Source organism: Pseudomonas sp., from assembly GCF_049590575.1.
Taxonomy (GTDB): domain Bacteria; phylum Pseudomonadota; class Gammaproteobacteria; order Pseudomonadales; family Pseudomonadaceae; genus Aquipseudomonas.
The window spans coordinates 1-55,109 of the sequence record NZ_JBAWDE010000105.1 but is presented as its reverse complement, the minus strand read 5'-3'; the positions used below and the strand labels follow the sequence as shown (position 1 = coordinate 55,109).

Below are 55,109 nucleotides of genomic sequence, written 5' to 3'. Positions count from 1 at the left end.
GATGGCGTTGTTGCTTGGCCGCTCGTAGCCAGAATGTGGAAACGGGTTGAACGGAATCAGGTTGATCTTGCACGGGGTGTTCTTGAGCAGTTCGATCATCTCGACCGCGTGCTCGACCTTGTCGTTGACGTCCTTGAGCATGGTGTACTCAATCGTCAGCACGCGTTTCTCACCCAGGGTCGCCATGTAGCGCTGGCAAGATTCGAGCAGCATCTTAAGCGGATACTTCTTGTTGATCGGCACCAATTGGTTACGCAATGCGTCATTGGGTGCATGCAGCGACAACGCCAGGGAGACGTCGATGTGCTTGGCCAGCTCATCGATCATCGGCACCACGCCGGAGGTCGACAGGGTCACGCGGCGCTTGGAGATGCCGTAGCCCAGGTCGTCCATCATCAGGTGCATGGCCGCAATTACGTTGTCGAAGTTCAGCAGCGGCTCACCCATGCCCATCATCACCACGTTGGTGATGGCACGGTCGACGGTCGCCGGGACGCTGCCAAAGGATTTGTTGGCAATCCACACCTGGCCGATGACTTCGGCGGCGGTGAGGTTGCTATTGAAGCCTTGCTTGCCGGTGGAGCAGAAACTGCAGTCCAGGGCACAGCCTGCCTGGGACGAAACGCACAAGGTGCCGCGTTTGCCCTGGGGAATGTACACGGTCTCGACGCAGCTGCCGGACGCCACGCGCACCACCCATTTACGGGTGCCATCGCTGGAGATGTCCTCGCTGACCACTTCGGGGCCACGCACTTCAGCAATAGCCTTGAGCTTGTCGCGCAAGGCTTTGCTGACGTTCGTCATGGCGTCGAAATCGTCGACGCCAAAGTGGTGAATCCACTTCATTACCTGACCGGCACGGAAACGCTTCTCCCCGATTGAGTCGAAGAATTTCTCCATTTCCGGCTGAGTCAGACCCAGCAGGTTGGTTTTAACAGTCGATGTAGTCATGGATTCACCCTCACTCTTTAAGCCGATGCTTAGCGAGCGGTTACTTCAGTAGCAGCGAAAAAGTACGAGATTTCGCGAGCAGCGGCGGCTTCGGAGTCCGAACCGTGAACGGCGTTGGCGTCGATGGACTCAGCGAAGTCAGCACGGATGGTGCCGGCAGCCGCTTCTTTAGGGTTGGTAGCGCCCATCAGCTCACGGTTCAGAGCGATAGCGTTTTCGCCTTCCAGAACCTGAACAACAACAGGACCGGAGATCATGAAGGCAACCAGGTCGCCGAAGAAGCCACGAGCGCTGTGCTCAGCGTAGAAGCCTTCAGCTTCGGCTTTGGACAGTTGCTTGAGTTTCGAAGCTACAACCTTCAGGCCGGCTTTTTCGAAACGAGTGGTGATCTCGCCGATGACGTTTTTTGCAACAGCGTCAGGCTTGATGATGGAGAAAGTACGTTGAACAGCCATGGTGTAACTCCAGAAACGGTAATTTACGAAAAATTAAACCCGCGAATTATACGCGGGTTCTTAGGTATTGCCTAACTGCGTAAAAAGGCGGCTCAGTCTGCTTCTTCGATCCACAGGCCTTGAATTGCCTCCAGAACCTTTTCGCCACCCCGGTCAGGAATGTCGTCAAAGTCCGGCAGCGCCATCACCAGATTGCGCAGCTTGACGAAGTTCACGGTAAGAGGATTGACCTCAGGGTGAGCTTGCGCAAGTTGTATAGCGATTTCTTGTACATCAACCCATTTCAGGCTCATGACATTTCCTTGAATCAATGCGGCGCTTCGGCCGCATGGTTGAGCGAATATTTCGGAATTTCGACGGTAATGTCTTCAGTCCCGACCTTGGCCTGACAGCTTAGGCGAGAAGTCGCTTCCAGGCCCCAGGCGCGGTCCAGAAAGTCCTCTTCCAGCTCATCCGCTTCTTCGAGAGAATTGAAACCCTCGCGAATCACGCAGTGGCAGGTGGTGCAGGCGCAGACACCGCCGCAGGCGCTTTCGATTTCGATATGGTTGTCATGGGCAACTTCGAGGATGGACTTGCCGGTCTCAGCCTCAACAACCATACCGTCCGGGCAATGCTCGGCGTGTGGCAGAAAAATGACCTGCGGCATTAATTATTCCTCGATTTCATTCAGGTTGCGCCCGGCCAGTGCGGCTTTCACCGTCTGATCCATGCGGCGGGCGGCAAAGGCATCAGTGACTTGCGACAGGCGCTTGGTCTGTTGCTCGATGGCGTAACCATCGTTGCCTTTCATCAGTTCGGCCAGCTCCTGCATTTGCAGGTCGATAACCATGCGCTCTTCGGCGTCCAGCAGGCGTTCGCCATCAGCATCCAGGGCGCCCTGCACGGCTTCGAGCAGGCGCTGGGCGTCCACTTGCTGCTCGCGCAGCACGCGGGCGACCTTGTCGTCACCGGCGTACTGGAACGAATCCTTGAGCATCTTGGCAATTTCGCCGTCGGTCAGGCCGTAGGACGGCTTGACCTGGATGCTGGCTTCAACACCGGACGCCAATTCACGCGCGGCCACGCTGAGCAGGCCGTCGGCGTCGACCTGGTAGGTCACACGAATCTTCGCAGCACCCGCCACCATCGCCGGAATACCGCGCAATTCAAAGCGCGCCAGGGAGCGGCAGTCGCTGATCAGCTCGCGCTCGCCTTGCAGCACATGAATCATCATGGCCGTCTGGCCATCTTTGTAAGTCGTGAAGTCCTGGGCGCGGGCGACGGGGATGGTGGTGTTGCGCGGGATCACCTTCTCCATCAGGCCACCCATGGTTTCCAGCCCCAGGGACAGCGGAATCACGTCAAGCAGCAGCAGTTCGCCACCGTCGCGCTTGTTGCCGGCCAGAGTATCGGCCTGGATCGCGGCACCAATCGCCACCACTTGATCCGGGTCGATTTCAGTCAGCGGTTGACGGCCAAAGGCTTCGGCCACCGCGTTGCGCACGCGCGGCACACGGGTGGAACCACCGACCATGACCACGGCACCGACGTCCTCCAGTTCGATACCGGAGTCACGCACGGCGCGGCGGCAGGCTTTCAGGCTGCGGGCGACCATCGGTTCGATCAGCGCATCGAAGGCTTCGCGAGTCAGCTGGGCCGACCAAGTACCGTAGGAAACTTCAACAGAAGCAGCATCAGTCAGCGCTTCTTTGGCGGCACAGGCAGTTTGCAGCAAGTTACGCTGCGCGCCTGGGTCCAGGTCGGCGGACAAGCCTGCGCTGGTGATGATCCAACCTGCGATCGCGTGATCGAAGTCATCGCCGCCCAGGGCGCTGTCGCCACCGGTGGCCAGCACTTCAAACACACCGCCGGTGAGGCGCAGGATCGAAATATCAAACGTACCGCCGCCCAGGTCGTAGATAGCGACCACGCCTTCAGCGTGTTGGTCCAGGCCATAAGCCACAGCCGCTGCAGTCGGTTCGTTGAGCAGACGCAGCACGTTCAGGCCGGCAAGCTTCGCCGCGTCCTTGGTGGCTTGGCGTTGAGCGTCGTCGAAATAAGCCGGGACTGTAATGACCGCGCCGACCAGTTCGCCACCCAAGGTGATTTCTGCGCGCTGGCGCAGCACCTTGAGGATATCGGCCGACACTTCCACCGGGCTTTTCGGGCCCTGGACCGTGTCGATGAACGGCATATGCGATTCGCCGCCGACAAAGCGGTACGGCAGTTGGTCACCCAGTTGCTTGACGTCGGACAGGCCACGCCCCATCAAGCGCTTGACCGACAACACGGTATTCAGCGGATCGGCAGACGCGGCCAGCTTGGCCGACTCGCCGACTTCGGTGCGATCCGCGTGATAGCGCACGGCGGATGGCAGGATCACCTGGCCATCAGCGTCGGGCAGCGGCTCGGACAGGCCGCTGCGCAAGGCAGCAACCAGGGAATTGGTGGTGCCCAGGTCAATCCCCACCGCCAGGCGACGCTGGTGCGGTTGAGGGCTTTGGCCGGGTTCGGCGATTTGCAGTAGAGCCATGGTAATCAGGTCTTATCTGTCTATCAGGCGTGCATCACGGGCAGCACTGGGTTAATCGTCGAGGCGCTCTTCTAGCTGGCGCACTTCGTAGGTGAGCTTGTCGAGGAACTGCATGCGCCGCATCAGGCGTTCCGCCTGTTCACGTTGCGCGGCATCGTTCCAGCAGGCTGCGAAGCTTTCGTTGAGCTCTTCCTGGGCCACTTTCAGACGACGCTTGAAGACCGCGACACCCGCCACATCGGCTTCGCCCTGCAAGTCTTCGAGTTCTTCGCGCCACTGCATCTGCTGCATCAGAAAGTCCGGATCGTGCACCGTGACTTCAATCGGCAACTCGCCACCGTTCATCGCGAGCAAATAGCGCGCGCGCTTCGGGGGGCTTTTGAGCGTCTGATAGGCTTCGTTGAGGCTGGCCGATTGCTCCAGGGCCAGGCGTTGCTCACGCTCGGAAGCGTCAGCGAAGCGGTCCGGATGCACCCCACGCGCCAATTCACGGTAGCGCGTGGCAAGCTGCTCGAGGTCCAGCCGAAAGCTCGGCTGCAGCTCGAATAAAGCGAAATGACAAGGAGTACCCACAGATAGCCTCAGATGTTGAAGCTTTCGCCGCAGCCACATTCACCGCGTACGTTGGGGTTGTTGAACTTGAAGCCTTCGTTCAACCCTTCCTTGACGAAATCGAGTTCGGTGCCGTCCAGGTAGGTCAGGCTCTTAGGGTCGATGATCACTTTTTCGCCGTGACTCTCGAACACCTGGTCTTCCGCAACCACCTCGTCGACAAACTCCAGCACGTAGGCAAGGCCGGAACAGCCCGTGGTGCGAACACCCAGACGAATCCCCTCACCTTTACCGCGCCCATTCAGGGAGCGGCGAATGTGCTGCGCAGCCGCTTCTGTCATGCTGATAGCCATCGTTGACTCCTTACTCGTCGCCAAATGCTTAGATCAAGCCTTTCTTCTGCTTGTAGTCGCGAACGGCCGCCTTGATGGCGTCTTCTGCGAGTACCGAGCAGTGGATTTTCACTGGCGGCAGGGCCAGTTCTTCGGCCAGCTGGGTGTTGCTGATAGTCACAGCCTCATCCAGCGTCTTGCCTTTCATCCACTCGGTAGCGAGGGAGCTGGAGGCGATAGCCGAACCGCAGCCGTAGGTCTTGAATTTGGCGTCTTCGATAACGCCAGCGTCGTTGACCTTGATCTGCAGGCGCATCACATCGCCGCACGCCGGAGCGCCGACCATGCCGGTGCCGACATCAGGGTCTTCCGCGTTCATCTTGCCGACGTTGCGCGGGTTTTCGTAGTGGTCAATGACCTTTTCGCTGTAAGCCATGGTACTGAATCCTCACTCATCAGGGCCGCTCTGGAACCCTGTAAAAACGCCTGCGTTTTCCGCCACGTTCCTACAGAGCTTGGGTGGCGGCTTCTATAGTTAGTGTGCCGCCCACTCGATCTTGGAAATATCGACACCGTCTTTGTACATGTCCCACAGCGGCGACAGAACGCGCAGCTTGTTGACGGCTTCGCAGACTTTCTGCGCGGCGTAGTCGACTTGCTCTTCGGTGGTGAAACGGCCGAACGTAAAGCGGATCGAGCTGTGTGCCAGTTCGTCGTTGCGGCCAAGGGCGCGCAGTACATACGAAGGCTCAAGGGACGCCGAGGTGCAGGCCGAACCGGACGAAACCGCCAGGTCCTTGAGTGCCATGATCAGCGACTCGCCTTCGACGTAGTTGAAGCTCAAATTCAGGTTGTGCGGTACACGGGCGGTCATGCTGCCGTTGATGTACAGCTCTTCAAGGTTCTCGACCTGCTTGTAGAAGCGGTCGCTCAGGGCCTTGATGCGCACGTTTTCGGCAGCCATGTCTTCCTTGGCCACACGGAAAGCTTCGCCCATGCCCACGATCTGGTGGGTCGCCAGGGTGCCGGAACGCATGCCGCGCTCGTGACCGCCGCCGTGCATGGTGGCTTCGATGCGCACGCGTGGCTTGCGGCTCACGTACAGCGCGCCGATGCCTTTAGGGCCGTAGGTCTTGTGGGCAGAGAACGACATCAGGTCGACTTTCAGCTTGGACAGGTCGATGTCGACCTTGCCGGTGGACTGAGCGGCGTCGACGTGCAGCAGGATACCCTTGGAACGGGTCAGCTCGCCGATGGCCGCGATGTCGTTGATGGTGCCGATTTCGTTGTTCACGTGGATCACGGAAACCAGGATGGTGTCTTCACGCAGCGCGGCTTCGATCATGGCCGGGGTGACGATACCGTCGGTGGTCGGCTCGAGGTAGGTCACCTCGAAACCTTCACGTTCCAGTTGGCGCATGGTGTCGAGGACAGCCTTGTGCTCAATCTTGGTGGTGATCAGGTGTTTGCCTTTGGTCGCGTAGAAATGCGCCGCGCCCTTGATAGCCAGGTTGTCGGACTCGGTGGCACCGGAGGTCCAGACGATTTCACGCGGGTCTGCGCCCACCAGGTCTGCGACCTGGCGACGAGCATTCTCGACCGCTTCCTCGGCTTTCCAGCCGAATACGTGGGAACGGGAGGCCGGGTTGCCGAAGTTTCCGTCAACCAGCAGGCATTCGCTCATTTTTTGCGCGACACGCGGATCAACCGGGGTGGTCGCTGAGTAATCAAGGTAAATCGGCAATTTCATGGACATTCTCCTAAATCAGGCTGGCTGCGCCGTTAGCTCTGCGGCTGTCACTCGACGGCGGACGCTTCAATCTTGTCCAGACGCGGCGCCTTGGTGTTGCAACGGCGCTGGTCCTGACGCTGGGCTACTTCTTGCACCTCACGGCGAGTCACAAGATCAGCCAAGCTGATACCACTCAAAAACTCATGGATCTGCAGGCTCAAGTCACACCACAAGTGGTGGGTCAAGCAGGTGTCGCCGGCGTGGCAATCACCCAGGCCCTGGCATTTGGTCGCATCGACGGATTCGTTGACCGCGTCGATCACCTGGGCTACCTGGATGCCCTGCATGTCGCGGGACAGTTGATAGCCGCCACCCGGCCCACGCACGCTGGAAACCAGGTTGCTGCGGCGCAATTTGGCGAACAGCTGCTCAAGGTAGGACAGGGAAATGCCTTGGCGCTCGGAGATATCGGCCAGGGACACCGGCCCAGTTTGCGCGTGCAAAGCCAGGTCTAGCATGGCGGTTACCGCGTATCGGCCTTTTGTAGTCAGTCTCATGGACAAGTACCAAGGTGTTTCAGAATGGGGGCAAGTATGCGATTCCCGAGTATTTAAGTCAACTATAAGACCTAGCACTTTAGTCAGGATTACCCGTAAAAAGGGCGCGCGAATCATAGCAGGGCGGGGTGGGGACGAACAGCGGCAGCGGGGCGATGGCTCGACATCAAGACCAATGGAGATCAAATGTGGGAGGGGGACTTGCCCCCGATAGCGGTGGATCAGCCAATATATTCGGTGACTGACAGATGGCCATCGGGGGCAAGCCCCCTCCCGCATGGGCCTAGCAGCAAATGTGAGATCTCAACCAGCCTTGGTGGCGGTTTCGTGCTTGATCTCGGCGAAGTCTTCCTCGCGCAGCTCAGGCAGATCTTTCGCACAGTAGCTGCTGCCCAGCTCCTTCAGCGCGCCGCACATGCCGTCCAGCTTGCCGTCCACCGCCTGCAGGTGGTCAAGCAATTGGCCAATGGCGCGCGCCACTGGGTCGGGCATGTCTTCGCTGACACCGTAGGCATCGAAACCGATCTTCTCGGCCATGGCCTTGCGCTTGGCTTCTTGCTCATCGCCCACTTCCGGCTTGACGATGATGCGGCCGGGGATACCCACCACGGTGGCGCCAGGCGGCACAGCCTTGGTCACCACGGCATTCGAGCCGACTTTCGCGCCCGCCCCCACAGTGAACGGACCCAGCACCTTGGCGCCCGCCCCGACTACCACGCCGTTTTCCAGCGTCGGGTGACGCTTGCCTTTGTTCCAACTGGTGCCACCCAGGGTCACGCCCTGATAGAGGGTCACGTCATCGCCAATCTCTGCGGTTTCGCCGATCACGATGCCCATGCCATGGTCGATAAAGAAGCGGCGACCCACCTTGGCGCCTGGGTGAATCTCGATCCCGGTCAACCAGCGACCGAAGTTCGACACCAGCCGCGCCAGCCATTTCCAGCCCATGCCCCACAAGGCGCCGGAGAGGCGATGAATCCAGATCGCGTGCATGCCCGGGTAGCAGGTCAGCACTTCAAAGGCGTTGCGTGCTGCAGGGTCACGGTGGAAAACACTTTGGATATCTTCTCGCAAACGCTCGAACATTTTTAATCCTTCCGCTTAAGAAGCTCGCCACGGGCCGCTTTCTGGGTTTCCGTGAGGATGCCACGCAATATATTCATTTCCGCTCGGCTGACCGAGCTGCGCCCGTACAGGCGGCGCAGGCGTGCCATCAAGTGCCGTGGTTTTTCCGGATCGAGGAATTCGATGGCCACCAGGGTTTGCTCCAGGTGCTCATAGAACCGCTCCAGCTCGTCCATCGTGGCCAGCTCGCCACTTTTGGTCGATGCCACTTCATCCTTCTCAACCTTGCTCGGCTGGCCTTGGGCGGCCAGCCAGGCCATGCGCACTTCGTAACTCAACACCTGCACCGCTGCCCCGAGGTTCAACGAGCTGAACTCAGGGTCTGATGGAATGTGCACGTGGTAATGACATCGCTGCAGCTCGTCATTGGTCAGGCCGGAATCTTCACGACCAAACACCAAGGCGATTTCAGCGCCGCCAGCAGCCTCTTCGACCACTTTGGTGCCGCACTCGCGCGGGTCAAGCAGCGGCCAGGGAATACGTCGGTCGCGGGCGCTGGTGCCGAGCACCAGGTTGCAGCCGACCAGCGCGTCTTCCAGCGTGGCGACGACCTGGGCTTTTTCCAGGATGTCATTGGCGCCGGACGCACGGGCGTCGGCCTCGTGGTGCGGGAACACGCGCGGTTCGACCAGCACCAGGCGCGTCAGCCCCATGTTTTTCATGGCTCGCGCCACCCCGCCGATGTTGCCGGGATGACTGGTATTGACCAAGACGACACGAATGTTTTGCAGCAAGGGAGGCGCTCTCGGACACGGGAAAGGGGAGCAAATCTTACAGAACAGCCTAAGGTTATGCCATGAAAGCTAACGTCGTCCTTCACCTGAAGAAAGTTTCTGCTAGAATGCCCGGCTTTCTTTAACAACCTTAGGTGACACATCCATGCAGCCCATGCTGAATATCGCGCTGCGCGCCGCCCGCAGCGCCAGTGAATTGATCTTCCGCTCCATCGAGCGCCTGGATACCATCAAGGTCGACGAAAAAGACGCCAAGGATTATGTATCCGAGGTGGATCGCGCCGCCGAACAGAAAATCATCGACGCCCTGCGCAAGGCCTACCCTACCCACGGCATCCTTGGTGAAGAAACCGGCTTGCACAAAGGCAGCGGCGAAGGCGAAGACTACCTGTGGATCATCGACCCACTGGATGGCACCACCAACTTCCTGCGCGGCATCCCACACTTTGCAGTAAGCATCGCCTGCAAATACCGTGGCCGCCTGGAACACGCCGTCGTACTCGACCCGGTTCGCCAGGAAGAATTCACCGCCAGCCGCGGCCGTGGCGCCCAGCTGAACGGTCGTCGTCTGCGCGTCAGCGGTCGCACCAGCCTGGACGGCGCCCTGCTCGGCACTGGCTTCCCGTTCCGTGACGACCAGATGGACAACCTGGAAAACTACCTGGGCATGTTCCGCGCCTTGGTTGGCCAGACCGCCGGCATCCGTCGCGCCGGCGCTGCCAGCCTGGACCTGGCTTACGTGGCAGCCGGTCGTTTTGATGCGTTCTGGGAGTCGGGCTTGTCCGAGTGGGACATGGCTGCAGGCGCCCTGCTGATCCAGGAAGCCGGCGGCTTGGTGAGCGACTTCACCGGCGGTCACGACTTCCTTGAGAAAGGCCACGTTGTAGCCGGCAACACCAAATGCTTCAAGGCAGTACTGACGGCGATCCAGCCGCACCTGCCAGCCTCGCTCAAGCGCTAAGCGAGCGGGCACAAAAAAGCACCCCCGGGGGGTGCTTTTTTTATGCCTGAAATTTGGTGCGAACTGAAATCAAATGTGGGAGGGGGCAAGCCCTCTCCCACATTTTGAAAGATGCCAGGCTCTGGATTACTGCTGGTTCTGGCCCAGTACCAAGCGCCCTTCCTTGTCCACCGGAATCTGGCCGCCTGGGTCACGGTCCATACGCACCGAACCTTCCTTGCCATCCAGGGTGTAACGCACGTCATAGCCGACAACCTTGTCGCTGATGTCGTTGACGGTATTACAGCGAGTTTGGGTAGTGGTGTAGGTATCGCGGTTCTGCATGCCTTCCTGAACCTTGTTACCGGCATAACCGCCACCGACCGCGCCGGCTACAGTAGCCAGCTTCTTGCCATTACCGCCACCGACCTGGTTGCCCAACAGGCCACCGGCCAGCGCACCGACCACCGTACCGACGATCTGGTGTTGATCCTGCACCGGCTTCTGCCGGGTCACTGCGACGTCCTTGCAGACTTCGCGCGGGGTTTTAATCTGGGTTTTCACCGGCTGCACCGCCAGCACTTGCGCATACTCAGGGCCGCTTTTTACCAGGCTGTAGGTGGCAACAGCACCCCCGGCAGTCACACCGACAGCACCCAATACCGCACCAACCAGTAACGACTTGTTCACGTTGAACCTCCTGACCATCACAAACGGACCGAAACGTCCGCGCTATACCCAGCCTTGGAGCAAAAAAAAAGGCACGAGTTCAATCTCGTGCCTTCTTTGTAACAGCGTATCAACAAGCGCCCATCAAGGACGGTCGTCGACCTCCTTGCCGGTAGCAGCAGGAGGGATCAAGTCTTCGCTGTTGAGGTTCAGCCAGATCAGCACCACGTTGGCGATGTAGATCGACGAGTAGGTACCCGCCAGAACGCCGATGAACAGCGCCAGGGAGAAGCCCCACAGGTTGTCGCCGCCGAAGATCATCAGTGCCGCGATCGCCAGCAAGGTGGAGATCGACGTCGCCATGGTCCGCAGCAGGGTCTGGGTGGTGGAGATGTTGATGTTCTCGATCAGCGTGGCCTTGCGCAGTACGCGGAAGTTCTCACGAACCCGGTCGAATACCACGATGGTGTCGTTGAGCGAGTAACCAATGATCGCCAGTACCGCCGCCAATACCGTCAGGTCGAAGGTGATCTGGAAGTACGCCAGGATACCCACGGTCACGATCACGTCGTGGATCAGCGACACAATGGCGCCGACACCGAACTTCCACTGAAAGCGGAACGCCAGGTAGATCATGATGCCGACCAACGCCATCAGCATGCCGAGGCCGCCCTGGTCGCGCAGCTCTTCACCGACCTGCGGGCCCACGAACTCGACGCGCTTGACCGACGCCGGGTTGTCGCCGCCAACCTTCTGCAAGGCCTCGGCTACCTGATGACCCAGTTGCGGGTCTTCGCCGGGCATACGCACCAGCAGGTCGGTGGTGGCACCGAAGTTCTGCACGATGGCTTCGTGATAGCCGGCCTTGACCAGCTCGTTGCGCACCAGGGTAACGTCGGCCGGCTTCTCGTAGGTCAGCTCGATGAGCGTACCGCCGGTGAAGTCCAGACCGTAGTTCAGGCCCTTATGGAACCAGCTGAACAACGCCAGAACGGTAAGGAGCACAGTGACGCCGAACGCAATGTTGCGAACGCCCATGAAGTTGATTGTACGTAACATGGCAGCCCCTTAAATCCACAACTTCTTGAAGTCACGCCCGCCAAAGATCAGGTTGACCATTGCGCGGGTCACCATGATGGCCGTGAACATCGAGGTAAAGATACCGAGGGACATGGTTACCGCAAAACCCTTGACCGGGCCGGTGCCCATGGCAAAGAGAATCCCGCCGACCAGCAAGGTGGTCAGGTTGGAGTCGAGAATTGCAGTAAATGCCCGGCCGAAGCCTTCGTTGATTGCACGTTGCACGGTCATGCCCGCTGCGATCTCTTCACGAATCCGCGAGAAGATCAGTACGTTGGCGTCTACCGCCATACCCATGGTCAGTACGATACCGGCGATACCCGGCAGGGTCAGCGTAGCGCCCAGCAGCGACATCAGCGCCAGCAGCATCACCATGTTGCCCGCCAGGGCCACGGTGGCGATGACGCCGAAGAAGCGGTAGATAGCGATGATGAACAGCGATACGAACAGCATGCCCCACAGGGACGCATCGATACCCTTGGTGATGTTGTCGGCACCCAGGCTCGGGCCGATGGTGCGTTCTTCAGCGAAGTACATCGGCGCAGCCAGGCCACCGGCACGCAGCAACAGGGCCAGTTCCGAGGATTCGCCCTGGCCGTTCAGGCCAGTGATGCGGAACTGAGCACCCAGCGGCGACTGGATGGTCGCCAGGCTGATGATCTTCTTCTCTTCCTTGAAGGTCTGCACCGGCACGTCTTTCTCGACGCCGTTGACCATTTGCTTGGTGTAGGTGGTGATCGGTCGTTGCTCGATGAAGATCACCGCCATGCTGCGACCGACGTTGCTGCGCGTGGCGCGGCTCATCAGTTCGCCGCCATGGCCATCCAGGCGGATGTTCACTTCAGGCGTGCCGTGCTCGCCGAAACCGGCCTTGGCGTCGGTTACCTGGTCGCCGGTGATGATCAAGCCACGCTCGATCAACGCTGAAGGACGGTTACCTTCACGGAACTCGAACTCTTCGGACGTCGCGCGGGTAGCACCTGGCTCAGCCGCCAAGCGGAATTCCAGGTTGGCGGTTTTACCCAGGATACGCTTGGCTTCAGCGGTGTCCTGTACGCCCGGCAGCTCAACCACGATGCGGTTGGCACCCTGGCGCTGAACGATCGGCTCGGCCACACCCAGCTCGTTGACGCGGTTACGTACCGTGGTCAAGTTCTGCTTGATGGAGTACTCGCGGATTTCCGCGATCTTGGCCGGGCTCATCGCCAGACGCAGCACAGCCTGACCATTCAGGTCGGCCGGTACGATGTCGAAATCGTTGAAATTCTTGCGGATCAGCGCACGGGCCTGCTCGCGGGAAGCTTCGTCAGAGAAGCCCAGCTGGATGGCACCGTTGAGCTGCGGCAGGCTGCGATAACGCAACTTCTCTTTGCGCAGCAGGCTCTTCACGTCGCCTTCGTAGACTTTCAGACGGGCGTCGAGGGCCTTGTCCATGTCCACTTCCAGCAGGAAGTGCACACCACCGGACAAGTCCAGGCCCAGCTTCATCGGGTGCGCACCAATGCTGCGCAACCATTTCGGCGTGGTCTGTGCCAGGTTCAGCGCGACAACGTAGTCGTCGCCCATGGCCTTGCGCACAACGTCTTTGGCCGGCAATTGGTCTTCTTGCTTGGTCAGGCGCAACAAGCCGCCCTTCGCATCAGCCGCCAATGTTGCCGCTTTAACCTGGATGCCCGCGTCGGTCAGCGCTTTGCTGGCGCGTTCCAGGTCAGCCTGATTGACTTGCAGCGAAGTGCTGGCGCCAGTGATCTGGATCGCAGGGTCATCAGGATAAAGATTGGGAGCGGAATAAATAAAACCGATCGCCAGCACCGCCAGGATCAGTACGTATTTCCACAGAGGGTATTTGTTCAGCATCACGCCGCCCGCTTATAACGCGGGGCGCCTTGCGCGCCCCGTCGATTGGTAAAGGTTGTTACTTAGATCGCTTTCAGCGTGCCTTTAGGCAGCGTGGCGGCGATGGCGCCCTTCTGGAACTTCATTTCAACGGTGTCGGACACTTCCAGAACCACGAAAGCATCGGCAACTTTGGTGATCTTGCCGGCGATACCACCGGTAGTTACAACTTCGTCACCTTTTTGCAGGCTGCCCAGCAGGTTCTTCTGCTCTTTGGCGCGCTTGGCCTGTGGACGCCAGATCATCAGGTAGAAGATAACCAGGAAGCCGACCAGGAAAATCCACTCAAAACCACCGCCCATAGGGCCGGCAGCAGCAGGCGCAGCGGCGTCAGCCATGGCGTTAGAGATAAAAAAGCTCATTTAGCACTCCAGTTGCAAATAGTGAATCTTAGGGTCGGGAAACTCAGTCCAAGGGCGGCACAGGGAGGCCACGCTTGGCATAGAAGGCATCGACAAAGGCGGCCAATGTACCCTGTTGAATAGCCTCGCGCAAACCAGCCATCAGGACTTGGTAGTGACGCAAATTGTGGATGGTATTCAACATGCTACCCAGCATTTCCCCGCACTTGTCCAGATGGTGCAGATAAGCACGCGAGAAGTTCTGGCAGGTGTAGCAGTCACAGGTGGGATCCAGCGGCGAATCATCATGGCGATGGAACGCGTTACGGATCTTCAGCACGCCTGTATCAATGAACAGATGCCCATTGCGGGCATTACGGGTTGGCATCACGCAATCGAACATGTCCACACCGCGGCGCACACCCTCTACGAGATCTTCCGGTTTGCCAACGCCCATAAGGTAACGAGGTTTTTCAGCGGGCATCAGGCCCGGCAGGTAATCCAGCACCTTGATCATCTCGTGCTTGGGCTCACCCACCGACAAACCGCCGATGGCCAGGCCATCAAAGCCAATCTTGTCGAGGCCTTCCAGCGAGCGCTTGCGCAGGCTTTCATGCATGCCGCCCTGGACGATCCCGAACAGCGCCGCCGTGTTGTCGCCATGCGCATTCTTCGAGCGCTGGGCCCAACGCAGCGACAGCTCCATGGAAATCCGCGCCACATCTTCATCCGCCGGGTACGGCGTGCACTCGTCGAAGATCATCACGATGTCCGAGCCCAGGTCGCGCTGCACCTGCATCGACTCTTCCGGGCCCATGAACACCTTGGAACCGTCGACCGGCGAGGCGAAGGTCACGCCCTCCTCCTTGATCTTGCGCATGGCGCCCAGGCTGAACACCTGGAAACCACCGGAGTCGGTGAGGATCGGGCCTTGCCACTTCATGAAATCATGCAGGTCGCCATGCTTTTTAATCACTTCCGTGCCCGGGCGCAGCCACAGGTGGAAGGTGTTGCCGAGGATGATCTCGGCGCCGGTGGCGACGATGTCGCGCGGCAGCATGCCCTTGACGGTGCCGTAGGTGCCCACGGGCATGAACGCCGGGGTCTCGACGGTGCCGCGCGGGAAGGTCAAACGGCCGCGGCGAGCTTTACCATCCGTGGCCAGCAATTCAAACGACATACGACTCATGATTGTTCCTCTGGGCCCGCTTCTTTAGGGGCAGTCGGCGCCGGATTACGGGTGATAAACATCGCATCACCGTAGCTGAAAAAACGGTACCCATTGTCGATGGCGGCCTGGTAGGCGGCCATGGTTTCCGGATAACCGGCAAATGCCGACACCAGCATCAACAGCGTGGATTCCGGCAAATGGAAGTTGGTGACCAGGCAATCGACCACATGGAACGGCCGGCCTGGGTAAATAAAGATGTCGGTGTCGCCACTGAACGGCTTGAGCACGCCATCGCGCGCCGCGCTTTCCAGCGAGCGCACGCTGGTGGTGCCCACCGCCACCACCCGCCCGCCGCGCGCCCTGCACGCGGCCACAGCATCCACGACGTCCTGGCTGACTTCCAGCCACTCGCTGTGCATATGATGGTCTTCGATGTTATCCACACGCACCGGCTGAAACGTGCCGGCCCCCACGTGCAGGGTCACATAAGCGGTCTCGACACCCTTGGCGGCAATCGCATCCAGCAGCGGCTGGTCGAAATGCAACCCGGCAGTCGGCGCAGCCACGGCACCCAGGCGCTGGGAGTACACCGTCTGATAGCGCTCGCGGTCCGAGTCTTCGTCGGGGCGGTCTATATAAGGAGGCAACGGCATATGGCCGACACGCTCCAGCAGCGGCAACACTTCCTCGGCAAACTTGAGCTCGAACAACGCGTCATGGCGCGCCACCATCTCGGCTTCGCCACCGCCATCGATCAAGATCGAAGAGCCCGGTTTCGGCGACTTGCTGGAGCGCACATGGGCCAGCACGCGATGGCTGTCCAGCACCCGCTCCACCAGAATTTCCAGCTTGCCGCCGGAAGCTTTCTGACCAAAAAGCCGCGCCGGAATCACCCGGGTATTGTTGAACACCATCAGATCGCCTGGGCGCAAATGCTCAAGCAAATCAGTGAATTGACGGTGTGCGAGGGCACCGCTCACCCCGTCCAGGGTCAGCAGTCGACTGGCGCGACGCTCGGCCAAAGGGTGGCGAGCGATCAGCGAATCAGGAAGCTCAAAAGTAAAGTCAGCAACGCGCATGATGGGGTTCGTCTAGCAGGGCCGGGAAGTCTAGCGGAAATAGTCAAAATTGACCATGAAACGTGATTGACCAACGGTAATCTCATCTCTATACTTCGCCGCCATTGAGCCCTGATGGCGGAATTGGTAGACGCGGCGGATTCAAAATCCGTTTTCGAAAGGAGTGGGAGTTCGAGTCTCCCTCGGGGCACCATCTTAAAAAAAGACCTTGAAATTCAAGGTCTTTTTTTTCGCCTGTAGAAAAGTGGCTGGCCAGCTGATTATTGCTCACCGCCCACTTCACCCTGAAACACTGTCCACTGTGGGAGCGGGCTTGCTCGCGAAGACGCCAGCCCAACCACCCTCAAACCACCCGCCTACACACCCACCGTATCCCCCTCCTCCACCACCCCATTCGGCAACATCCCATTCGCCAAATCATCCACCACCGCCTTCGCCATCTCCCCCGAATAATGCGCCGCCCAGGCGTAGCGATCTGCGCCCTTTTTCATGGCAGCGTCCAATGCGAGCATTTTTGAACAGTGGAGAAGTTCGGAGGCGTGTTCCAGGGCATCCCGGATGGGCACGCCGGAATTGACGCGGAATAGGTGGTGGAGGTTGGGGTGCTTGCCGCAGGGGGAGAAGGTGATGACGCCGAGGGTTTTGTTGAGGGGTGGGTTGATCATTGGGCACCTCCCAGGTGGGTGGAGGTGTGGGTTGAGGAGTTGCGAGGGCACGACCTATCAGAAACGCTCATTGCTTAGCTCCTACTGTAGAGAGCTGCCACGTTCGTTTCTCATGCGAATGGGTGGCAGCTATGCGCGGGTTGAGAAACCGGGACAATAGGAACCCGGCAGACCCGAAGGCCTCCCACGCATAGCCGCCATTGCACAGACATGCGAGCACAAAAAAGCGCCAACAGTCTAATGGATGGTGGCGCCTATGCGCCTATTGTTTCTCGGATTCTCAAGTCCGGTCGCTGGGTTGGAAGCGACGGGGGGAAGGTAGCGCAGGAGTGGTTTAGGATGAAAGTTAGTATCTGTGGCGAGAGATTTCTGGTGGAAAGCCGGGAGCGTTGCGAGCGTTTGGTGGACGAAAATCGTGGTCTGACGCGATTACATAAAGGACGGAATGTGTAATGCGTTGCGTGGACCTAAGGTGCCTCGCTTTGCCCCTTCAATTCGAGACTTAGTCGTGCCGACTTGGCAGCGGTGCCCGTAACATTTCCTTGGAGGAACTGCTCTCATCCTACCCCGAATCAGCCCGCCCGCGCGGGCTGTTTACTCTACCCGGCAGCTCCCTTCACCTGGCACAAATGCAGAGCGTCGTGAGTAGCGGCTTTGCGTGGAAGTACCACACGCACCTTACTTCTCGGGCATCATTTCTCCCGGATGACCCACATCTTCGGCGGTCCAGGACGGCACGGTCACAGTAGCTAAGTCTCCTCCAGCCGTTAAATCCGCGACTAAACAATCAAGCCAAGCAGGCTCTAAGCCCAATGGGTTCGACAATGACGATGGCTGCTGATGACGGTCGTTTTGCCACGCAATGAAACGCTCACGGACGGCATAGTCGTCAGAGAAAAATTTTGTGAAATCCTGAAGCTCCTGCCTTTCTTGTCTCGAACTATCCCTCCGCCCAATAAGTTGTTTGAGGGAAGAGTAAAAATCCTTCGATTTTTTGGTCCGGTGGCTTACATACTCCATTAGCTCACCAAGTCGACCACGAAACTTTAAATCTACTTTCTCGCTCAAAAGCCGTGCTAATTCGTGGCTATTTTTTTCCGGTCAAGTATTTCAACAACGGGAAGGTAAGCCACCATCGACATTGGTTCGGCCAACAATTGTGGACGTGGTTTTCCGCTTACGACATGAATAGGGTCTAGATCCACAACAACTAATGCTTGGTCTGCCTTCGAAAGCGCGTCGGAAGCACGCCCCAAATAGATGCCTTTATGCCACCCATGATAAGGGGTCAAAGCACTTACTACCCCCGTATGCCTTGTCGCTTGCGACACAGCATCAATGCCAATGAAACAGCTCCCTCCCACAAAAGTGTAAATAAATCCGTCCCCTTTAATCCCTCTTTAATCCCTCTTCGCCAAATCCTCCCATTTCAAACAAGGATTGATACTTCATCGGCTTCTTACCTATGGCGGCCGAACGCGGACTTATGACCACTTTCGGCCGATTCTATTGAATCGTCAGTTTGCCAAAAACGCTCAAATACTGATGGGTAAACGCACCTTTTTTGCGTGCTGCTACGTGAAATCCGAGCCGTGAACTTTATGACCAAAACACAGTTTTAAACTTCAGGCGCGAACTTTTCTGCCGTGGAATTCGAAGTAGACCTTTTCAACATAATCGGCCAATAGCGGGCGTTAACAAATAACCGCTTCGGCTAGAGACCACTAATCATAACAGCCCTAAAACCTATCCCAGATATTCATGGGCTTGATCCGGACGTTCAGCGTTCATAGCAATAACTGACGACCTCATTGAAGCCCACGTTTTCGGCTATCAACCTCGCTGCCAGTTCGTTGAAATGCGCGATACTTTGTAGCTCATTTGTCCCCGATATTTCAATATTAAAATCCGCCCTATAACTTTTTCCAATTCTGGAGAACTCACGGCTGAGTTGTTTCAAAATGTCGTCTCTTAACAAAATTTGGTTCCGCCGGAACCGTATTAGTCGATGACAATCGAAGAAATCCGACCGTTTTGTAGAGTCAAACTTCCTACAATTCCAACCAGTAATTCGAGTGGCTCGATATAATGCGCGATCTTGTATATCGCTCCACACACGAAAATCGAAATGATTGATCGGGCTTGGATCCTCGTAAGTGGCTTGGCGACGGAAGTCGGCAGCCTTAAATTGAAATTTGTCAATTACTCCCAACGTTCTGTTCTGTGCAGCTAACACACGTTTCAATAATGTTGGCATGTCAAAGCGCATTACTTTGGTTTCATCTAATATGCGTAACTCTCGTGGAAACTCCTCGCTATCTCGATCCCAGTGCCTCTCACTCCGTTTGGGAACCCATTGGAAATGCTTACCAAAGAGTCGCATGATGCCGACTGAACTCAAAGAAACTATGTGAATTTCTTTCTGATCATTATCTTCGTGAAGAAAGTAATACGCTTTTCCATGCCAAATTAGGGTTTGTGCTATTTCGCTCACTAATTCGCGTACTGTTTCGTCTACCGAACGTGGAGCGTGTCTGGTATTAACGCTGCCAAGGAGCTTTTGCGCGACACTATCGTCGTTCGTCACGATCTCGAATAGCTTGACGCCTCGACGATTCTTCGAGCGAAACAACCTAGCAAAATCCTCATCAAACATTCGGCGATGAAAGCCTACATTCTGCCGTATTCGATTAAAAAAAATATTGTCTATTAATCCAAGCTGCTTATCAGGAATATATTGCCAATATGAAGGCTCAGCCTTAAAAACCCTCATGTTGCACCTCGTCATCTTCGCGCAGTTGTTGTGCTAGGGAAGTTATCCAATGGCTTACTTTGAAGTCAATTGGCTCAAGCTGGGGAAGAACGTGTTTTGCAAAAAAAAGATGAGATGCATCACAGTTTGACTGTAAGAAATCCCTCACTATTTTGTTTGGATGCGGCTTCCCTCGCGTCATACTCATCTGGTCTCCAAAACCGTCGTTTCTCGCACGATGTTCGAACGACGTTTTCCAGTTTATGCGGATTAAGTCACGCGGCGAGGCACTTGCGCTAAAGCTGAACGGGTCTGAAAGAAGCAACATTCTTTTTAGGTATTGTTGCTTGTCGGCAGCTCGAGAGATCCAAGTTTCAAATTTGGCGAGTGCGTCTTTCGATAAGCTCTCATTATTGAAATATGCATCGTAAAGGATGGCGTACCCTAATACCGAGGCCAAATCAATGATTACAGTTGAAAATAGATGAAGCCGGTACTCGTCGCTTACTTTCATTGAAGAATCTCTAAATTTCGTATCCGCCACAAGTAACGTAAGAGACATAAACATTGGGAGAACCTTTTCCAACTTACTTTCATTGTTTTGCTCAAGCGCAATTATACATGCTTCGCCCAGTTCAAAATAAATCTGCCCAAAATGATCTGGCATTTCATCGTTATCTTTTGATGTAAAAATGTTTCCGACCATAGCTTCATTGCCGAGCCAGGCAAGGGCCTCATCTCGTGAAGAGGCAAGCTGCTCTGCCATCTCGGCAGTATTTATCTCAGGCAGCTTGTATTGCTCTTCAGTATAGTGCCCATAATCATAATATAGACCCATAAGTTGTGTAAGATCGTCAAACCAACGTGGTAGTTTCGAATGACTATGCAAGCTTGCTAGAACAACCTGAGTTGCAGCCTCGAACAATTTCAACTTTGTCATCGACCCCACAAAACCTGGAATCAAATTTTGATAAAAATTGCATATAGCAGGCAGAACTTCTGCGTAATGCTTTAATAACTTTTGAATGGCCAACTGCTGGACATATTTGGGCTTAGATAGTCGATGACCTTCAATCTCACGCTCAAATTCGATGCGTTCGATGATAAAGCCAAGCTCCACTTGCATAAAAGCTGGCAGACGACGCAACGACCTCTCGCTCCATACGTCCGCCTCAAAAAACTGTTTCAACTCTTTCTCAAAGGTCACCATTCGGCGTAGTGTTTCTAAACAAAGACTGCTCCCCAACGCAGCCCACGTATCTGCTATAACAACTCTTTTTTTCACTGATTCATCATCCATTGTTACGTCCGATGAGGACAGAGTAGATTCAATGATCTCCTTAAATTTTATTATCTCCTGCATGCCTATATCGAAGTGAAAACGATGCGCATAACCCGATATACGGTTCGAAAAGCGAGCGAGAAGTTTCAAGGCGAGATCGAAGTCACCGGCCCGAAACGCGAACTCCAGGTGGCCTGCTAATCTGTCCACGATTTCGTTTTCTAGCCATTGATGATCGGTTTTTTCCTCAATTAGAACTTGTTGGTTGCTCGATCGAAGAGCCATAGACGTCGTGCTATCCCCAGCTAAAAACCATTGTTTGTGTTTTATTCGTCTCGGAAACCAGTAGCTATTTGGGTTGATTGTGTGTTTTTGCTGAAGGTAATACAGCAGTAACGCCGCATAGCATTCGCTTAGTGCGGGCAGAGTGTCTTCTAAACTCTCCTTTCCTACTTTGACACGAACATCAATATAAGAAAGTTGCTCAAGCGCCTTCTGCGCCGCCCGCGAGTGATGATTGGCTAGAGATATCGAAGTCCGAGGACTTGCTGCACCTTGAATGTGGCGAACAATGTTCGGGAGTATTTCGCTACGAGCCAAAACATTGAGATCAAAAAAATTAAATAACCTCTGACCCAAGGGAAACAGTGCCAAAGCACTGAGTAAAGTCAAGCCGGTACCTACTATATAAATGAATAGGCCAGGTTCGTATCCAAATAAAGGAAATGTGGTAGCTATCAGGCAGAAAATCGTTGACAGTACTAAAATTCGAGAATAGAGACTGCCCACTTGTTCGTTAGTGAGCATTTGTATGATGTCTCGGCGAAGCCTGGTGTAACCGGCACTCAATATGATTCCAGTTGTCGCGAAATAGATCGAGAATATTGCAGTAAGCATTTGGGCATACAGCCTAAGCTGCTCGATTATAAAAATCTTATTCTTATCACTTAACGGCGGCAGCCAAAGCTGACTATCTCTAAATTGGACCTCAACATAATTCAACAGCGCCAAAATTGAAACTACCCAAAAAAGGCTTTTGACTCCAATCCACGCAATGGAACCTGAAACTCGTGCATTTTCTATTGACCCGGTGACTGAAACATTCATCTTGTACGAGCTTCGATCAAAGAAAAAAACAATTTTTCCTAGCCATGCTCGTGCTTTCCAAAACCAAGACTTGGAACTTACCAAAACCTTAAGTCGTTCAATCACATTTTTTACTCTCTATGCCTACTGCTCATATACGGTTAGCTTCAATTAGATTTGTGAGACCTTAAGTCTACACATGTACATATTGTGCGAAAATTTAGAACATTTTGGGAATTTTCTTAAAATGCTCAAACGAAGCCACGCTACATAACTGTACGCTTAAAGCTTGCACCAATGCTATATTGCCCCTCACAGCGAACGTCCGCCTCTGGCCTTCTCTGCCAGTCGCGTTACACAGAAAACTACCCAATATAGATAGTCCGTGTCGAATGCAACAAACCGTCAGGATGAGTTACTCCCCGGATTGCAAGCGTTCAATAGCTTCGAGAAGCTGGCAGTCGAAGTGCTCGGTTTCATCTCGTCCCGGTCTTTCATGCGGCGCTCCGCCTTGATGAGCATGTATTTGGTCGCGGTGTTCTGATTCAAAAAAGTAACGTTGGTCGATTGAACAACGGCATCGATGGCGGAGCCGTTGAACGTCAGGGACCTGAACCCTGGGTCGAGAGCTTACCGCTATGATAATTAACTCTAGACCATAGCGGCATTTGTAACGGAAGCCGCTAGCGAACATTCACGCTACGCCTGCTAGCAGAATTCGCGCTATGGGCTACCCTTCGTGCCAGCATATTGGAATCACGACCTGAAACGCAGGTTGATTTCGAGCCAATAACGATGGGCTGCGGTGTTTTCAAAAGCTGATGGCACGGTACAGCAGTTGCTTAATAGTCTTTTGGGCGAGCAGCTACAAACGGAAGGGTTAAGACATGTCTAGATGTACAGCACCGGTACATGGTCATCGTTCGGCAAGCGCAAGAGCAGCATGTCCCGCATGTGGCAACGGATATAGCGGGTACGGATCGCGATCGTATTCATCCTACACACCATCCTATTCGTCCCCGCCTCATGGCGGCGGTGGTCGCAGTGGCGGCGGTTCATCCAGCAGTGTAAAGCCGCGCTGGTCCAAACCCGGATCCTCTGTGGCCTACACCACCGCCGAGGTACGAACGCTCACGCCGGTACGCGAAAACGTCGAGAGGCGTGCGACAGTACCTGATTTACGTGACGTCTTTCTTTGTCACGCATGGGACGACCGGAAAGGATCCGCGAAGGAGCTGCATGATGTACTCGAGTCGCTCGGTGTTTCCGTTTGGTTCAGCGAGAAAGATGTCCTTCTAGGCTCTTCGTTACTGCGCGAAATTGATAAGGGATTGGCTAAGTCTCGAGTAGGAATTGTGCTGGTGACCCCTGCTTTGCTGCGCCGCTTAGCAGCCGAAGGCATCGCTGACAAAGAGCTTTCCGCGCTGCTGGCAAGGGATCTGCTAGTTCCCATCATTCACGACACAACATACGAATCGCTGCGCGAAGTCAGTCCTCTACTCGGTTCGAGAAGCGGCCTGAGCACTGCTGAAGATACGTTTGCAGATATCGCTGCCAAGCTTGCCGAGTTGGTCGCCCCGTAGCGTCAATGTCCATGCGTACGGCTTTACTCAGAGACCCCGTTATCAATCGAAGGAGTTGACCACATGAGTATTAAACCCGGCCCCAAACCGATCGCTGAATCCACGGGCAAAAAGGACCAGCGCCGTCGTGTAACTGAAGAAAACAAACCCAAACATCCTGATCTGGAAGTACACAAACACAAAAAAGGTGACTGACCTTAAAAGCAGTGAGAGGGGGGGCGAGTCAGGTAAGTCAGGCCGCTTCCGCCCGTATTCCGCCTATCGCGTCCGACTGAAAACGATCCAAAGCAGTCCTGGCGGATGCCCGGAAGCATGCGACTATTCAACTATCATGTCGGTAAACGCACTTCGCAGAGTTAGGCGTCACTGGCCCGCCGCTTCTTGAATTGTTCAAAACGATCTCGGTACGAGAACATGTAGTCGAGAATTGCATTCGTGAATTCAATGGTGTCTCTCGCGTCTGGCTGGGCGATGGAAACACCAACTCCATGGGCGGCTTCATTGCCAACGATCCGCAATGCATCAGACCACTCAAATAGCCGCTCGTCGATGAGGCCAACCTCCTTCATCTTCTTCAAGGAAAGGCTGAGGTTTCGCTCCGCAACGCCATGCTCTGCGCATACACCTTCAATGGTCTTGCGGCACATAATCGCGGATGCTGTATAGGCATGAGACCGATAACATGCGCAAGCTTCCTCGAAGGCAGCGCGGATCTCCTTGGGAGCATTTGGGTTGACTCGAACATCGGTTTGGGGGAAGACAACGAATGGGGTATCCCATTTATCGCCTTCTGCCATGTTTCCGATATTTGTCTGTCGCACAAGTATGGGAGATCTGCAAGCCGTGCATGATAGCAACGTGTAGCGGCAAGAGGGTTCTTTGCCCTCAAATCCACGCCAGTATCCGCCTGTCTCTTCTGCCTCAACGTATTGTCGACATTTTGCGCATTGGATGATCATTATTTTTAGCTCCGTTCCTTCGAATCTGAGTAAGCGACCCAATGCGCCTGCCACGATTAGCCACTTTACCTGATTGGGCAATATCGGCGGTGATCTGCTGTTCCCAAGAAGGAGTTGGCCAAGGAAAATTTCTCGACGATTTTTTCTGCAGACTGGGTTACCTCGGATTCTGTAGACAGTCGACTGACCGGTATTGGCCGCAGCGGCCCTTCTAAGCGAAGGGCTCTAGTCCGATGACGATCGCCTTAATCATCACAAACCGCTCCTCCCAGAGCATTCATTGATGTAACACCTACTTGCCATGTAACACGCATATCGGCAAACCAGTCACAGCTGTGTAACGCCAAATAAATCATTTAAAATCATATACTTACTGACTTACGTAATACTCGTAACACCCGTAACACGGTTTTATTAGGGCATCCCCCTAGCCCCATTAGTATTGTTCCTCCAGCGAAGCGAGGTGGGTCATGCTCTTGGCTTTGGTTCGATAGTGGGGACCCTGGAGCATTCTTGAAGGTACGGGCATAAAACCCGCGCGTTCGTGTTAGCGGCTGGATTTTTTAAGTCGGTTGACAGGTTGACGTGGTTGACAGCCATCACCCTGGTTGACGCCATGCAGGTGTTCACTATCAGCAACAGACAAAGCCACCTTTACCGAAGCGGTAACGATGGTCCTTTTTCTTCAAGATCCTTTCAATTTCAACGATTGAAATTTCAGTAACTTCCGCCACCTCCCACTAACTCGATCCCGCGGGTTTCATGCCCCGTGTAGCCCAAGGAGCTCCAGGGTCCCCAGCGAGTTTTCAAGAGGGTGAGTCATATCGATGACTGCTCGGGCATGTCATTCTGATGTTTAGCCATTTTGCTCCTAGCGTTGTCCCCGATAACTAGTGTATCCAGTCAGATTTACCCACTAAATAATGGTGACGAACCCCATGACTAAACGTGAACGGATTCGCAAGGAGCTTTTAGAGTTGGCTTCGGAAGGTTACGAGCTAGCGAGGAAATTCAGTAAAGAGGAGGCAGAGGATTTCCGTGGTAGCTATCAAATTTGGTACTCAAAATCAGTGAGGGCTGTTGGAGCGCTCGCGCCGGATCGACAAGCGGAATTCAAGGGTTACTACGAAATTGATCCGAAAAGAAAAAGTTTTGGACTAGCCACCTACGTGATCCAAGACTTCATGAAAGGCGTTTCACCTGGGAATTTTGACACTGATGATTCTAAGACTCGAGTGCTGACTTGCTTCATAAATCAGCTAACGATCCTCAGCTCCTTAGAAGCACGCATTGACTCCGTAATTTCCAACATTGAGAGCGAGCTCTATGCGGAGCTGCAGGATGGTGAGCTCGTAATCGCCGCTCAACTCGCAAAAATCAGTCCACGAGCGGCAGGTGCGCTGATGGGTGTAGTAATTGAAGGACACCTTCAAAAAGTCGCCAATGCTCACTCCATAAAGATCGCAAAGAAGCATCCCACAATCGCTGATTTGAACGAACCATTAAAAGCTGCTGGTGTGATTGACGTTGCCGTATGGCGAAAAATTTCATTCTTGGCCGATCTCCGCAACCTGTGTTCGCACAAAAAGGACGTCGAACCGACGAAGGAACAAGCTGAAGAGCTGATACAAGGTGCTGAATGGCTGACAAAAAATATTTTTTAAGCGTCTCACTCCCCATCTACAACCGCCACACCAAGATTATTTGATCGGCTACAGCAGTCGCCGACGTGTATCCCCATTTGTATCCCTATACGATAAAATGGTGATACACGCCGCGAGTTACGTGGTTCCTTATGGTCTCCCTCGGCACCTTCTTAAAAAAAACCTTGAAATTCAAGGTCTTTTTTTCACCTATAGAAAAGTGGCTGGTCGGCGGAATTACTGCTCACTGCACACACCCATCTAAAACACGTTCCATTGTGTGAGCTGGCTTACCTGCGACAGCGCCAGCCCCAACACATCAAAAAAGACCTGCCTACACATCACCCTAATCAGCCTGTCCAGTCACCCCATTTGGCAATACTCCATGCGCCAAATCATGCACCACGGTCTTCCCATCTCGCCGGAATAATGTGCGGTCCAGGCGCAATAGACTGCGCTTGTCTCTTACAACACTTTCACCAACTCAAATTCTTCTGCGACAAGTTCCATAGCCTCGTCGAACATGCCTTCTCTTTGAAAAAATTCTTTATGCCCCTCCATCCAGTACCTGAGGCTAAGATCCCCTTCACCCTCCTTCCTTGCAAAATCTTGATCTACGTCGCAGTAACGAACTATACGCATCGAAGTAACCCTAATCACACATACGGGTTCGTTCTTACTGTTGAGGATGATGCTGTAACCACCAATAGATGATGATTCATCTTCGAGTTTGAATGAAGAGAGCGAGCTGCATGCGGCCGTTTTTTTGCCTTTGACAACAAGTTCAGCCAGCTCATCTGCCATTTCTGGAGTATCCCCAAACGACCATGCGATAGCTTCTGGATACCTAATCTTCAAATCATCAATTATGCTCATAACGCATTCCCTTTAAATCTATTGAGGGCTAGCACTGGCACACATTAAATCCTCACAGCCAACACCTAAGCAGGAACAGCCCGCTCATGCCACCCTTCAAGCCGGTGATACCCCACGGCACGTCGAGCCGGACAGCGGCTGCGATGACTGAACCACAAAGCCTTCGTCCCCGCCTCAAAAAGTACCTTGGCTGGACCCTGCTGCTCGGCGTCGCAGCGCTGTTCATCTACGCCTTCGCAAACAAGCCTGCGCTACCCTCAGAAATCGTCCTGAAACAAGACTTCATCCCCGGCCAGTCAATCTACATCGTCCAGGATGCCAGGAACCCCGATGAGCCGAAAAGTCTGAGGTTCTACATCGACGATGGCGGCGGTAGGAATGATGAAACGATGAAGGTACGCCTGGGCAAGAAGCCGCCATTTCTGGTGTCGGACACTGACTTGAAAGATGTGGTGATCCAACCAGCCCCCAACGGCCTACACATCAAGCTCAAAGGCGCAGTCCAGAGGTATCGAAGCGATCTCTACCTGGAAGACGGCGACACTTACACCACTTACCGCGTAAGCCTCGAACAGGTCGAGACCCGGCCGCCCTTGCCGAGCGGCCGGTAGGGTTATTTCAGCAGGGCGATCAGCGCGCAGACAAGCGTGATCACCAGCGCCGGCCACTGCATCGGCATGAAGAAGAAGTGATGCCGCACCCCATCCGCGTGCGGCCGTCGATTCAGTACAAAACCCAGCACGGTATTGACCGCCGACCCCGCCCCGAAGCCGATCAACACTTGCATCAGCGATGTGTTGCCGGGTTTGACGCTGGGGTCGGGCCACAGCCACATCAACAGCAGCACCATGGCCACCGGTGTAAACAAGGTCAGCCAGCCTGCGCCGCGATAGATCATCGTTTGATCCTCCTTATAACGCTGCCGGCTCGCGCGCTTGTTCTTCAGCGGCGAATACGGCATCGAGGGTATTGAGGAACAGGTCGTGGCTGAGGATGCCGGTGGCGATGGTCGACAATACGGCTTTGCCGTTCTCGTCCTTGATCACGACTTTTTCGGTCCAGGCGTTGAGGTCGACGCTGCGCAGCGATGACATCGGCACTTTGCGGCCCTGGTAGTCCAGGAATGCGCGGCTGACCAGAATCGGCGAGGTGGTGATTTTCAGGAAGTTGCCGCTCATGCGTTTGCCCCAGACTTGCCCCGAGCTGATGCAGTTGAAGGTCACTGCGCCGCCCATCTCCAGCGTCGCGACCACCGCCGGCATGCGGGCGCGCACGTGCAGTTCACGCACCAGCTGCTGGAATTCGTAAAAACCCTTGAGGGTTTCAATCACCCGGTGAAACGGCTCCGTGGCATTACGGCGGTAAGCCAGGTTGGTGATCATGCCGGTCATCACGGTTTGCCCGGAGCCGAACAGGTACAGGTCTTCGATATCGGCAAAGGCCGTGTAGTCGCGCTGTTCGTTGATGATGCGCTCGATGCCGTGCTCAAACACGTTGTAACGCGGCGCGCGCAGCTTTTTGTGCCAGACGTAGGCCGCAAACACACCCAGCGCGAGCACGGCCAGCAAAGCGCTGGTGGCGTAAATCAAGGTCTGTGGGCTACTGAAGTTCAAGGCCATGCCACGCGACGTCTGCAGGCTGACCGGGCCCTCGTTGCCGGGTGGCAGGATCGTGCCCAGGTACAGCACAAAACCGGCGAGGCCTAATAACACCACGCCGAATACCAGACTGAAAATCAGGAAGCCTTTGCCGTGGCGGAAACTGGCGATCAGTTCGCCGGTGGCGGAGGGCGTTTGTGCGGGGGATGTCTGCATGGGGGCTTGCGTCCTTGTAAGTGAGTAGAACCTTTCGATTGAGCCATGCTCCCGCTGGGTGCGCTGGCTCGGCGGGTTGGAGCATGGCTAATTAATATCGTTCCTTGTGCCTACCGCTAAATGCGCGTTGGGTCACAACGTTCACGGCAACGGGTCTTTTTTTTCCTACGCAGAACAGTGATCATCGCCCTCCCCCCAAAGCCCGAGGAACCGAAACCATGGAATTGACGCTGGAAGCGGTTGCGCTCTTTGCACTGAAGCTGGTGCACGAGACGGACGGCGGCAGCCCGGTTTTGCGCGATGACTTGGTGATGGACGGCTATGAGCGGGAAGTGTTTGGGTTGCTGGTGCGCCAGGGGGATTTGACGGTGATTCAATCCAAACTGGCGGAATGTGTTGATCAGGCACTTGAAGCATTGGGCGGGCCCGACACGGTGATGGGGCGCGAGCTGCAACGGTTAGCAACTGGTGTGCGCAATGTGGAGCAGCTTGATGAACTGCAGGTGCCGCTAACCAGCCTTAAGGATTACCTGAAAGATATCCAATGAATCGGTGATCAGCATTCCGGCGAGATACACCATCAGCACCGCCACTCCCGCATCCAGCCAGCGCCACACTGCCGGCGCTCGAAATAGCCTGGTTAACCGCTGACACCCCAACGCCAATACTACAAACCATAACAACGACGCGGTCATGGCGCCCGTTGCGAAGAACACTTGTTGGCTCGTGGGCTTGGCTGCGCCAATGGAGCCGATCAGCACCACGGTATCGAGCCATGCGTAAGGGTTGGCGAAGCCCAGGACGGCGGCTGTGCGCAACAGCCCACGTTGCGAGTGACGGCCCCCGGTGTCCGGCATGGATTGGTCCCGAAGGCATGCCAACAGGCGCTGGCTACCGAACCAAAGCAGATACGCCGCGCCGGAAAATAGTAACAGCGCCACCAGTTTTGGCCGACTTTCCAAAAGCGACCCTAACCCGGTGATGCCCAGTGCGATCAACAGGATATCGGCAACTACGCAGACTGCGACTACGGCCCAGATAGGACCGCGGCTGACAGCTTGGCGGATGACTAAGGTGTCTTTGGGTCCGGGGGCGGCGAAGAGTCCAATGCCAAGCACCAAGCCCTCGATGAAATAAGATGTCATGGCTACCTTTCACCACAGATGTAAAAGAATGCAACACTCGCAAGCCTGCAAGAAACGACGACACTGGCGGCTGTATTTCAGTGTGCATGGCCCATTACATGCAGCGGCGAACGGGTTGTCTTTTTTGATGAACAAAGGTGGGGCATGACGATAAGAACGCGGGACACACTCAGGGCGCTGATTGCCCGACGCAGTCGAGAGCTGGGTAAATCCATGACAATATTGGCCAAGGAAGCCGGCATTTCCCGGACCTATCTGTATGGCTTGGCCAGCGGCGCCTCTCAGGATCCCTCGGTACGCACCCTGATCAAACTCGCCAAGGCACTCAAGGTGTCACCGCTGCTGCTGTTCCGCTACTTCGCCGACCTGGCTGGCGCACCCGCCGATACTTATTCAATGGCAACCACCAACCGCGCCATCGGCCTGCAAGACTCCAGCGACATCGCCGTCTTCAACGCAGACGTCACCACCCCCGACCAAACGGTGATGCTGCCCGGTGAAGTGTTCGAAAAAACCTGGGAAATCCAGAAGCTTGGCACGCGTCCTTGGCGTGGCCGGCGATTGGTGCGAGTTGATGGCGAATACGTCATTGCCCGACGCACCGACTCCGGCGCACCCTTGGAGGTGGTGATGGACACGCACCTGCGTAGTCTGAACAACCAAATCCCCATTACCGAAACCCTGCCCGGCCAGCCAGTGCATATCACTGTGGAGTTCGCTGCGCCCAGAGAAACCTGCACGGTCACGTCCATCTGGCGGATCGAGGATGAACACGGCCAGCCTTGCTATGGTCCGGCGTTCATCCTGCATGTGATCGTCAACGTCATGGCGCGCTGAACTACCGCCGCCCTTCCACCGCCATCCGCACCGCCAGCCCCATCAACACCGACCCCATCAACCAGCGCTGCACCACCTGCCAACCCGGCCGGGTGATGAAAAACACCGCGATCGACCCCGCCAGGGTGGCTATCACCGCGTTGACGCTCACGCTGATGAGAATCTGCGTGAAGCCCAGCACCAGGGATTGCATCAGCACACTGCCATGGCCGTTCGGGTCGATGAATTGGGGCAGCAGCGACAAATACATCACCGCCACTTTGGGGTTCAGCAGGTTAGTCACCAGGCCCATGGTGAACAGCTTGCGCGGGCTGTCCTGGGGCAGGGTCTGCACCTGGAACGGCGAACGACCACCCGGTTTGATCGCCTGCCAGGCCAGGTAAATCAGATACAGCGCGCCGCCAAATCGCAAAACGTCGTAGGCAAAAGGCACCGCCATCACCAGTGCAGTGATCCCCAACGCCGCGCACAGCATGTACACCACAAACCCCAACGCAACGCCGCCCAGGGAAATAAACCCGGCCGTTCGCCCCTGGCATATCGAGCGCGAAATGAGGTAAATCATGTTTGGGCCGGGCGTGAGCACCATGCCAAGTGAGATCAGCGCATAGGCCAGCCAGCTGGACAGCTCAGGCATTGTTTGGCTCCCGGAGTGTTGTTCTGTCGACGCGAAACATTTAGCCAAGATTGCAGGCTTGGACGCCATGGTAGGGCGTTCAAAATGCGCGCGTCAGATACAGATCCGCGAGCAAAACGTCATACACCGACCGCACCACTCACCCAAGGGCAGGCACATGATCGATTTCAACAACAAAGGCTTCTTCAAGCTCAAGCAAAACAACGAGTACGCCGAGCGCGTTACATCCCTGCTGCTCGACGGCGAACAAGTCATCGACGCTTACAAATCCATGCGCGACGGTGTGGTGTTCACCACCCAGCGCATCATCGCGGTGAACGTGAAGGGGATCACCGGCAGCAAGAAGGATTTCACCTCGCTGCCGTACAAAAATATCGTGGCGTATTCGGTGGAGACGTCCGGGACCTTTGATCTGGATTCGGAGTTGGAGATTTATTTTTCATCGCTGGGGAAGGTGAAGTTTGAGTTTACTGGGAAAACTTCCATAATTGAGATATCGAAATTTATTTCCAAACATTTACTCTGACACTATGAGGAAGGCTCGCAATGTGAAAGCTTGTAGCTGCACTTGTTACCAGCCCAAGCGCTCACATTGCAATAGACAAGCTTGCCTCCTATAACAATTTGCAGACTACTTTCAACCCACCAAAATCAAAGTGAGAATACGCATCACAATAAACATCATAGTGTTCAGCCCTCTCCCTGCCACTTTGAGAATGACTAAAGTAAGCTTCAACTAGCTCCTGCGGACGGTGCAGATAGGGTTTAAGCAGAACATGCTCCTCCATAATATTTTGACCTTTTCGCACTTGCACACGGCCACCGCGCAAAATGTTTCTGAGCAAGTTCCATTCATAAAAAAATATTCCGTCCGATTCATAAAAATTCAAGAACGGCATATTATGCAACAATACAAAATAGCTATTATCCGGCCGAGCCCCCGACAACCCATGCTGACTTAGTTTTTTCCGAATACTCTCATCGGACATATTATCTCTTAGTACTGCAAGCTGCCGGACGAAGCCGGTACGGAAATTTTCATTGAGAAACAACTGGCACTGTTCGGAAAGATAAGTTGGAATTTCCGATAACTGATATTTTGCCTGTATAAAATAGTAAATATCCTCCTCTACAATTTGAACAACCAAATCCACATCATAACCTTTAATCTTAGCATTGGTTCCTGGCTCGAATTTTCCGTGAATTTTCAGACGCGGGTCGTTGAGATCCTGAATATAATTAAAAATATAATCTCTCTCGAAATCACTGCCAAGCAACTGTCCAAAGTCAGGCGCCTTTGAGTTAATAGTCACCGCCCCGAGCAGGCACCTCACGAACTTTCTTAATCCATACTTAAAGTTCAGAGCTCCGCGTATATACACGCCATCCTTATACTCTACGAAACTGCTGACCGAGCTCAGTGTTGGCACACGTCCAACCAGGGCACTCTTGATCATATCCACAGCAGCGGAGCTGGCTATACTTTTCAAATAGGCCTCATCAGTCGTGCGCTCACCTGACAACGCCCTCAGCTCGATGTGAATTGCGATATTGACGATTTCCCGCAAATACTGATACTTCGGATGCTCTCTCATACTCGCCGACAAGTAATTCGAATGTATTGACAAGCATTTATCGAGAGTCTGATCAACTAGAACATTACACAACTCCGGCCTCAGCCGGCCATGCGCGTGCAGAGAGGGTACAACATTATGTCGTGTAAATATGTCACTAATGTTCGAATCAGCCTCAATTATTTCCGCCAGCCAGTAGGTCTTCAACCGCGTCATTAGCTTCTTGGTCGGTACAATGTAAAGGGTGTCTCCACTCAATCTGGCAACCAGTAGCCCTTGTGCTATCAGAAAATACACCTCACTCAGATAATAACAAAGCCACAAATTTGAATTCCCCAAGATGGACAAATTATGTATTGCACGCAACTGCAAATTCTCGGCAACTCTATTACACGTATACTCAAGCACGGCCCAAGAATAGGACTCAATAAACGCAGTGAGAGTGGCTTTTTTCGACGCTGATACCGCTTCATTGCACGCCGACGCAAGCACTATATTAAAATATTTTTTGAGCTCGTCGGTAAAACGATGCACAGTGTCCTTAGTCAGAGGCACATGATCCTCGAATATATGCTCAGGCAGCGTTTCTCTAGCATATTCCAAATGGCTTTCAAGTTTCTCCCACAGTATGGATTGCACCTGATCGGCACAAATAAATCTGCGCAATATTGGTAATTTATAAAGCACTTTTGAATGCCACTTAAGAGGTTTTCCAGCGAGAACCACAGGGCAAACTTTATTTATTGGATCTTTCAGAAAGCCGAGCAGTTGCGGGTCAATATCTTCATATATCATTGTAAAACTCCCTATTCAGTGACCGCTCGAAGCCTTCCGCGCAATATCGTTACTGAACCTTAAATCATTTTCAAATCAAACGGAAAATTCACTGACAATCGTTTATTGCAGCGCAGCAAAAAACAAACATCTAAATGGCGCGCTTAATTTCAATCGCTTGCCCTTACCCCCCCGCCTATCATTGCCCCCCTCCAGCCCATCACACGCTCATGACAGATTTGCCCGCAGAAGCCAAGCACGGCAGCTTCGCGGTGGTGGGCCTGCTGACGCGCTACGACATCGACGAGCACCTGAGTGCATCGGTGAACCTGAACAACGTGTTCGACCGCCAGGGTTAGAGCGGGTACGGGCTGTACAACACTTACTTCAGTGGCGCCCCACTCAATGTGATGGCGGGGGTCAAGAATCAGTGCTAGTCGCGCTGATAACTGGCTGACTTTTCCCACGTAAGCTATCGAACAAATCCGATATCAGCTTCTGACGCCCCCTCTTAGGCTCACTTCCTCGCACAAGGAAGTGAGCCCGTCATGTCTGAGCGCTTTTACCCGATCACCGAAGAGGAACAACTCAAGCGACGCATTCTGATTCCTCAGCCGCCGCGTGCGAACTATTCACGGACTATCGACTTTTCCGACTCAACCCCCGCCCCTCAGGCGCCGCGCGCCAAGCTTCCCGGCTGCGTGTTCATCAAGCCCTGCCAACTGGCTGATGGCCTCACTGACTACGCAGACCCCACCGGTTATGTGCCCCTTGAGCTGATCAAGGAGTACGGCCACTTCAGCCTGTTGGGCGGGCGCGAGGTGGACAGTCGGGGCACGATTGCCTTGCGCAAGATCAGCGGCAGCGCCTTGCCGGTGGGCTTGGGTCAACTAGCGTTACGTACGGCGGCTCTGGAGTCGGCTGCGGCGGCCGCAGGGTCTGTCGCGGCGGGCTTGTTAGGCGGGTTGGTAGCGCTGGCGTGGCCCTCGGAGTTGGGCGACAGCGCGCTGTATACCGAAGAGCACTTGCGCTCGATGCAACAGGCGCGCTCGCAGATGCGCTTGCATGTGGAGCAGCGTGAGGACGGCACGCTCAAAGGCTACGGGTTTTACACCGGCAATAATTCCGACTGGCAGATGATTGATGTGGTGCAGTTTCAAAACCGGGCCGATCAGTTTGTCGCGGATTTGGGTGAGGGCGTGGAGCTGATCTGGACGCCTGCGGTTGATCCAAGCGACACGCTGGGTATTCCAGCCTTGGAGGCTGCGCCACAAGCGCCAGTGATCTGGATCTACCCGCCAACGGAGAAAGCGGCGCAGATTCTGGTGAACCCGATTTATCCGCCGGAGTATCGGGATTTTATTCTGGTGTTTCCGGTGGAGTCGGGGGTTCGGCCGCTTTATGTGGTGGTCAGTGTCAAGGCTGGGGATCACAAGTACCACAAGGCGCCTAATACTGAACAAATAACTGGCTTTGCAAACTTGATAAAAGCCAAACCCATGACTCCCAGGCAGGGAGGTGCCGGGTTAAGAGAGCGTTGGGTTGAGGAAAAAGGCCGGAGAATCTATGAATGGGATTCTCAACATGGTGAGTTGGAAGTTTATCTGGCAAGTGATGGAAGCCATCTAGGTGCGTTCAGCCACATCACCGGCGAGCAGCTAAAAGGACCGAAGAAAAAACGAAATATCAGCAAATATCTGTGAGGGCTACATGGGACTAACAGTGAGATTGGAATGGTTCGACAGAACGACAGGACGGCTGCGAGGAACGGAGGACTCTGCAGACTTGAGAGATGACTACTCCTTGATTTCCAAGCTTGGGCTGTCGGCAGCCGAGGACATCAATAACGGCATGTTTGAACTGCAGAAGGAGTGGCTACCCCTGATAAAGACATACTTTTCTCATGAGATTGCTCTTTCAGAGAGCGACTACTTCATCGCGTTTGATTACGAAGATGCAAACGAATAACACAGACCCCGGGAACTCAGCCTCATGCGCAGACTGTCACTTACAAATAAAAAACTCCGCAACATCCCCAGACACCTCAGGGCCCTGACCCGCTGGGCAGACAGCTTCGAAGGCTGTTTTTACGAACACTTACCGCCGCAACCCGACTATATAGACGTAAAAATCCCGGTTATCGAAAACCTTGTTGAAGGCAATCAGACCACACCGGAAATTCTGGCGCATTGCGCTCAACAATTGATCAAAGTCGCGGGCCACCTGTTTGAAGCACGATCAGACGATGACCCTGAGTGCTGGATTGTCGCCTGCATCATGGTCCCGGATATGTTCTCGAGCCGAGTCTGTGTCTACACCGACAGAGCCCGCCATCTCGGCCACACCCAACCCTTCGACTACGAGCACTTCCGGCAAACCCGCATCACCGGCCGAAGCCTTGCCGGCGAATGGGGGTTGGCCGTTCCGTCTGGTTTCCAGGAAGTCGGCTTTCACTTCATCCACGAGGACGAAAAAGGAAACGTCTTCGAGTCAGAGCATTGGTACTTCGGCGAAGTCAGCACGACCGATGAAGATCCTGGCGGAGAGCGTTGGAAGTATCAAACCTTCAGGTCCTTCCAAGCGCAGCATCCGCATTTGTTCGGTCCGCGCACCTAACTCTCTTTCACCTCACGCCCCGTCCCACCAATCAACACCCGATTCGCCGGATCCGTAATATCAAACACCTGCTGTGCACACGCCGACCGACTAGGCGTGAACTGGAACTCTACCAAATACACCTTCGCCTTCTCTGGGATGAAGGTACTTTCCGGCGGCACGCAGCTGTAATAAGCCCCATTGCCAATGCTTCCCGCGCTGCCGAACACGGTGAGTTTCTTGCCTGGGTCTGCCTGGATTTCCAACTGCGGAAAACGCTTGAAGCCGGCACTGGCCACTGTCTGGTTGACCTTGGCGATCCAGTTGAAAACCCGGCCTTCGCCGGTGTCCACTACGGTGCCGAGGGTTTCCAAGCGTTGATCAGGGTCGCCTTCGCGGCGGATAGAGAATTCGACGGGGTTAGTGCCACCGTAGGCCTTCATGATGACCTTGGCGTGGTCGGCATCCACGGCTACGGTTTTCTGGCGAAATTGGATACCGTCCTTGAGCAGGCTGGGCGATGAGTCGCGTTGGTTGGATTGGCAGGCGCCCAACGAGATGGCGATACAGAGCAGCGCAATGCGCTTCATGGGGATTTCCTTATCGGGATGAGAGTGATGACTGGACCCGAGTTTAAACAAAATGTTCCTCAACTCAGGTTTCGTCAAACACCAACCGTGCACACAACCCGCCCTGCTCGCGGTTATGCAACGCCAGCCGACAGCCGATCTTGCCTACGATCATCTCCACGATCGCCAGGCCCAACCCTGCGCCGTTGGCATTGCCGCGACTGTAAAACCTTTCGCACAAACGCCCCATCTCCGCCTCGTCAATGCCCGGGCCCTGGTCTTCCACGCTGAGGCAGCTGGCGCCAATCACCACCTTCACTTCGCTGCCCGCCGGGGAAAAGTTCAGCGCGTTGGTCACCAGGTTTTGCAGGGCGATAGCCAGTGCCACGGGTTCGGTTTGCACCCAGCATTCCTCGTCACCTTCCAGCACCAGTTCCACGCCTTTTTCCATGGCCAGCGGCGCCAGTTCGGCGAGTTCTTCGCGGACCAGTTCGGTGAGTTGCACGCGGCTGCGCTTAGGGTTGTGAAGGTGCGGTTCGATGCGGGCCATGGTCAGCAGTTGGCTGCCAATACGCGTGGCGCGGTCGACGCCGTTGACCAGGAATTCCAGAGCCTCGCGGCGTTGTTCATCGGTGTCGGCGTTTTGCGCGTTTTGCGCGTGAATGCGCAGGATCGCCAAGGGCGTGCGCAGTTCGTGAGCGGCATCGGCGATAAAGCGACGTTCGCGTTCAAGCAGATTATCGACTTGGGCCAACAGCCGGTTGATCGCGGTTTGCATGGGTTCCAGGTCGGTCGGCAACGGTTTGAGGTGCAGCGGTTGCAAGGTCTCGGCGGTTCGCCCGCGAATCGACTGGGCCATGGCGCGCAGGGGCTTGAGGCCCCAGCCAATCACCAGCCAGATCAATACGGTCAGCAGCGGCACGCCGATCAGGATGGGCCAGAGGGTGTGGCGCACGATGCGCTGGATCAGGTCCTGGCGAATGTCGTCGCGCTCGCCCACCCAAATGAGCAGGCCCTGCTGCGGGTCGGCGAGGACGAAGGCACACCAGTCATTGCCGTTATGCATCAGGTCATGGGAGCCGAGGGAGGTCGGCAACGAAGCCAACACCGGCGCCTCGGCCGAACGCACCAGCAGCCGGCCATCGGTGCGCCACACCTGGAAGGTCAAGCGGGTTTCATAGGGATGAGCGACACCCTCTTCTCCCACGCGGCTCATGGCCTGGTCAAAGGCCTGGTAGAGGCGGTCCCAATCGGCCTCGCCGGGGTCGCGCTGGCGCAGCACGCCTTGCAGCAGGCGCGCACTCTGGGCGAGCTGAGCGTCGTAGACTTCTTCGATTTCATGGTGGCTGTCGCGCAGCACCAGCCAGCTGATCAGCGCATCGCCCAACAGAATCAACACCAGAACGGGAATCAGGATGCGCGCGCGAACAGAGCTCATGGCTTGAGCACCAACACGTAGCCGACACCACGCACGGTGCGGATCAGCTCGGCCGAGAGTTTTTTTCGCAGGTTGTGGATAAGTACCTCGAGCGTGTTGCTCTCGACCCGGTCCTGCCAGCCGTACAGCGCGCGGGACAGACGCTCGCGGGTGACCACCTTGCCGGGGCGTACCATCAGCTGGTGCAGCAGCTGGTATTCCATTGGGGTAACGATGATGTCGGCGTCCAGGTAGCGCACTTGTTGAGTGGCCGGGTCGAGGCTGACGCCGGCGTGCTCCAGCACCGGCTGCGCGCGGCCCTGGCTGCGGCGCAACAAGGCGCGAACGCGGGCCTTGAGTTCCTCCACGTCGAAGGGTTTGACCAGGTAGTCGTCGGCGCCGGCGTCCAGCCCGGCGATGCGTTCGGCGGTGCCGTCGCGGGCGGTGAGGATCAACACCGGCAGGTCATATTGCTCGGCGCGCAACTGCTGCAACAAGCCGAGGCCATCGAGACGTGGCAGGCCGAGGTCGAGCAGCAGCAAGTCGAAGCTTTCGGTGCGCAGCGCATGCAACGCCGCCACGCCATCTTGCAGCCAATCGAGGGTGTAACCCTCGGCGCCCAGGGCCACGCGTATGCCTTGGCCGAGGGCTCGGTCATCTTCGACAAGGAGTAGGCGCATAGCAGAATCTCTGTAGGAATCGGCGGCATCATGCCGGGTTCAGGCCTATTCCCTTGCAGCAAAGATGTTACGGCTCGTTGCCAACTAAGGTTGCGTTAATGTTGGTTTTGCACTTTGCGGACTCCCCTTTCCGCTGAGAGCTTTTCCATGCGCAAAATTCTCCTGCTGTCCCTGATCATTGCCAGCCCCTTGGCGGTCGCCGGCCCGCAATGCACCACCGCCGAGCGCTCGCAATGGCAGGACGAAAAAGCCTTCCAGGACAAGCTCAAAGCCGAAGGCTACGAGATCAGCAAGTTCAAGGTCACGGATGGCAATTGCTACGAAATCTACGGCTTTGACAAAGACAAGCGCAAAGTCGAGATCTACCACGACCCGGTCACCGGCAAGGCCGTGAAGACTGAGATCAAAGGTTGATGCCAGGCGAATCCCTGCGCCTGTGGGACCCGCTGGTAAGGCTGTTTCATCTGTCTATCGCCGGGGTCTTCGTCGCCAATTACTTCTTCAATGAAGCAGGCGATGCCTGGCACGTCTGGCTCGGCTACTACGCCATGGCCTGGCTGCTGGTTCGCGCGGTGTGGGGGTTCATAGGGCCGCGCAGTGCGCGCTGGGTGGATTTTTGGCCGACACCAAAACGGCTCAACGCCCACCTGCGCTCGCTGCTCGATGGCCGGCCGCAGCATCGCCTGGGCCATTCGCCGATCGGCGCGCTGGTGATGCTGCTGATGTTGCTGGCGCTGCTGAGCATCGGTATCAGCGGCTTTTTGATGCAGGAAGTCGACGCCCTGTGGGGCGCCGACTGGCCGCTGCAAATCCACGAGACCGCCGCCAATGTGCTGCTCGGGCTGGTCTGCGTGCATGTGCTGGCCGCGGTGTTTGAAAGTATCCAGGTGCGGGACAACCTGCCGTTATCCATGCTCACCGGTCGCAGGAAGCGCCTGCCGGATGAGCGTGCGCAGTAATCCCAACAGGTTCCCTATGCGCTCCGCCTTATTGATTAGCAGCCTGCTGGCAGTATTTTTCGCCGCCTGGCTAACCCACCCACCGCATGTGCTCGCGCCGTTTGCCCAGGCCAGCCCCAGCCCTGAAAAAGTGGCGGCACCGGCGCAGTACAGCAGCCGGTTCGTGTCCACGCAGTTGACTGACTTTGTGCATTCCTCGTCTGTCACCGCCTTGCCGGGCGGCGACTTGATGGCGGTGTGGTTTGCCGGCTCCCGCGAAGGCGCGGCCGATGTGCAGGTGCGCACCGCGCGTTTCGATGCAAGCAGCGGCGAATGGGGTGCCGAGCAAGTGCTGGCCACGCGCGAAAGCACCCGTGATGGTACTCGGCGCTATATCCGCAAACTGGGCAACCCGGTGATTGCCCTGGGGCCGGACAAACGCCTGTGGATGTTTTATGTGTCGGTGTCGGTGGGTGGCTGGGCCACCAGCGCGATCAACCTGATGGTTTCCGATGACCTCGGCACCACCTGGTCGGCACCGAGGCAGTTGGTGACCTCGCCATTTTTCAATATCAGCACCCTGGTTCGCTCCGCGCCGGTCTTCCATACCGACGGCTCCATCGGCCTGCCGGTGTATCACGAGTTCATGGGCAAGTTCGCCGAGTACCTGTATTTGAGCGCCGACGGTGCGGTGATCGACAAATTCCGCATCAGCCGAGGCAAGAACTCGCTGCAACCGACCATCGTGACCCAGGATGGTCAGCGGGCCGTGGCGCTGTTGCGCTATGCCGGCGACACTTATCACCGGGTCCTGGCCAGCCGCACCGAAAACGCCGGGCAGACCTGGAGCGAACCTTTCCCGCTGGAGCCGGCCAACCCCAATTCATCGCTGGCGGCGGTGAGCACGGTAGACGACGGTATGCTGGTGGCCCTCAATGACCTGCGCGACGGCCGCTTCAAACTCAGCCTCTACGGCACAGACGCCCAGTTCAGCCAATGGCGCACCGTGGCGCAGCTGGACGAGTCGCCCGACCCGCTCGGCCAACCGTTCACCCCCGAAGCCTACAAAGAGATCATCGGCGAAGGCTTTCGCGCCTCCAGCGGCGCGCGTCGCCTGCCATTGCAAGAGCGCTTCCTGAGCAGCCTGGATTACCGCGTATGCAAACCCGAGGGCTGCGAATTCCAATACGAGTACCCCTCCTTCAGCCGCAGCCCGGACGGCACGTACCACTTGGTGTACTCGTGGAATAACACCTTTATCAAACATGTCAGCTTCAACGAAGCCTGGCTGGCGGAGCACCTCTGATGTTTTCTCTATGGCAGGCCCATTTGAGTTTCGTACTGCTGGGGTTCGTGGCGCTCTGCGCACTGCGGTTTACCGCGCCCTGGCGCCCGTGGTTGCTGCCGCTGCTGGTGGCGGTGAGTTTTATCCCGGTCAACGAGCTGCCGCTGGCGGCGTACGTACGCAGTTTTACCGATGACTTGGCAATCAGCACCCTGGTGTTATTGGCGTGGGTGGGGCTGTGTCGGTTGGGATTGGCGCCGTCGCTCAGCCGCCGGCAGCAACTGCAGATGTTGTTGCTGTTCGGCCTGCTGAGCCTGGTGTTGTACCCGGCCACGCTGGGCCTGAGCTACTACGACCCCTACCGGTGGGGCTTCAACCCTCGGCCGATGATTGTGGTGGTCGCCGCCGTCGCATTGGCGATGCTATGGCTGCGCAATGCGGTGGCGGTGTGGATGCTGGCAATCGGCACGCTGGCGTTCGCCTTGCGGCTCAAGGCGTCGGAAAACTATTGGGATTACCTGGTCGACCCGCTGTTGACCGGTTACTGCCTGATCGCAGGGTGTTGGCTGCTGCTCAAAGCGGCCTGGAAATACCCAAGCCAAGCGCTATCGAATAAACAGTGAGTGTCAAAACTGTGGGAGCGGGCTTGCCCGCGATCGCGCCAGGTCAGTCGCCGCATGGGGTGGCTGACACTCCGTCATCGCGGGCAAGCCCGCTCCCACATGGGTTTGTGGTGTTTTTTAGAATGGGGAAAATGATGGATGTTTTGCAATCACGCCGCCTGCGCTACGGCGTGGGCGCAATCGGGCTGGTGTTTGCGTTGCTGGCAGCGTTGCGGCTGGTGTTTGTGCTGGGTTTTTCCGGCCTGGACTTGAACACTCCGGCGCTGCTGGAAACCCTGGGCATCGGCCTGCGTTTTGACCTGCGCCTGGCGGTGCTGCTACTGCTGCCACTGGCCGTGCTGGCGTGGCTGCCACGCTGTAACCTCACCACCCTGCCGGCCTTGCGCTGGCTGGCGCGCGGTTACCTGGTGCTGGCGCTGGCGGTGGTCGGCCTGGTGTACATCATCGACTTCGGCCACTACGCCTACCTTGGCGTGCGCATCAATGCGACGGTGCTGCGTTACCTGCAGGACGCGCAGATTTCCCAACAGATGGTCTGGGAAACCTACCCAGTGCTGTGGATAACTGCGTGCTGGCTGGCGGCGGTGGCGCTGTGGGTGTGGGCATTGATTTGCCTGGAGCGGCTCACCCTGGATCGCGCGCCCACCCCCATCGGCAAGTGGGCGCTGGCTTCGATTTCGGTGTTCGGCGTCGTGGCTGTATTGCTGGCCCTGCTCGGTCGTGTCGCCAACCTCAACCTGGAAAACCCGGTGCCGCTGCGCTGGAGCGATGCGTTCTTTTCCGGCAACAGCCAGGTGGCGGCGGTTGGCCTGAACCCGGTGCTGTTTTTGTATGACACGCTCAAGGTCGGCCAGTCGCAATTCGATGAGGCCCAGGTGCGTGAGCACTATGCGCAAGTCGCGCAGTATCTGGGGGTTGATCAGCCGAACGCCGAACGGCTGAATTTTACCCGCGCACAAGGCGTACAGCCTTATCGACTGGCCGGCACGAAGCCGCCGAACGTGATCTTCGTCATGCTCGAATCCCTCGGCACCAGCGCCGTCGGGGCCTACGGCAACCCGCTCAACCCCACGCCGAATCTGGACAAACTGGCCACGCAAAGCTGGTTCTTCAAGCACTTCTACGTGCCCGTCACCGGCACGGCCAAAACCGTGTGGGCGAGCATTACCGGCGTGCCGGACGTGACCCGCCAGGAGACCGCCACGCGCAACCCGCTGATCACGCGGCAACACACGCTGATCAACGCGTTCGAGGGCTACCAGAAGTTCTACATGATCAACGGCAACGCCGGCTGGGCGAATATCAACGCGCTGATCCGCCAGAGCATCGACGGCGTGCAGCTGTATGACGAAAGCCATTGGCGCTCGCCACGGGTGGACGTGTGGGGCATCTCCGACCTGGACCTGTTCAAGGAAGGCGATCAACTGCTGCGCGGGGTGCCACAGGACCAGCCGTTTTTTGCCTATGTGCAAACCTCCGGCAACCATCGGCCGTTTACCATTCCCAAGCAAAACGATGGCTTCGAGGTCAGCGACGTGACCCTCGAACAAGCCCAGGCTGCCGGCTCGCGCAGCGTCGAGCAGTACAATGCGGTGCGCCTGCTGGACTACAACATCGGCCGTTTGATGGAAATCGCCAAGGCCGGTGGTTGGTACGACAACAGCATTTTTGTGTTCTTCGGCGACCACAACACGCGCATCAGCCAGATCCCGCACATGGCCCCGGCGTTCGAACAACTGGGCCTGGAAAGCAACAACGTGCCGCTGCTGATCCATTCGCCAGGCCTTGAGCCGCGGGTGATCGAAGAGGCCGTGGGTCTGGCGGACCTGCTGCCCACAGTGGCCGGCATGGCGGGCATCGCCTTTTCCAACGGCGCCATGGGCCGCGACATCCAGCAGCCCGCGCCGGAAGGCGAGCGCGTGGTCCCGCTGGTATTACGCGAGGGTACTTTCCCGATCATCGGCGGCGTGACCCGGCACTTCCTGCTGCAGATGCAGCACGACGGCAGCTCACCGACCCTGCATGACCTGGCATCGCCCACCCCGCGTGACGACGTGGCCGCGCAGCACCCCGAGGAATTCCAACGTTTGCAGGGGCTGACCCGAGGCTTGCACGAGAGTGCGCGCTTGATGTTGTTCAGGAATGTTCGGGAGTGATTATTTGTCCTGGAACGTTTCAAGGTACGCGAGGATATTGTCGATCTTCTCCGGGTCGCTGATGCCCCAGAAGATCATGCGCGTGCCGCTCACTACCTTTTTTGGCGCTTCGATATAGGCCGCGAGTTTGTCGCGGGTCCAGACCACACCGGAGTTTTTCATCGCGTCGGAATACTGGTAGTCGGTGGTGGTACCCGCCGGGCGGCCGATAATGCCATTGAGTTCCGGGCCAAAGCCGCCCCGCGCGCCTTCACCAATGCTGTGGCAGCCGCCGCAGGTCTTGCTGAAAAGCTTGCCGCCGGCCTCGGCATCGCCGGCGGCCAACGCCGGGCCGCTGCTGAGGATCAGGGCGAGAGTGAACAAGGCGTACTTCATGAAGGCTCCACATCGGACAACGGTGATGCAATTATGCCCGTATCCACCCTGCCGTGGCGCACCCGCCGAGCGTCCCCAACAAGCTCAAAAACAACCACCCATCGCTCCGCACACATCCAATCGAACCTATGCAGGCTCGCCCCACTCCACCTTACTGAACCCTGATGGTGGAGTAAGGATCATGGCTCAGCCATCGATTTTGGTATTGGAAGACGACGAGATCATTCGCTCGTTAATGGTGGATGTGCTGCAAGATTTCGGGGCGACGGTGACTTCTTTTCCTTCAGCGGATGAAGGAATGATCTACCTGGAGCGCGGCGATGACCCGGTGGACCTGATCGTCAGCGATATCCAGATGCCGGGTTTGCTCAACGGCTATGACTTGAGCCGAGTGGTAGCGCACCGCTGGCCGTCAGTGCCGGTGCTGTTGACCTCCGGCAACACCCAGCTGGCGGCGCAGCTGGGGGGGTCCGTACGGTTTTTGCCCAAGCCTTGGAGCACCGAGCATCTGTTGGAGTGCGTACAAACCGCATTGACGCAGCAGGGCTCTTCGATGCATTGATAGCGCTGCGACATCACTTCTGCCGAACTTCGGCATAAACATTGCGGTCACTATGCATGCAAGGAGCGACTTTTCTGATCCGCTGGTCAGGCTTTTCGTCATGTACGCTCAGTCTTTAGCCATGATTTGTGTAAAATCGTCGCCCATTTACTCAGCGTCATTCATGGTCGAAAGGCCCACAGCTCGAGCTCACTGAATGCATTCAAAGGCCCCTGCCCCTGGTGCGCCCTCTTTACTCGAAGCGTTGCGCAAGGGCACTGCCCTGTTGCATGTAGCGCTCGAGAAGCGTCTGCCGTTTTTTTCCGAGCGCCTGGATGCCGATGGGTATCAGCGCTTGATCCAGGCGTACTACGGGTTTTACCAGCCAATGGAAGCGGCGCTGTATGACAGTGGCTTGATCCCCGATGGATTCGACCAGGCGTTGCGTGTGAAAACGCCGACCCTGGTGAGTGATCTCCACGCCCTTGGCCTGGCTCCCGATGCCTTGCCCCGCTGCGCCAACCTGCCGCCCCTCGATACCCCTGCTGCCTGCCTCGGCGCTATGTATGTGCTAGAAGGTGCGACCTTGGGCGGTCAAGTGTTGCGCAGGGAAATGCAGCAACGCCTGGGCATCAATGCTGAGAACGGCGGGGCGTTTCTCAATGTATACGGCGTCGAGACCGGTCGGCGCTGGAAGGATTTTCTCGATTATCTGGGCCGTATGCCGCTGGACACCCCCACCCGACATCACGCGGTGGATGCGGCCCGTTCGACGTTCAGCTGCTTTGAGCAATGGCTCGACAGCCAGGAGGTACTGCTATGAAACCCGAAGATTTTGAAGAGCTGCTTGCCAACTGTGCCGACGAGCCGATCCGCTACCCTGGTGCAATCCAGCCCCACGGCGTGCTGCTGACACTGTCGGAGCCGGGCCTGAATATCATCCAGATCAGCGCCAACGTCGGCACCCTGTTCGGCCACGCGCCCGAGACGCTGCTCGGGCAGCCGCTGCACACCTTGATCGGTGCCGAGCATGCCCAGGCCGTACAGGCCATGGCCGAGCAAAATACCTTTTTCGATGCCCCGCCGCTGCATGTCAGCCTCAACGGCGCCGAGTTCGAAGGCTTGTTGCACCGCCATCAGAATGTGCTGGTGCTGGAGTTCGAACCGCGCCTCAAAGACTTCCAGCCACGTTCCCCAAAAGGGCGCAGCAGTGACTTGGGCAAGATGCTGCAACGTTTGCAGTCGGCGAAAACCCTGCAAGCGCTGTACGAAATCAGCGTGAATGAAATCCAGGCCATGACCGGTTACGACCGGGTGCTGATTTATCGCTTCGAAGAAGAAGGCCACGGCCAGGTCATCGCTGAAGCGTCGGCGCCCTCCATGGAACTGTTCAACGGGCTGTTTTTTCCCGCGTCCGACATCCCGGAGCAGGCCCGCGAGCTGTATCGCACCAACTGGCTGCGCATCATCCCGAACGCGGCCTACGAGCCGGTGCCGCTGCTGCCCAAGCTGCGCCCGGACAGCGGCGAGCCCCTGGACTTGAGCTTTGCCACGCTGCGTAGCGTGTCGCCGATTCATTGCCAGTACATGCAGAACATGGGCGTGTTGTCGTCCATGAGCATCTCGTTGATGAAGGGCGACACGCTGTGGGGCCTGATCAGCTGCGGCAACCGTGAGCCGCTGCTGGTGCCCAACGACCTGCGCACCGCCTGCCAGACCATCGGCCAAGTGTTGTCATTGCAGATCAGCGCCATGGAAGCCCTGGACCTGAGCCGTCAGCGCGAAGAGAAGGTCGAGGCCTTGGGGCTGCTGGATCGGGCGATGAAGGCGTCCACCGAAAATGTGTTCGACGGCCTGGCCCAGCAAGGCCAAGTGCTGATGGACCTGACCCTGTCCGGCGGCGTGGCGATCATCGAGGACAAACAACTGCATCGTTACGGTAACTGCCCGGAACCGGCGCAGATCCGCGCCTTGCACAAGTGGCTGCAAGACGGCGGCGAGCCGGTGTTTTCCAGCCATAACCTGGCATCGGTCTACCCGCCTGCCGCCGAGTTCCAGCAGGTCGCCAGTGGCGTCCTGGCTATGAGCCTGCCAAAGCCTGTGGACAACGGCGTGCTGTGGTTCCGCCCCGAGGTCAAAGAGAACATCAACTGGAGTGGCGACCCGAGTAAACCGCTTAACCTGGAAAACTCCGACGCCGGCCTGCGCCTTCGCCCACGCACGTCATTTGAAATCTGGAAAGTCGAAATGGCCGGCATCTCCACCAAGTGGAGCCATGGCGACCGTTTTGCCGCCAATGACCTGCGCCGTTCGGCGCTGGAAAACGACCTGGCCCGCCAGGTGCTGCGCGAGCAACAAGCCGTGCGCGCCCGTGACGAGCTGGTGGCGGTGGTGTCCCACGACCTGCGTAACCCGATGACGGTGATCTCGATGCTGTGCGGCATGATGCAAAAGGCCTTCAGCTCCGATGGCCCGCACACCTCGCGGCGTATTTCCTCGGCCATCGACACCATGCAACAGGCCGCCGCGCGCATGAACGTGCTGCTCGAAGACTTGCTCGACACCTCGAAAATCGAGGCGGGCCGCTATGTGGTCAAGCCGGTGGCACTGGATGTCAGCCAGATGTTCGAGGAGGCCTACTCTCTGCTCGCGCCGCTGGCGATGGAGAAAGGCATCGACTTGTCGTTCAACGCCGAGCCGGGCCTGCAGATCAAAGGCGACCCGGAGCGCCTGTTCCAAGTGCTGTCGAACCTGATCGGCAACGCGATCAAATTCACCCCGCGCCAGGGCAATATCGGCATCAGCGCCATGAGCAATGGCGAGGAGATCGTGTTTTCGGTGCGTGACTCCGGCGAAGGCATCGCGCCTGAACAGTTACCGCATGTGTTTGATCGCTACTGGACCCAGGCCGAGAACAATCCCACCGGCAGCGGCCTGGGGCTGTACATCACCCAGGGTATCGTGCAGGCGCACGGCGGGCGGATCGAGGCGCAGAGCGAGTTGGGCCGCGGCAGTGAGTTCAAATTCACCGTGCCCAAAGTGAGTAAGGATGCTCACACCTGACCAAGCGCTCCGCCCTCACCAAGGGCAGCAGCATTTTGCTGCCCATTGTTGCGTTTACCCGCCCGACTTAACAAAACCCTCACATCCGATGCGTTAACCTCCGCGGTTTAATTGCGCCGGAGCCTCTGCCTGCATGCCACACCCCGACACACTGCCTGCGGTCCTGGCTGGCCCGATGCTGCGGCGCCTGGAGCCCCAGCGCCTGGTCATCTGGCTGGTGGGAAGTCACAGCCTGGAATTACGCCTGAGGCTGCAATTGCCCCAGGGCGAAACGCTGGGTATCGACCTTGATGCGCAGCACTGCCAGGTTGTGGCCGTGGGACGCCACGCGTTTATCCATCTGATCGATATCGCCCTGCCCACTGCCCTGCCACAGGACGTCACCCTCGGCTATGACCTGTTGGTCGATAACGCCGGCATCGCCGAGTGGGCGCCACACCTCTTGTATGCCGACGCCGAATGGCCGACGTTCGTCTTGCACAGCCGCATTCAGCAGTTGGTGCATGGTTCCTGCCGCAAGCCACACCACCGGGCCGACGAAGGTTTGCTGTGCGTGGACCGCCTGCTCGCCGACGCCCACCACACCCCGGCGCAACGCCCGGCACTGTTGATGATGAGTGGCGACCAGATCTACGCCGACGATGTCGCCGGGCCGATGCTGCGCGCGATTCATGCGCTGATTGCGCGGCTGGGCCTGTTCGATGAGTACCTGGAAGGCGCAGTGGTGGATGACAGCGCCAGCCTCTACGGGCACCGTGCCAGCTATTACCATCGCGCCGATCTGTTGCCCGCCCTGGACAGCAACGAGACCCTGCGCGAGCGTTTTTTTGGCGGGGTGAAAAAACCGATTTTCACCAGCAGCACCGCCGACAACCACCTGGTGACCTTTGCCGAAGTGATCGCGATGTACCTGCTGGCGTGGTCGCCCACCCCGTGGACGCTGATCTCGCCGCAACCACCGCAACTGAGTCTTGAGGAACAGCAGCGCTACACCCGCGAGCAGGTTCACATCGAGCAATTCCGCCAGGGCCTGCCGGGCGTTGCGCGGGTATTTGCGCACCTGTCGACCTTGATGATCTTTGACGACCATGACATCACCGACGACTGGAACCTCAGTGCCCAATGGGAAGAAACCGCCTACGGCCACCCCTTCTCCAAACGCATCATCGGCAATGCCCTGCTCGCCTACCTGCTGTGCCAGGGCTGGGGCAACCAGCCGCAGGTGTTCACAGAACAGCTCAAGCACATCCAGGCGCTGACCCGCCAGGCGCAACACAACCATCTGGACGCAGCCGCGCAGGACGAACTGCTGCAAACGCTGCTGAAATTCCAGCAATGGCACTATGTGCTGCCGACCACGCCCGCGCTGGTGGTGCTCGACACCCGCACCCGGCGCTGGCGCAGCGAGTTCACCCTCAAACAACCCTCCGGCCTGCTCGACTGGGAAGCCTTGAGCGAACTGCAACAGGCGTTGCTGGACCACCCCTCGGCCATCATCGTTTCGCCCGCGCCGATCTTTGGCGTCAAGCTCATTGAAACGGTGCAAAAGGTGTTCAGCTGGTGCGGCTACCCCCTGCTGGTCGACGCCGAAAACTGGATGGCCCATCGCGGCGCTGCCCAGGTGATCCTGAATATTTTCCGCCACTCACGCACGCCGGGCAGTTACGTGATCCTGTCCGGCGATGTGCACTACTCGTTCGTCTATGAAGTGCTGATTCGCCATCGCAACGCCGGCCCGAAAATCTGGCAGATCACCAGCAGCGGCATCAAGAACGAATTCCCGCCACGCCTGCTGGAATGGTTCGACCGCCTCAACCGCTGGCTCTATTCGCCACGCTCGCCCCTCAACTGGTTCACGCGTCGGCGCGCCCTGCAGGTGGTGCCACACATCCCGGAGCATGCCGAGGCGGGCGAACGCCTATGGAATTCAGCGGGGATCGGTCAAGTGTTCTTCAATGGTCAAGGCCAGCCGGAGGGGATTTATCAGCACAATGCGAACGGGAGGGCACGGACGAGGATGGTGGCGCCGAAGTAGCGGCCTATTGCCATCCCTGCTAAAGCCGCACATCCGCCCTATTCAAACGGCGGCAGCCTCGTTGTAGAGTAGTTCCAGCCAAGGAGTATCGGCGTCAATTTTGGCCTCAGGCAGGGAATGCGCAGATGGACGACACTTCCGGCAACACGCCTCACAATAGTGATTTCTCACACTTCAATGCCGACATGCTGCACACCGTTCTGGAGTTGGTCAGCGACGGGATCTGGGACTGGAACGCCAATACCGGGTTCGTATACCGCAACCCAGGTTGGTACGAAATGCTGGGTTACCCTCGCCACTCGCTGGAAAACACTGTGTTTACCTGGGAAAACGCGATTCACCCGGACGATTATTCCCAGGTGATGACGCTGTTTGACGATTACATCCACCGGCGCGCGCCCCATTACCAAATCGAATACCGTTGCCGCAAAAGCGATGGCAGCTATTTGTGGGTTGAGGACCGCGGCTACGTCATCGCACGCAACCCCGATGGCTCAGTGGCACGGATGGTGGGGGCCCATCGCGATATCCATCTGCGCAAATGCTCAGTCGAGCAATTGGAACGGCGCAACCAATCCCTTGAGGCCCTGGTAACCGAGCGTACACGTGAGCTGTCGCGGGTCAATCAGCAGTTGCAATTGCAGCTGGAGGAAAACCGTTCACTGGCCGAGCGTGATTCCCTGACCCTGGTTGCCAACCGCTATCGCCTGGAAAAAGCGCTGCTCGAAGAGTGCGACCGCGCCCAGCGCTTTCGCCTGCCGCTGGCATTGATCGCGATGGATGTGGATGACTTCAAGCCGATCAATGACCGCTATGGTCACGGCGTGGGCGACCAGACGCTGGTGCGGGTGGTGGAGTGCCTGGAAGGTTGCACACGCGCCGATGACTTGCTCGGCCGCTGGGGCGGCGATGAGTTCATGCTGATCCTGCCCAAGACCTCGCTGGAGGTCGCCAAGGCAGTGGCCGAGAGTATCTGCCAGGCGGTGCGCGAACACGCACAGATCAGCGATTTCAAGGTCACCCTGAGTGTAGGCGTGGCCGCGCGCGCGCCGGATGAGAGCCCGGCGGCGCTGATGGCGCGTGCCGACCAGGCGTTGTACCGCGCCAAGGCGGCGGGCAAGGACAGCGTGTCGGAATAACCTGCGGGCCTTGGCCGGCAGGAGCTCCTTCCGATTTGGAATGACCCGGAGAGTTTATTTCGTTTGCGGCAGGGCCCGGTGCACGGCTTAGATAAAAACAAGCCCGCCAGTGCCGAGTCCAGGATTCATGAGCCGCGAAACCATCAGCCAGTCAATTTCCATCGTTCATCCCCTCATCCTCAGCCACGGCAAAAATGCCGAGGTCTGGGACACCACGGGCAAGCGCTATATCGACTTTGTCGGCGGAATCGGCGTGCTCAACCTGGGCCACTGCCACCCCGGCGTGGTCGAGGCGATTCGCCAACAGGCGACCCAACTGACCCACTACGCCTTCAATGCCGCGCCGCATGCGCCCTACCTCGAACTGATGGAGCGCCTGAGCACCTTTATCCCGGTGGATTACCCGGTCAGCGGCATGCTCACCAACAGCGGCGCGGAAGCCGCGGAAAACGCCTTGAAGATCGTGCGCGGCGCCACTGGCCGCACAGCGGTGATTGCATTTGACGGCGCCTTTCACGGCCGCACCCTGGCCACCCTGAACCTCAACGGCAAGGTTGCGCCCTACAAACAAAAGGTCGGTGTATTGCCCGGCCCGGTGTATCACCTGCCCTACCCCAGCGCCGATAACGGCGTGAGTTGCAGCGATGCGCTGAAGGCCATGGACCGCTTGTTCAGCGTTGAAATCGACGTGAATGACGTGGCCTGTTTCATCCTCGAGCCGGTGCAGGGCGAAGGCGGTTTCCTGGCACTGGACATCGAATTCGCCCAGGCCCTGCGGGCTTTTTGCGATGAGCACCAGATCCTGTTGATCGCCGATGAAATCCAGTCGGGCTTCGGCCGTACCGGCCAGCGCTTCGCCTTCTCGCGCCTGGGCATCGAACCGGACCTGATCCTGCTCGGCAAAAGCATTGCCGGCGGTGTCCCCCTGGGCGCGGTGGTCGGGCGCAAGGCACTGCTGGACAACCTGCCCAAGGGCGGCCTGGGCGGCACGTATTCCGGCAATCCGATCGCCTGCGCGGCGGCGCTGGCCACGCTGGAGGCAATGACCGACGGACACCTGCACGCCTGGGGCGCGCAGCAGGAAGCAATCATCGTCGGGCGCTATGAGGCGTGGCGCGCGCAACAGCTGTCGCCGTATCTGGGCCGCCTCACCGGCGTCGGGGCGATGCGCGGTATCGAACTGGCCAACGCCGACGGCACGCCCGCGCCTCGGCAACTGACGCAACTGCTGAGCCTGGCGCGGGATGCCGGCCTACTGCTGATGCCCAGCGGCAAGTCGCGGCATATCATCCGCTTGCTGGCACCGCTGACGACTGAGCCCGCGGTGCTGGAGGAAGGCCTGGATATCCTCGAGGCCTGCTTAAAGCGACTGGACCAAGGACCAGTGGGCATTCTGCTGCCTTGACCTGATCTCCCTCCCCGCTGAAAATGCCCGACGCTTTTTTGTCTCCGTTTACTGAAGTAGTGAAATTTCAATGTCCGATTCTTACACCGAAAACTCCGCCGCCGAAGAATCCCTAGTCGCCTTGCAATCGAAGGCTGAATACGAAAACGCCATCAATCTTTCACAGCATTTGCCCGCGGCCAAGATCATCAGCGAGATGGTGCTGGACGCGTTCCACACGTCCAAGGAAAGCGACCAGATCCGCGAACTGCGTGTGGCCATCCGCCAGGCTCATGATGCCTTCGACGACGACAAGGCCTACGAGCTGATGGGCCAGCTCAAGCAACTCAAGGACGCCGAGGCGGCCGACAACATTGCCCTCGAAGACCTGAGCAGCAAGTTCTCGATCAGCCGCATCCTGTCCAGCTTCAAGGACGACCCCGAGTTTCAGGAACTGGTCTACGGCCTGGCCCTCAAGGTGCTGAACCAGTCGCACCAAGCGATCAGCAACCCAAGCGCCGGCAAGAGCAAGGCGTCACGCGCCAAGAAAGAAGCCGAAGTGTTTGTGATCAGCAAGGATGGCATCAGCGTCACCCTGCCGCTGCGCACGCCGCGCTCCAAGCTCAACGTCGACCGCGAGGCGTTCGAGTTCCTGGGCTTCAGCTTTGTAGGTGAAGGCGATGAGGCTGAATTGGACGTTGAAAGCTTTGTGGATAACGCCGGCACTGAACAGCCGCTGAGCCGCAAGAGCGTGATTACGGCACTGCAGCAGCAGACCGCGTTTGCCGGGTACAGCATCGCACAGCAGTAAATTGCAGGAGGGGGCTTGCCCCCTCCCACATTTTGAACAGCGCTGTGTCAGCTGGCTTGTCAGACCTGCGCCGCAAAGACCTCGCGAAACCGCGCCATCTCGCGCTTGTTGCCCACCGTGACCCGCACCCACTGCGGCCAGTTATTCCACACCCGCCCGACCCTCACGCCGTGGGCGGCAAGCGTCTTGACGACCTGCTCGGCCGGCTGTTTCACGTCGATCATGAAACAGTTGGCCTGTGACGCGGTGCAGGTAAAACCCCGGCCCTTGAGCCAGGCTATGGTCTCGTCGCGCAGTTGGGCATTCAGTGCTTTGCGCTGCGGCAATAGCTTGATGTCTTCCAGGCTGGCAAGCCCACCGAGCAAGCTGGAACCTGCCGGGACGTTATCACCGCCAAACACCGCCAGTCGCTCCAGCAGCGCCGGGTGGCCGATCGCCAGGCCCAGGCGCGCGCCGGCCATGCCGTAGATTTTCGAGAAAGTGCGCAGCACCAGCAGGTCGTCGTGGTCCTTGACCCAGCTGACCACGCTGGGCGCGTCGGCGAAGTCGATGTAGGCCTCATCCACAACCAGTACGCTGCCTTTGGGCTTGTCCGCCAAGGCCTGGCGGATCGCCTCGGTGGGCGTGAGGGTGCCGGTGGGGTTGTTGGGATTGCACAGGTAGAGCATGCCAGCCTGGGGGTCGGCGGCGAGCATTGCCGGGACGTCGTGGGCGTGGTCGGCAGTGAGGTCCACCTCACGCACCGGCGCCTTGTTCGACTTGGCTGACTGCTGCGGCACTTCGTAGGACGGTGTGGCCATCACCAGCCCACGGGTTTCGCTGGTGAACGCCAGCACCGCATAGCGCAGAGCGGCCATGGAACCTGCAAACACCGCGACCTGCTCTTCCGCAATGCCCTGCTGCTGGGCAAACAGGCCGGCCAGGGCGTACATGTGCTTGTAGGGATAGCGCCCGGCCGTGGCGATCCCATTCTGCATCGCCTCGCGTGCAGCCCGTGAGGGGCCGTAGGGGCTTTCATTGTAGTTGAGCAGCACCGCGTCAGTCTTGGCAGGCGGCTGGGCGGCAACCGCCCAATCCAGGCGCCCCAGCAACGGCAAGGCGGCGCCCAGGGCGAGAAGGGATCGACGACTAACGCTGACCATGGTGACTACTCCTTGTAGGCGTGGGATGGATTCGCACAGTGCGTACAGAGGGGTATGACGAGAAAAACACCAGTGGATTTAAACCGGCGCCAAGAAAAAGCCCCGCGCTTCTCTCGAAGGCGGGGCTTTTTCACTGCGGTGACACTCAGTGAGCGTAGGTCAGCAACAGCTCTTTCGGCACTTGGAAATCCAGGGACATCATCACGCTGAGCGCGGTGATGGTGAAGATCGAGAACACGAACAGCTTGCGCGCCCAGACGGTGTCATCCACCGCCTTGTAGCCGGTCCAGGCCATGTACAGCCAGTACATGCCCATGGCGGCAGCGACGGCGAGGTAGCTCATGCCGGCGTAGCCACTGAAGGTCAACATCAAGGTCGCCACGAGGAAGGCCAGGATGTACAGCAGGATGTGTTTCTTGGCTACCTGGATGCCACGCTTGACCGGCAGAACCGGAATCGATGCAGCCAGGTAGTCATTGAAGCGGAAAATCGCGATGGCGTAGGAATGCGGCATCTGCCACAGGCTGAACATCACCAGTAGCGTCAGCGCGGCCATGTCGAAGCTATTGGTTACAGCCACATAACCAATCACCGGCGGCA

The 55,109-nt window shown here is 57.2% G+C and carries 59 protein-coding genes and 1 tRNA gene (1 of these 60 running past the window's edge); 25 read left to right on the top strand and 35 right to left on the bottom strand.

Annotated elements, in window-relative coordinates; translation table 11 throughout:
- The 12 genes from rlmN to trmJ all read right to left on the bottom strand — a co-directional run.
- On the bottom strand, positions 1-951 hold the 5' portion of the coding sequence (gene rlmN / locus WBR57_RS08570) for a 23S rRNA (adenine(2503)-C(2))-methyltransferase RlmN (RefSeq protein WP_424083457.1). It extends 198 nt beyond the left edge of the window; only the first 951 of its 1,149 coding nucleotides appear in the window; the start codon lies at positions 949-951; its stop codon lies beyond the left edge, outside the window.
- Between the two features lie 29 nt (positions 952-980).
- Entirely contained in the window at positions 981-1,406 is a 426-nt protein-coding gene (gene ndk / locus WBR57_RS08565) for a nucleoside-diphosphate kinase (RefSeq protein ID WP_003175956.1), read from the bottom strand.
- Positions 1,407-1,498: 92 nt separating this feature from the next.
- Positions 1,499-1,699: a Fe-S cluster assembly protein IscX gene (gene iscX / locus WBR57_RS08560; RefSeq protein WP_424083456.1), complete on the bottom strand. Its 201-nt coding sequence runs from the start codon at positions 1,697-1,699 to the stop codon at positions 1,499-1,501.
- Between the two features lie 14 nt (positions 1,700-1,713).
- A complete protein-coding gene (gene fdx, locus WBR57_RS08555; RefSeq protein ID WP_015885743.1) occupies positions 1,714-2,055 on the bottom strand; it encodes an ISC system 2Fe-2S type ferredoxin in 342 nt (113 codons plus the stop codon).
- Between the two features lie 3 nt (positions 2,056-2,058).
- Positions 2,059-3,921, bottom strand: a complete 1,863-nt coding sequence (hscA, locus tag WBR57_RS08550; protein WP_424083455.1) for a Fe-S protein assembly chaperone HscA — start codon at positions 3,919-3,921, stop codon at positions 2,059-2,061.
- Between the two features lie 51 nt (positions 3,922-3,972).
- Positions 3,973-4,494 carry a co-chaperone HscB gene (gene hscB, locus WBR57_RS08545; RefSeq protein ID WP_424083454.1) on the bottom strand — a complete coding sequence of 174 codons (522 nt, stop codon included), beginning with the start codon at positions 4,492-4,494 and terminating at the stop codon, positions 3,973-3,975.
- Between the two features lie 8 nt (positions 4,495-4,502).
- On the bottom strand, positions 4,503-4,826 hold the full coding sequence (iscA, locus tag WBR57_RS08540) for an iron-sulfur cluster assembly protein IscA (RefSeq protein WP_003175963.1): 324 nt from the start codon (positions 4,824-4,826) through the stop codon (positions 4,503-4,505).
- Positions 4,827-4,854: 28 nt separating this feature from the next.
- Complete coding sequence (gene iscU, locus WBR57_RS08535; RefSeq protein ID WP_003175965.1) at positions 4,855-5,241, bottom strand: Fe-S cluster assembly scaffold IscU; 387 nt, start codon at positions 5,239-5,241, stop codon at positions 4,855-4,857.
- A 99-nt stretch (positions 5,242-5,340) separates the two neighbouring features.
- The gene (locus WBR57_RS08530; RefSeq protein ID WP_017530022.1) at positions 5,341-6,555 is read right to left on the bottom strand and encodes an IscS subfamily cysteine desulfurase; all 1,215 of its coding nucleotides are present in this window, start codon (positions 6,553-6,555) and stop codon (positions 5,341-5,343) included.
- Positions 6,556-6,602: 47 nt separating this feature from the next.
- Complete coding sequence (iscR, locus tag WBR57_RS08525) at positions 6,603-7,094, bottom strand: Fe-S cluster assembly transcriptional regulator IscR (RefSeq protein ID WP_003194020.1); 492 nt, start codon at positions 7,092-7,094, stop codon at positions 6,603-6,605.
- A 303-nt stretch (positions 7,095-7,397) separates the two neighbouring features.
- On the bottom strand, positions 7,398-8,180 hold the full coding sequence (gene cysE / locus WBR57_RS08520) for a serine O-acetyltransferase (RefSeq protein ID WP_424083453.1): 783 nt from the start codon (positions 8,178-8,180) through the stop codon (positions 7,398-7,400).
- Between the two features lie 2 nt (positions 8,181-8,182).
- Complete coding sequence (gene trmJ, locus WBR57_RS08515) at positions 8,183-8,953, bottom strand: tRNA (cytosine(32)/uridine(32)-2'-O)-methyltransferase TrmJ (protein WP_424083452.1); 771 nt, start codon at positions 8,951-8,953, stop codon at positions 8,183-8,185.
- 145 nt (positions 8,954-9,098) lie between these two features.
- Here trmJ and suhB point away from each other — a divergent pair, with 145 nt between their 5' ends.
- Positions 9,099-9,914, top strand: a complete 816-nt coding sequence (gene suhB / locus WBR57_RS08510) for an inositol-phosphate phosphatase (RefSeq protein ID WP_003175971.1) — start codon at positions 9,099-9,101, stop codon at positions 9,912-9,914.
- Positions 9,915-10,040: 126 nt separating this feature from the next.
- Here suhB and WBR57_RS08505 read toward each other — a convergent pair whose 3' ends face one another.
- From WBR57_RS08505 to queA, 6 genes are all read right to left on the bottom strand, one after another.
- Complete coding sequence (locus WBR57_RS08505; protein ID WP_015885750.1) at positions 10,041-10,583, bottom strand: glycine zipper 2TM domain-containing protein; 543 nt, start codon at positions 10,581-10,583, stop codon at positions 10,041-10,043.
- A 123-nt stretch (positions 10,584-10,706) separates the two neighbouring features.
- On the bottom strand, positions 10,707-11,621 hold the full coding sequence (gene secF, locus WBR57_RS08500) for a protein translocase subunit SecF (RefSeq protein ID WP_424083451.1): 915 nt from the start codon (positions 11,619-11,621) through the stop codon (positions 10,707-10,709).
- 9 nt (positions 11,622-11,630) lie between these two features.
- Positions 11,631-13,499 carry a protein translocase subunit SecD gene (gene secD / locus WBR57_RS08495; protein ID WP_424083450.1) on the bottom strand — a complete coding sequence of 623 codons (1,869 nt, stop codon included), beginning with the start codon at positions 13,497-13,499 and terminating at the stop codon, positions 11,631-11,633.
- A 62-nt stretch (positions 13,500-13,561) separates the two neighbouring features.
- Positions 13,562-13,900 (bottom strand): preprotein translocase subunit YajC, encoded by a 339-nt coding sequence (gene yajC, locus WBR57_RS08490; protein WP_003238439.1) that lies wholly within the window; start codon positions 13,898-13,900, stop codon positions 13,562-13,564.
- 43 nt (positions 13,901-13,943) lie between these two features.
- Complete coding sequence (gene tgt / locus WBR57_RS08485; protein WP_162303237.1) at positions 13,944-15,059, bottom strand: tRNA guanosine(34) transglycosylase Tgt; 1,116 nt, start codon at positions 15,057-15,059, stop codon at positions 13,944-13,946.
- A gap of 5 nt (positions 15,060-15,064) precedes the next feature.
- Positions 15,065-16,129 (bottom strand): tRNA preQ1(34) S-adenosylmethionine ribosyltransferase-isomerase QueA, encoded by a 1,065-nt coding sequence (gene queA, locus WBR57_RS08480; protein WP_424083449.1) that lies wholly within the window; start codon positions 16,127-16,129, stop codon positions 15,065-15,067.
- 108 nt (positions 16,130-16,237) lie between these two features.
- Here queA and WBR57_RS08475 point away from each other — a divergent pair.
- Positions 16,238-16,322, top strand: a tRNA-Leu gene (locus WBR57_RS08475).
- Between the two features lie 163 nt (positions 16,323-16,485).
- On the opposite strand, the gene WBR57_RS08470 is transcribed toward WBR57_RS08475, so the two are convergent.
- The 4 genes from WBR57_RS08470 to WBR57_RS08455 form a co-directional block, all read right to left on the bottom strand.
- The gene (locus tag WBR57_RS08470) at positions 16,486-16,794 is read right to left on the bottom strand and encodes a DUF3077 domain-containing protein (RefSeq protein WP_424083448.1); all 309 of its coding nucleotides are present in this window, start codon (positions 16,792-16,794) and stop codon (positions 16,486-16,488) included.
- A gap of 678 nt (positions 16,795-17,472) precedes the next feature.
- A complete protein-coding gene (locus WBR57_RS08465) occupies positions 17,473-17,862 on the bottom strand; it encodes a hypothetical protein (RefSeq protein WP_424083447.1) in 390 nt (129 codons plus the stop codon).
- A 712-nt stretch (positions 17,863-18,574) separates the two neighbouring features.
- Entirely contained in the window at positions 18,575-19,567 is a 993-nt protein-coding gene (locus WBR57_RS08460) for a hypothetical protein (RefSeq protein WP_424083446.1), read from the bottom strand.
- Entirely contained in the window at positions 19,554-22,040 is a 2,487-nt protein-coding gene (locus tag WBR57_RS08455) for a hypothetical protein (protein WP_424083445.1), read from the bottom strand. Before WBR57_RS08455 ends, WBR57_RS08460 begins: the two co-directional genes overlap by 14 nt.
- A gap of 974 nt (positions 22,041-23,014) precedes the next feature.
- Here WBR57_RS08455 and WBR57_RS08450 point away from each other — a divergent pair.
- Positions 23,015-23,497: a toll/interleukin-1 receptor domain-containing protein gene (locus WBR57_RS08450; RefSeq protein WP_424083444.1), complete on the top strand. Its 483-nt coding sequence runs from the start codon at positions 23,015-23,017 to the stop codon at positions 23,495-23,497.
- Positions 23,498-23,560: 63 nt separating this feature from the next.
- A complete protein-coding gene (locus tag WBR57_RS08445) occupies positions 23,561-23,692 on the top strand; it encodes a hypothetical protein (protein ID WP_017337405.1) in 132 nt (43 codons plus the stop codon).
- 161 nt (positions 23,693-23,853) lie between these two features.
- Here the strand turns inward: WBR57_RS08445 and WBR57_RS08440 are convergent, their stop codons facing one another.
- Positions 23,854-24,294, bottom strand: a complete 441-nt coding sequence (locus tag WBR57_RS08440; protein ID WP_424083443.1) for a DUF4145 domain-containing protein — start codon at positions 24,292-24,294, stop codon at positions 23,854-23,856.
- A gap of 1,100 nt (positions 24,295-25,394) precedes the next feature.
- Here WBR57_RS08440 and WBR57_RS08435 point away from each other — a divergent pair.
- Positions 25,395-26,120: a DUF4145 domain-containing protein gene (locus WBR57_RS08435; RefSeq protein WP_231808727.1), complete on the top strand. Its 726-nt coding sequence runs from the start codon at positions 25,395-25,397 to the stop codon at positions 26,118-26,120.
- A gap of 444 nt (positions 26,121-26,564) precedes the next feature.
- Here WBR57_RS08435 and WBR57_RS08430 read toward each other — a convergent pair whose 3' ends face one another.
- Positions 26,565-26,975 carry an ASCH domain-containing protein gene (locus WBR57_RS08430; protein WP_424083442.1) on the bottom strand — a complete coding sequence of 137 codons (411 nt, stop codon included), beginning with the start codon at positions 26,973-26,975 and terminating at the stop codon, positions 26,565-26,567.
- A gap of 86 nt (positions 26,976-27,061) precedes the next feature.
- Between WBR57_RS08430 and WBR57_RS08425 the strand changes: the two genes are divergently transcribed.
- The gene (locus WBR57_RS08425) at positions 27,062-27,586 is read left to right on the top strand and encodes a hypothetical protein (RefSeq protein ID WP_424083441.1); all 525 of its coding nucleotides are present in this window, start codon (positions 27,062-27,064) and stop codon (positions 27,584-27,586) included.
- Positions 27,587-27,588: 2 nt separating this feature from the next.
- Here WBR57_RS08425 and WBR57_RS08420 read toward each other — a convergent pair whose 3' ends face one another.
- Together WBR57_RS08420 and WBR57_RS08415 are read right to left on the bottom strand one after the other, a co-directional pair.
- Positions 27,589-27,873: a hypothetical protein gene (locus tag WBR57_RS08420; RefSeq protein WP_424083440.1), complete on the bottom strand. Its 285-nt coding sequence runs from the start codon at positions 27,871-27,873 to the stop codon at positions 27,589-27,591.
- A 13-nt stretch (positions 27,874-27,886) separates the two neighbouring features.
- The gene (locus WBR57_RS08415) at positions 27,887-28,789 is read right to left on the bottom strand and encodes a hypothetical protein (protein WP_424083439.1); all 903 of its coding nucleotides are present in this window, start codon (positions 28,787-28,789) and stop codon (positions 27,887-27,889) included.
- 218 nt (positions 28,790-29,007) lie between these two features.
- On the opposite strand from WBR57_RS08415, the gene WBR57_RS08410 reads away from it, so the two are divergent.
- Entirely contained in the window at positions 29,008-29,337 is a 330-nt protein-coding gene (locus WBR57_RS08410) for a hypothetical protein (protein WP_424083438.1), read from the top strand.
- On the opposite strand, the gene WBR57_RS08405 is transcribed toward WBR57_RS08410, so the two are convergent.
- Positions 29,299-29,934 carry a LysE/ArgO family amino acid transporter gene (locus tag WBR57_RS08405; protein WP_424083437.1) on the bottom strand — a complete coding sequence of 212 codons (636 nt, stop codon included), beginning with the start codon at positions 29,932-29,934 and terminating at the stop codon, positions 29,299-29,301. The two genes, WBR57_RS08410 and WBR57_RS08405, sit on opposite strands and share 39 nt — an antisense overlap.
- Before the next feature lie 144 nt (positions 29,935-30,078).
- Here WBR57_RS08405 and WBR57_RS08400 point away from each other — a divergent pair, with 144 nt between their 5' ends.
- Positions 30,079-30,771, top strand: coding sequence for an NBR1-Ig-like domain-containing protein (locus WBR57_RS08400; RefSeq protein ID WP_424083436.1), 693 nt, complete (start codon positions 30,079-30,081; stop codon positions 30,769-30,771).
- A gap of 1 nt (position 30,772) precedes the next feature.
- Here the strand turns inward: WBR57_RS08400 and WBR57_RS08395 are convergent, their stop codons facing one another.
- The gene (locus WBR57_RS08395) at positions 30,773-31,408 is read right to left on the bottom strand and encodes a LysE family translocator (protein WP_424083435.1); all 636 of its coding nucleotides are present in this window, start codon (positions 31,406-31,408) and stop codon (positions 30,773-30,775) included.
- Positions 31,409-31,565: 157 nt separating this feature from the next.
- Here WBR57_RS08395 and WBR57_RS08390 point away from each other — a divergent pair, with 157 nt between their 5' ends.
- Positions 31,566-31,934: a PH domain-containing protein gene (locus WBR57_RS08390; RefSeq protein ID WP_424083434.1), complete on the top strand. Its 369-nt coding sequence runs from the start codon at positions 31,566-31,568 to the stop codon at positions 31,932-31,934.
- An 88-nt stretch (positions 31,935-32,022) separates the two neighbouring features.
- Here the strand turns inward: WBR57_RS08390 and WBR57_RS08385 are convergent, their stop codons facing one another.
- Entirely contained in the window at positions 32,023-33,777 is a 1,755-nt protein-coding gene (locus WBR57_RS08385; RefSeq protein ID WP_424083433.1) for a hypothetical protein, read from the bottom strand.
- Between the two features lie 209 nt (positions 33,778-33,986).
- Between WBR57_RS08385 and WBR57_RS08380 the strand changes: the two genes are divergently transcribed.
- The 4 genes from WBR57_RS08380 to WBR57_RS08365 all read left to right on the top strand — a co-directional run bounded on the left by WBR57_RS08380 (position 33,987) and on the right by WBR57_RS08365 (position 36,372).
- Entirely contained in the window at positions 33,987-34,115 is a 129-nt protein-coding gene (locus WBR57_RS08380) for a hypothetical protein (protein ID WP_424083432.1), read from the top strand.
- Between the two features lie 189 nt (positions 34,116-34,304).
- Positions 34,305-35,459, top strand: coding sequence for an S-type pyocin domain-containing protein (locus WBR57_RS08375; RefSeq protein WP_424083431.1), 1,155 nt, complete (start codon positions 34,305-34,307; stop codon positions 35,457-35,459).
- Between the two features lie 7 nt (positions 35,460-35,466).
- Positions 35,467-35,724: a colicin E3-like toxin immunity protein gene (locus WBR57_RS08370; protein ID WP_424083430.1), complete on the top strand. Its 258-nt coding sequence runs from the start codon at positions 35,467-35,469 to the stop codon at positions 35,722-35,724.
- Between the two features lie 24 nt (positions 35,725-35,748).
- Positions 35,749-36,372 carry a DUF3916 domain-containing protein gene (locus WBR57_RS08365; protein ID WP_424083429.1) on the top strand — a complete coding sequence of 208 codons (624 nt, stop codon included), beginning with the start codon at positions 35,749-35,751 and terminating at the stop codon, positions 36,370-36,372.
- On the opposite strand, the gene WBR57_RS08360 is transcribed toward WBR57_RS08365, so the two are convergent.
- From WBR57_RS08360 to WBR57_RS08350, 3 genes are all read right to left on the bottom strand, one after another.
- Complete coding sequence (locus WBR57_RS08360) at positions 36,369-36,941, bottom strand: hypothetical protein (protein ID WP_424083428.1); 573 nt, start codon at positions 36,939-36,941, stop codon at positions 36,369-36,371. The two genes, WBR57_RS08365 and WBR57_RS08360, sit on opposite strands and share 4 nt — an antisense overlap.
- 64 nt (positions 36,942-37,005) lie before the next feature.
- Positions 37,006-38,358 carry an ATP-binding protein gene (locus WBR57_RS08355; protein WP_424083427.1) on the bottom strand — a complete coding sequence of 451 codons (1,353 nt, stop codon included), beginning with the start codon at positions 38,356-38,358 and terminating at the stop codon, positions 37,006-37,008.
- A complete protein-coding gene (locus tag WBR57_RS08350) occupies positions 38,355-39,017 on the bottom strand; it encodes a response regulator (RefSeq protein ID WP_424083426.1) in 663 nt (220 codons plus the stop codon). Before WBR57_RS08350 ends, WBR57_RS08355 begins: the two co-directional genes overlap by 4 nt.
- A 147-nt stretch (positions 39,018-39,164) precedes the next feature.
- Here WBR57_RS08350 and WBR57_RS08345 point away from each other — a divergent pair, with 147 nt between their 5' ends.
- The 5 genes from WBR57_RS08345 (at position 39,165) to WBR57_RS08325 (ending at position 44,019) form a co-directional block, all read left to right on the top strand.
- A complete protein-coding gene (locus WBR57_RS08345) occupies positions 39,165-39,431 on the top strand; it encodes a PepSY domain-containing protein (protein ID WP_048722823.1) in 267 nt (88 codons plus the stop codon).
- On the top strand, positions 39,431-39,976 hold the full coding sequence (locus tag WBR57_RS08340; RefSeq protein ID WP_424083425.1) for a cytochrome b/b6 domain-containing protein: 546 nt from the start codon (positions 39,431-39,433) through the stop codon (positions 39,974-39,976). The genes WBR57_RS08345 and WBR57_RS08340 overlap by 1 nt, the downstream gene beginning before the upstream one ends.
- A gap of 16 nt (positions 39,977-39,992) precedes the next feature.
- Positions 39,993-41,261, top strand: a complete 1,269-nt coding sequence (locus WBR57_RS08335) for a sialidase family protein (RefSeq protein ID WP_424083424.1) — start codon at positions 39,993-39,995, stop codon at positions 41,259-41,261.
- The gene (locus WBR57_RS08330; protein WP_424083423.1) at positions 41,261-41,863 is read left to right on the top strand and encodes a hypothetical protein; all 603 of its coding nucleotides are present in this window, start codon (positions 41,261-41,263) and stop codon (positions 41,861-41,863) included. Before WBR57_RS08335 ends, WBR57_RS08330 begins: the two co-directional genes overlap by 1 nt.
- Before the next feature lie 134 nt (positions 41,864-41,997).
- Complete coding sequence (locus tag WBR57_RS08325) at positions 41,998-44,019, top strand: LTA synthase family protein (protein ID WP_424083422.1); 2,022 nt, start codon at positions 41,998-42,000, stop codon at positions 44,017-44,019.
- On the opposite strand, the gene WBR57_RS08320 is transcribed toward WBR57_RS08325, so the two are convergent.
- Positions 44,020-44,394 (bottom strand): c-type cytochrome, encoded by a 375-nt coding sequence (locus WBR57_RS08320; RefSeq protein ID WP_424083421.1) that lies wholly within the window; start codon positions 44,392-44,394, stop codon positions 44,020-44,022.
- 181 nt (positions 44,395-44,575) lie between these two features.
- On the opposite strand from WBR57_RS08320, the gene WBR57_RS08315 reads away from it, so the two are divergent.
- The 7 genes from WBR57_RS08315 (at position 44,576) to WBR57_RS08285 (ending at position 53,367) form a co-directional block, all read left to right on the top strand.
- Positions 44,576-44,956 carry a response regulator gene (locus WBR57_RS08315; protein WP_424083420.1) on the top strand — a complete coding sequence of 127 codons (381 nt, stop codon included), beginning with the start codon at positions 44,576-44,578 and terminating at the stop codon, positions 44,954-44,956.
- Between the two features lie 196 nt (positions 44,957-45,152).
- Entirely contained in the window at positions 45,153-45,758 is a 606-nt protein-coding gene (locus WBR57_RS08310) for a biliverdin-producing heme oxygenase (RefSeq protein ID WP_424083419.1), read from the top strand.
- Complete coding sequence (locus tag WBR57_RS08305) at positions 45,755-47,998, top strand: ATP-binding protein (protein ID WP_424083418.1); 2,244 nt, start codon at positions 45,755-45,757, stop codon at positions 47,996-47,998. The genes WBR57_RS08310 and WBR57_RS08305 overlap by 4 nt, the downstream gene beginning before the upstream one ends.
- A gap of 133 nt (positions 47,999-48,131) precedes the next feature.
- Positions 48,132-50,033 carry an alkaline phosphatase D family protein gene (locus WBR57_RS08300; protein ID WP_424083417.1) on the top strand — a complete coding sequence of 634 codons (1,902 nt, stop codon included), beginning with the start codon at positions 48,132-48,134 and terminating at the stop codon, positions 50,031-50,033.
- A 125-nt stretch (positions 50,034-50,158) separates the two neighbouring features.
- On the top strand, positions 50,159-51,172 hold the full coding sequence (locus WBR57_RS08295) for a diguanylate cyclase domain-containing protein (RefSeq protein ID WP_424083416.1): 1,014 nt from the start codon (positions 50,159-50,161) through the stop codon (positions 51,170-51,172).
- A 127-nt stretch (positions 51,173-51,299) separates the two neighbouring features.
- The gene (locus WBR57_RS08290; protein WP_424083415.1) at positions 51,300-52,577 is read left to right on the top strand and encodes a 2-aminoadipate transaminase; all 1,278 of its coding nucleotides are present in this window, start codon (positions 51,300-51,302) and stop codon (positions 52,575-52,577) included.
- 70 nt (positions 52,578-52,647) lie between these two features.
- On the top strand, positions 52,648-53,367 hold the full coding sequence (locus WBR57_RS08285) for a hypothetical protein (RefSeq protein ID WP_424083414.1): 720 nt from the start codon (positions 52,648-52,650) through the stop codon (positions 53,365-53,367).
- Between the two features lie 59 nt (positions 53,368-53,426).
- Here the strand turns inward: WBR57_RS08285 and WBR57_RS08280 are convergent, their stop codons facing one another.
- Complete coding sequence (locus tag WBR57_RS08280; protein ID WP_424083413.1) at positions 53,427-54,509, bottom strand: pyridoxal phosphate-dependent aminotransferase; 1,083 nt, start codon at positions 54,507-54,509, stop codon at positions 53,427-53,429.
- 145 nt (positions 54,510-54,654) lie between these two features.
- Positions 54,655-55,109 (bottom strand): UbiA family prenyltransferase (locus WBR57_RS08275; RefSeq protein WP_424083412.1); only part of this gene is annotated, 455 nt, incomplete at its 5' end.

What these genes read in the sequence shown, in the direction of transcription:
- ndk (WP_003175956.1), bottom strand. Translation starts at nt 1,406, where the DNA reads ATGGCTGTTCAACGTACTTTCTCCATCATCAAGCCTGACGCTGTTGCA.
- iscX (WP_424083456.1), bottom strand. Translation starts at nt 1,699, where the DNA reads ATGAGCCTGAAATGGGTTGATGTACAAGAAATCGCTATACAACTTGCG.
- fdx (WP_015885743.1), bottom strand. Translation starts at nt 2,055, where the DNA reads ATGCCGCAGGTCATTTTTCTGCCACACGCCGAGCATTGCCCGGACGGT.
- hscA (WP_424083455.1), bottom strand. Translation starts at nt 3,921, where the DNA reads ATGGCTCTACTGCAAATCGCCGAACCCGGCCAAAGCCCTCAACCGCAC.
- iscA (WP_003175963.1), bottom strand. Translation starts at nt 4,826, where the DNA reads ATGGCTATCAGCATGACAGAAGCGGCTGCGCAGCACATTCGCCGCTCC.
- iscU (WP_003175965.1), bottom strand. Translation starts at nt 5,241, where the DNA reads ATGGCTTACAGCGAAAAGGTCATTGACCACTACGAAAACCCGCGCAAC.
- WBR57_RS08530 (WP_017530022.1), bottom strand. Translation starts at nt 6,555, where the DNA reads ATGAAATTGCCGATTTACCTTGATTACTCAGCGACCACCCCGGTTGAT.
- iscR (WP_003194020.1), bottom strand. Translation starts at nt 7,094, where the DNA reads ATGAGACTGACTACAAAAGGCCGATACGCGGTAACCGCCATGCTAGAC.
- cysE (WP_424083453.1), bottom strand. Translation starts at nt 8,180, where the DNA reads ATGTTCGAGCGTTTGCGAGAAGATATCCAAAGTGTTTTCCACCGTGAC.
- suhB (WP_003175971.1), top strand. Translation starts at nt 9,099, where the DNA reads ATGCAGCCCATGCTGAATATCGCGCTGCGCGCCGCCCGCAGCGCCAGT.
- secF (WP_424083451.1), bottom strand. Translation starts at nt 11,621, where the DNA reads ATGTTACGTACAATCAACTTCATGGGCGTTCGCAACATTGCGTTCGGC.
- secD (WP_424083450.1), bottom strand. Translation starts at nt 13,499, where the DNA reads ATGCTGAACAAATACCCTCTGTGGAAATACGTACTGATCCTGGCGGTG.
- yajC (WP_003238439.1), bottom strand. Translation starts at nt 13,900, where the DNA reads ATGAGCTTTTTTATCTCTAACGCCATGGCTGACGCCGCTGCGCCTGCT.
- tgt (WP_162303237.1), bottom strand. Translation starts at nt 15,059, where the DNA reads ATGTCGTTTGAATTGCTGGCCACGGATGGTAAAGCTCGCCGCGGCCGT.
- queA (WP_424083449.1), bottom strand. Translation starts at nt 16,129, where the DNA reads ATGCGCGTTGCTGACTTTACTTTTGAGCTTCCTGATTCGCTGATCGCT.
- WBR57_RS08470 (WP_424083448.1), bottom strand. Translation starts at nt 16,794, where the DNA reads ATGATCAACCCACCCCTCAACAAAACCCTCGGCGTCATCACCTTCTCC.
- WBR57_RS08460 (WP_424083446.1), bottom strand. Translation starts at nt 19,567, where the DNA reads ATGAGGGTTTTTAAGGCTGAGCCTTCATATTGGCAATATATTCCTGAT.
- WBR57_RS08445 (WP_017337405.1), top strand. Translation starts at nt 23,561, where the DNA reads ATGAGTATTAAACCCGGCCCCAAACCGATCGCTGAATCCACGGGCAAA.
- WBR57_RS08440 (WP_424083443.1), bottom strand. Translation starts at nt 24,294, where the DNA reads ATGGCAGAAGGCGATAAATGGGATACCCCATTCGTTGTCTTCCCCCAA.
- WBR57_RS08435 (WP_231808727.1), top strand. Translation starts at nt 25,395, where the DNA reads ATGACTAAACGTGAACGGATTCGCAAGGAGCTTTTAGAGTTGGCTTCG.
- WBR57_RS08430 (WP_424083442.1), bottom strand. Translation starts at nt 26,975, where the DNA reads ATGAGCATAATTGATGATTTGAAGATTAGGTATCCAGAAGCTATCGCA.
- WBR57_RS08425 (WP_424083441.1), top strand. Translation starts at nt 27,062, where the DNA reads ATGCCACCCTTCAAGCCGGTGATACCCCACGGCACGTCGAGCCGGACA.
- WBR57_RS08420 (WP_424083440.1), bottom strand. Translation starts at nt 27,873, where the DNA reads ATGATCTATCGCGGCGCAGGCTGGCTGACCTTGTTTACACCGGTGGCC.
- WBR57_RS08415 (WP_424083439.1), bottom strand. Translation starts at nt 28,789, where the DNA reads ATGCAGACATCCCCCGCACAAACGCCCTCCGCCACCGGCGAACTGATC.
- WBR57_RS08410 (WP_424083438.1), top strand. Translation starts at nt 29,008, where the DNA reads ATGGAATTGACGCTGGAAGCGGTTGCGCTCTTTGCACTGAAGCTGGTG.
- WBR57_RS08405 (WP_424083437.1), bottom strand. Translation starts at nt 29,934, where the DNA reads ATGACATCTTATTTCATCGAGGGCTTGGTGCTTGGCATTGGACTCTTC.
- WBR57_RS08400 (WP_424083436.1), top strand. Translation starts at nt 30,079, where the DNA reads ATGACGATAAGAACGCGGGACACACTCAGGGCGCTGATTGCCCGACGC.
- WBR57_RS08395 (WP_424083435.1), bottom strand. Translation starts at nt 31,408, where the DNA reads ATGCCTGAGCTGTCCAGCTGGCTGGCCTATGCGCTGATCTCACTTGGC.
- WBR57_RS08390 (WP_424083434.1), top strand. Translation starts at nt 31,566, where the DNA reads ATGATCGATTTCAACAACAAAGGCTTCTTCAAGCTCAAGCAAAACAAC.
- WBR57_RS08385 (WP_424083433.1), bottom strand. Translation starts at nt 33,777, where the DNA reads ATGATATATGAAGATATTGACCCGCAACTGCTCGGCTTTCTGAAAGAT.
- WBR57_RS08380 (WP_424083432.1), top strand. Translation starts at nt 33,987, where the DNA reads ATGACAGATTTGCCCGCAGAAGCCAAGCACGGCAGCTTCGCGGTGGTG.
- WBR57_RS08375 (WP_424083431.1), top strand. Translation starts at nt 34,305, where the DNA reads ATGTCTGAGCGCTTTTACCCGATCACCGAAGAGGAACAACTCAAGCGA.
- WBR57_RS08370 (WP_424083430.1), top strand. Translation starts at nt 35,467, where the DNA reads ATGGGACTAACAGTGAGATTGGAATGGTTCGACAGAACGACAGGACGG.
- WBR57_RS08365 (WP_424083429.1), top strand. Translation starts at nt 35,749, where the DNA reads ATGCGCAGACTGTCACTTACAAATAAAAAACTCCGCAACATCCCCAGA.
- WBR57_RS08360 (WP_424083428.1), bottom strand. Translation starts at nt 36,941, where the DNA reads ATGAAGCGCATTGCGCTGCTCTGTATCGCCATCTCGTTGGGCGCCTGC.
- WBR57_RS08355 (WP_424083427.1), bottom strand. Translation starts at nt 38,358, where the DNA reads ATGAGCTCTGTTCGCGCGCGCATCCTGATTCCCGTTCTGGTGTTGATT.
- WBR57_RS08350 (WP_424083426.1), bottom strand. Translation starts at nt 39,017, where the DNA reads ATGCGCCTACTCCTTGTCGAAGATGACCGAGCCCTCGGCCAAGGCATA.
- WBR57_RS08345 (WP_048722823.1), top strand. Translation starts at nt 39,165, where the DNA reads ATGCGCAAAATTCTCCTGCTGTCCCTGATCATTGCCAGCCCCTTGGCG.
- WBR57_RS08340 (WP_424083425.1), top strand. Translation starts at nt 39,431, where the DNA reads ATGCCAGGCGAATCCCTGCGCCTGTGGGACCCGCTGGTAAGGCTGTTT.
- WBR57_RS08335 (WP_424083424.1), top strand. Translation starts at nt 39,993, where the DNA reads ATGCGCTCCGCCTTATTGATTAGCAGCCTGCTGGCAGTATTTTTCGCC.
- WBR57_RS08330 (WP_424083423.1), top strand. Translation starts at nt 41,261, where the DNA reads ATGTTTTCTCTATGGCAGGCCCATTTGAGTTTCGTACTGCTGGGGTTC.
- WBR57_RS08325 (WP_424083422.1), top strand. Translation starts at nt 41,998, where the DNA reads ATGGATGTTTTGCAATCACGCCGCCTGCGCTACGGCGTGGGCGCAATC.
- WBR57_RS08320 (WP_424083421.1), bottom strand. Translation starts at nt 44,394, where the DNA reads ATGAAGTACGCCTTGTTCACTCTCGCCCTGATCCTCAGCAGCGGCCCG.
- WBR57_RS08315 (WP_424083420.1), top strand. Translation starts at nt 44,576, where the DNA reads ATGGCTCAGCCATCGATTTTGGTATTGGAAGACGACGAGATCATTCGC.
- WBR57_RS08310 (WP_424083419.1), top strand. Translation starts at nt 45,153, where the DNA reads ATGCATTCAAAGGCCCCTGCCCCTGGTGCGCCCTCTTTACTCGAAGCG.
- WBR57_RS08305 (WP_424083418.1), top strand. Translation starts at nt 45,755, where the DNA reads ATGAAACCCGAAGATTTTGAAGAGCTGCTTGCCAACTGTGCCGACGAG.
- WBR57_RS08300 (WP_424083417.1), top strand. Translation starts at nt 48,132, where the DNA reads ATGCCACACCCCGACACACTGCCTGCGGTCCTGGCTGGCCCGATGCTG.
- WBR57_RS08295 (WP_424083416.1), top strand. Translation starts at nt 50,159, where the DNA reads ATGGACGACACTTCCGGCAACACGCCTCACAATAGTGATTTCTCACAC.
- WBR57_RS08290 (WP_424083415.1), top strand. Translation starts at nt 51,300, where the DNA reads ATGAGCCGCGAAACCATCAGCCAGTCAATTTCCATCGTTCATCCCCTC.
- WBR57_RS08285 (WP_424083414.1), top strand. Translation starts at nt 52,648, where the DNA reads ATGTCCGATTCTTACACCGAAAACTCCGCCGCCGAAGAATCCCTAGTC.
- WBR57_RS08280 (WP_424083413.1), bottom strand. Translation starts at nt 54,509, where the DNA reads ATGGTCAGCGTTAGTCGTCGATCCCTTCTCGCCCTGGGCGCCGCCTTG.